Source organism: Mucilaginibacter flavus (assembly GCF_030409315.1).
Lineage (GTDB): Bacteria > Bacteroidota > Bacteroidia > Sphingobacteriales > Sphingobacteriaceae > Mucilaginibacter > Mucilaginibacter flavus.
In genome coordinates this window covers 1-41,939 of sequence record NZ_JAUFPS010000007.1, presented here as the reverse complement: position 1 = coordinate 41,939, position 41,939 = coordinate 1, and the positions used below count along the sequence as shown (strand labels likewise).

At 41.9% G+C, this 41,939-nt stretch carries 42 protein-coding genes; 20 read left to right on the top strand and 22 right to left on the bottom strand.

The window, feature by feature from the left end; genetic code table 11:
• Positions 1-237 precede the first annotated feature (237 nt).
• The gene (locus tag QWZ17_RS02155; RefSeq protein ID WP_290303231.1) at positions 238-1,800 is read right to left on the bottom strand and encodes a DHA2 family efflux MFS transporter permease subunit; all 1,563 of its coding nucleotides are present in this window, start codon (positions 1,798-1,800) and stop codon (positions 238-240) included.
• A 223-nt stretch (positions 1,801-2,023) separates the two neighbouring features.
• Between QWZ17_RS02155 and QWZ17_RS02150 the strand changes: the two genes are divergently transcribed.
• Positions 2,024-2,935: a helix-turn-helix domain-containing protein gene (locus QWZ17_RS02150; RefSeq protein WP_290303230.1), complete on the top strand. Its 912-nt coding sequence runs from the start codon at positions 2,024-2,026 to the stop codon at positions 2,933-2,935.
• A gap of 23 nt (positions 2,936-2,958) precedes the next feature.
• Here the strand turns inward: QWZ17_RS02150 and QWZ17_RS02145 are convergent, their stop codons facing one another.
• Entirely contained in the window at positions 2,959-3,297 is a 339-nt protein-coding gene (locus QWZ17_RS02145) for a winged helix-turn-helix transcriptional regulator (protein WP_290303229.1), read from the bottom strand.
• A 122-nt stretch (positions 3,298-3,419) separates the two neighbouring features.
• Here QWZ17_RS02145 and QWZ17_RS02140 point away from each other — a divergent pair, with 122 nt between their 5' ends.
• The 3 genes from QWZ17_RS02140 (at position 3,420) to QWZ17_RS02130 (ending at position 5,759) form a co-directional block, all read left to right on the top strand.
• Positions 3,420-3,830 (top strand): DoxX family protein, encoded by a 411-nt coding sequence (locus QWZ17_RS02140; protein WP_290303228.1) that lies wholly within the window; start codon positions 3,420-3,422, stop codon positions 3,828-3,830.
• 36 nt (positions 3,831-3,866) lie between these two features.
• Positions 3,867-4,781: a helix-turn-helix domain-containing protein gene (locus QWZ17_RS02135; protein ID WP_290303226.1), complete on the top strand. Its 915-nt coding sequence runs from the start codon at positions 3,867-3,869 to the stop codon at positions 4,779-4,781.
• 87 nt (positions 4,782-4,868) lie between these two features.
• The gene (locus QWZ17_RS02130; protein ID WP_290303224.1) at positions 4,869-5,759 is read left to right on the top strand and encodes an NmrA family NAD(P)-binding protein; all 891 of its coding nucleotides are present in this window, start codon (positions 4,869-4,871) and stop codon (positions 5,757-5,759) included.
• A gap of 92 nt (positions 5,760-5,851) precedes the next feature.
• Here the strand turns inward: QWZ17_RS02130 and QWZ17_RS02125 are convergent, their stop codons facing one another.
• The gene (locus QWZ17_RS02125; protein WP_290303222.1) at positions 5,852-6,760 is read right to left on the bottom strand and encodes a winged helix-turn-helix domain-containing protein; all 909 of its coding nucleotides are present in this window, start codon (positions 6,758-6,760) and stop codon (positions 5,852-5,854) included.
• A gap of 105 nt (positions 6,761-6,865) precedes the next feature.
• Here QWZ17_RS02125 and QWZ17_RS02120 point away from each other — a divergent pair, with 105 nt between their 5' ends.
• The gene (locus tag QWZ17_RS02120; RefSeq protein ID WP_290303221.1) at positions 6,866-7,468 is read left to right on the top strand and encodes a YceI family protein; all 603 of its coding nucleotides are present in this window, start codon (positions 6,866-6,868) and stop codon (positions 7,466-7,468) included.
• Positions 7,469-7,550: 82 nt separating this feature from the next.
• On the opposite strand, the gene QWZ17_RS02115 is transcribed toward QWZ17_RS02120, so the two are convergent.
• The 3 genes from QWZ17_RS02115 to QWZ17_RS02105 all read right to left on the bottom strand — a co-directional run bounded on the left by QWZ17_RS02115 (position 7,551) and on the right by QWZ17_RS02105 (position 9,948).
• A complete protein-coding gene (locus QWZ17_RS02115) occupies positions 7,551-8,462 on the bottom strand; it encodes a helix-turn-helix domain-containing protein (protein WP_290303220.1) in 912 nt (303 codons plus the stop codon).
• A gap of 43 nt (positions 8,463-8,505) precedes the next feature.
• Positions 8,506-9,270 (bottom strand): SDR family NAD(P)-dependent oxidoreductase, encoded by a 765-nt coding sequence (locus QWZ17_RS02110; RefSeq protein WP_290303219.1) that lies wholly within the window; start codon positions 9,268-9,270, stop codon positions 8,506-8,508.
• 282 nt (positions 9,271-9,552) lie between these two features.
• The gene (locus tag QWZ17_RS02105; protein ID WP_290303218.1) at positions 9,553-9,948 is read right to left on the bottom strand and encodes a (R)-mandelonitrile lyase; all 396 of its coding nucleotides are present in this window, start codon (positions 9,946-9,948) and stop codon (positions 9,553-9,555) included.
• Positions 9,949-10,002: 54 nt separating this feature from the next.
• Between QWZ17_RS02105 and QWZ17_RS02100 the strand changes: the two genes are divergently transcribed.
• Entirely contained in the window at positions 10,003-10,146 is a 144-nt protein-coding gene (locus tag QWZ17_RS02100; RefSeq protein ID WP_290303217.1) for a hypothetical protein, read from the top strand.
• A gap of 641 nt (positions 10,147-10,787) precedes the next feature.
• On the opposite strand, the gene QWZ17_RS02095 is transcribed toward QWZ17_RS02100, so the two are convergent.
• The 4 genes from QWZ17_RS02095 to QWZ17_RS02080 all read right to left on the bottom strand — a co-directional run bounded on the left by QWZ17_RS02095 (position 10,788) and on the right by QWZ17_RS02080 (position 14,931).
• Positions 10,788-11,663: a DNA adenine methylase gene (locus QWZ17_RS02095; protein ID WP_290303216.1), complete on the bottom strand. Its 876-nt coding sequence runs from the start codon at positions 11,661-11,663 to the stop codon at positions 10,788-10,790.
• Positions 11,664-13,112: a hypothetical protein gene (locus QWZ17_RS02090; protein WP_290303215.1), complete on the bottom strand. Its 1,449-nt coding sequence runs from the start codon at positions 13,110-13,112 to the stop codon at positions 11,664-11,666.
• A gap of 478 nt (positions 13,113-13,590) precedes the next feature.
• On the bottom strand, positions 13,591-14,127 hold the full coding sequence (locus QWZ17_RS02085; RefSeq protein WP_290303214.1) for a hypothetical protein: 537 nt from the start codon (positions 14,125-14,127) through the stop codon (positions 13,591-13,593).
• A gap of 108 nt (positions 14,128-14,235) precedes the next feature.
• On the bottom strand, positions 14,236-14,931 hold the full coding sequence (locus QWZ17_RS02080; protein WP_290303213.1) for a Crp/Fnr family transcriptional regulator: 696 nt from the start codon (positions 14,929-14,931) through the stop codon (positions 14,236-14,238).
• Positions 14,932-15,370: 439 nt separating this feature from the next.
• Here QWZ17_RS02080 and QWZ17_RS02075 point away from each other — a divergent pair, with 439 nt between their 5' ends.
• Complete coding sequence (locus QWZ17_RS02075) at positions 15,371-17,236, top strand: chloride channel protein (protein WP_290303212.1); 1,866 nt, start codon at positions 15,371-15,373, stop codon at positions 17,234-17,236.
• Positions 17,237-17,255: 19 nt separating this feature from the next.
• Entirely contained in the window at positions 17,256-17,843 is a 588-nt protein-coding gene (locus QWZ17_RS02070; RefSeq protein ID WP_290303211.1) for an HPP family protein, read from the top strand.
• A gap of 24 nt (positions 17,844-17,867) precedes the next feature.
• Here the strand turns inward: QWZ17_RS02070 and QWZ17_RS02065 are convergent, their stop codons facing one another.
• Together QWZ17_RS02065 and upp are read right to left on the bottom strand one after the other, a co-directional pair.
• Positions 17,868-18,317, bottom strand: coding sequence for a DoxX family membrane protein (locus QWZ17_RS02065; RefSeq protein ID WP_290303210.1), 450 nt, complete (start codon positions 18,315-18,317; stop codon positions 17,868-17,870).
• A gap of 99 nt (positions 18,318-18,416) precedes the next feature.
• Positions 18,417-19,061, bottom strand: a complete 645-nt coding sequence (upp, locus tag QWZ17_RS02060) for a uracil phosphoribosyltransferase (protein WP_290303209.1) — start codon at positions 19,059-19,061, stop codon at positions 18,417-18,419.
• 135 nt (positions 19,062-19,196) lie between these two features.
• Between upp and QWZ17_RS02055 the strand changes: the two genes are divergently transcribed.
• The 9 genes from QWZ17_RS02055 (at position 19,197) to QWZ17_RS29615 (ending at position 27,370) form a co-directional block, all read left to right on the top strand.
• Positions 19,197-19,694, top strand: coding sequence for a GNAT family N-acetyltransferase (locus QWZ17_RS02055; RefSeq protein ID WP_290303208.1), 498 nt, complete (start codon positions 19,197-19,199; stop codon positions 19,692-19,694).
• Positions 19,695-19,706: 12 nt separating this feature from the next.
• The gene (locus QWZ17_RS02050) at positions 19,707-20,186 is read left to right on the top strand and encodes a MarR family winged helix-turn-helix transcriptional regulator (RefSeq protein ID WP_290303207.1); all 480 of its coding nucleotides are present in this window, start codon (positions 19,707-19,709) and stop codon (positions 20,184-20,186) included.
• Between the two features lie 368 nt (positions 20,187-20,554).
• Positions 20,555-22,579: an excinuclease ABC subunit UvrB gene (gene uvrB / locus QWZ17_RS02045; RefSeq protein ID WP_290303205.1), complete on the top strand. Its 2,025-nt coding sequence runs from the start codon at positions 20,555-20,557 to the stop codon at positions 22,577-22,579.
• Between the two features lie 172 nt (positions 22,580-22,751).
• A complete protein-coding gene (locus QWZ17_RS02040) occupies positions 22,752-23,336 on the top strand; it encodes a Uma2 family endonuclease (RefSeq protein WP_290303204.1) in 585 nt (194 codons plus the stop codon).
• A gap of 190 nt (positions 23,337-23,526) precedes the next feature.
• Entirely contained in the window at positions 23,527-23,799 is a 273-nt protein-coding gene (locus tag QWZ17_RS02035) for a DUF4834 family protein (protein ID WP_290303203.1), read from the top strand.
• Positions 23,800-23,804: 5 nt separating this feature from the next.
• Positions 23,805-24,092 (top strand): hypothetical protein, encoded by a 288-nt coding sequence (locus tag QWZ17_RS02030; protein WP_290303202.1) that lies wholly within the window; start codon positions 23,805-23,807, stop codon positions 24,090-24,092.
• Positions 24,093-24,183: 91 nt separating this feature from the next.
• Positions 24,184-26,670: a YfhO family protein gene (locus QWZ17_RS02025; RefSeq protein ID WP_290303201.1), complete on the top strand. Its 2,487-nt coding sequence runs from the start codon at positions 24,184-24,186 to the stop codon at positions 26,668-26,670.
• A 101-nt stretch (positions 26,671-26,771) separates the two neighbouring features.
• Positions 26,772-27,002: a DUF433 domain-containing protein gene (locus QWZ17_RS02020; RefSeq protein WP_290303200.1), complete on the top strand. Its 231-nt coding sequence runs from the start codon at positions 26,772-26,774 to the stop codon at positions 27,000-27,002.
• Complete coding sequence (locus QWZ17_RS29615) at positions 27,002-27,370, top strand: DUF5615 family PIN-like protein (RefSeq protein WP_353959463.1); 369 nt, start codon at positions 27,002-27,004, stop codon at positions 27,368-27,370. The genes QWZ17_RS02020 and QWZ17_RS29615 overlap by 1 nt, the downstream gene beginning before the upstream one ends.
• Here the strand turns inward: QWZ17_RS29615 and QWZ17_RS02015 are convergent.
• The 6 genes from QWZ17_RS02015 to QWZ17_RS01990 form a co-directional block, all read right to left on the bottom strand.
• Complete coding sequence (locus QWZ17_RS02015; protein WP_290303199.1) at positions 27,367-28,119, bottom strand: glycosyltransferase family 2 protein; 753 nt, start codon at positions 28,117-28,119, stop codon at positions 27,367-27,369. The two genes, QWZ17_RS29615 and QWZ17_RS02015, sit on opposite strands and share 4 nt — an antisense overlap.
• The gene (locus QWZ17_RS02010) at positions 28,112-29,395 is read right to left on the bottom strand and encodes a glycosyltransferase (protein WP_290303198.1); all 1,284 of its coding nucleotides are present in this window, start codon (positions 29,393-29,395) and stop codon (positions 28,112-28,114) included. Before QWZ17_RS02010 ends, QWZ17_RS02015 begins: the two co-directional genes overlap by 8 nt.
• 143 nt (positions 29,396-29,538) lie before the next feature.
• Positions 29,539-30,438 carry a glycosyltransferase family protein gene (locus QWZ17_RS02005; RefSeq protein WP_290303197.1) on the bottom strand — a complete coding sequence of 300 codons (900 nt, stop codon included), beginning with the start codon at positions 30,436-30,438 and terminating at the stop codon, positions 29,539-29,541.
• Positions 30,439-30,453: 15 nt separating this feature from the next.
• Positions 30,454-31,227 (bottom strand): class I SAM-dependent methyltransferase, encoded by a 774-nt coding sequence (locus tag QWZ17_RS02000; RefSeq protein ID WP_290303196.1) that lies wholly within the window; start codon positions 31,225-31,227, stop codon positions 30,454-30,456.
• On the bottom strand, positions 31,227-31,970 hold the full coding sequence (locus QWZ17_RS01995; protein ID WP_290303195.1) for a class I SAM-dependent methyltransferase: 744 nt from the start codon (positions 31,968-31,970) through the stop codon (positions 31,227-31,229). Before QWZ17_RS01995 ends, QWZ17_RS02000 begins: the two co-directional genes overlap by 1 nt.
• Complete coding sequence (locus tag QWZ17_RS01990) at positions 31,967-32,980, bottom strand: glycosyltransferase (RefSeq protein ID WP_290303194.1); 1,014 nt, start codon at positions 32,978-32,980, stop codon at positions 31,967-31,969. The genes QWZ17_RS01995 and QWZ17_RS01990 overlap by 4 nt, the downstream gene beginning before the upstream one ends.
• Before the next feature lie 54 nt (positions 32,981-33,034).
• On the opposite strand from QWZ17_RS01990, the gene QWZ17_RS01985 reads away from it, so the two are divergent.
• Positions 33,035-34,510, top strand: a complete 1,476-nt coding sequence (locus QWZ17_RS01985) for a lipopolysaccharide biosynthesis protein (protein WP_290303193.1) — start codon at positions 33,035-33,037, stop codon at positions 34,508-34,510.
• A gap of 87 nt (positions 34,511-34,597) precedes the next feature.
• On the opposite strand, the gene QWZ17_RS01980 is transcribed toward QWZ17_RS01985, so the two are convergent.
• The 4 genes from QWZ17_RS01980 to QWZ17_RS01965 all read right to left on the bottom strand — a co-directional run bounded on the left by QWZ17_RS01980 (position 34,598) and on the right by QWZ17_RS01965 (position 39,607).
• Complete coding sequence (locus QWZ17_RS01980; protein WP_290303192.1) at positions 34,598-35,578, bottom strand: DUF8189 domain-containing protein; 981 nt, start codon at positions 35,576-35,578, stop codon at positions 34,598-34,600.
• Between the two features lie 174 nt (positions 35,579-35,752).
• Entirely contained in the window at positions 35,753-36,763 is a 1,011-nt protein-coding gene (locus QWZ17_RS01975) for a LamG-like jellyroll fold domain-containing protein (RefSeq protein WP_290303191.1), read from the bottom strand.
• Between the two features lie 135 nt (positions 36,764-36,898).
• Positions 36,899-38,710, bottom strand: a complete 1,812-nt coding sequence (gene typA / locus QWZ17_RS01970; protein WP_290303190.1) for a translational GTPase TypA — start codon at positions 38,708-38,710, stop codon at positions 36,899-36,901.
• Between the two features lie 108 nt (positions 38,711-38,818).
• Positions 38,819-39,607: an alpha/beta hydrolase gene (locus tag QWZ17_RS01965; protein ID WP_290303188.1), complete on the bottom strand. Its 789-nt coding sequence runs from the start codon at positions 39,605-39,607 to the stop codon at positions 38,819-38,821.
• A 161-nt stretch (positions 39,608-39,768) separates the two neighbouring features.
• On the opposite strand from QWZ17_RS01965, the gene QWZ17_RS01960 reads away from it, so the two are divergent.
• Entirely contained in the window at positions 39,769-40,476 is a 708-nt protein-coding gene (locus QWZ17_RS01960) for an alpha/beta fold hydrolase (RefSeq protein ID WP_290303187.1), read from the top strand.
• Between the two features lie 141 nt (positions 40,477-40,617).
• On the top strand, positions 40,618-41,679 hold the full coding sequence (locus tag QWZ17_RS01955) for an ATP-grasp domain-containing protein (RefSeq protein ID WP_290303186.1): 1,062 nt from the start codon (positions 40,618-40,620) through the stop codon (positions 41,677-41,679).
• Positions 41,680-41,939: the final 260 nt, after the last annotated feature.

The following is a 41,939-nucleotide window of genomic DNA, read 5'->3' as shown; positions in this document are numbered from 1 at the left end:
GCCCTAAACAGGCTGGCATAAAGCCGCCTTAATAAAACAAAATTAAAAATTATTTGATAATTAACACAGAATCTCTCTTCGGCAAGCCGGAAAGAGGGGTTTGAAGGCTGAATATTTTAAATTGCTAAACATCAAAGAAAAGCTAACCCGCGTTCAAACCCCTCTATGCGGCGACAGCCGGAGAGAGGGTGACGTTCGCCCTGGCGAACTGGCGGGTGAGTCGTCTAAGCCCCCCTCTCAATGCGCATCCGGAATCTCTACCTTACCCACCATCTTCACAACAGGCCGGCGTTTTATAGTGACTATTACCAACGGAATGCATAACGCGTTTAAAATAGCCAACAACAAAAACGCGTCCATATAACTTAGTAAAAATGTTTGGCGTACCACTGTACGTTCCAGGGCTTCAATAGATTGTTGCACCGCGTGCAGGTAATTGGCTCCATGTGCCATAAAGTTGCGCACAAAACTTTGACGGCGTTGTAAAGTAACATCGTCAGATGCGGTAACATGGGTTATCAATGCGGTGCGGTTAATGGCCTCGCGGTGCGCTATATAAGTATTAGTTAATGCTATACCAAATGAACCGCCCATTTGCCGCATCATATTATTTAACGATGCGCCTTGAGGTATATCTGCCGGTTTAAGATCAGATACGGCCAGCGCCGTGAGCGGAACAATAAGTAACGCCGCGCCAAGTCCCCTAAAGATAAGTGCCAGCAGGAAATTTGCATCGCCTGATTCGAGGTTGTTACGAGACATCATAAAACCAAAAGCCGCCGTTAAGCCAAAACCGCAAATAATGAGGTATTGCGGGCGAATACCGCTTTGCAGCATCTTACCCAAAAACGGCGAAATCAATGCTGCCATCATCGTTCCCGGCAACAATATAGTGCCTGTTTGAAAAGCGGTAAAACCAATAATCCGTTGCGTATAAAGCGGAAAAACAAACAAGGCGCTCAGCAAACCGAAACCCAGTACAAAGGTCATGATGGCAGAAATTGCCAATGTGCCGCTTTTGAGTACTTTTAGATTGATTATAGGATTATCGACAGATAACTGCCGCCAAACCAGTAGCAATAAACTAATTACCGATGTAGCGGTTAACACAATGATATAATTGGCAGCAAACCAATCGTCCGTTTGACCGCGTTCCAACACCACCTGCAGGGAACCAATCCCGACAATGAGCAGCAGTATCCCCCACCAGTCTATTGATTTTTGAACCGGCGGTTTGGGCGTATCCCGCAGGTACATAAACGATAAAAGAGCCGCAAGCATGCCAATTGGAATATTCACATTAAATATCCATTGCCATTGGTAGTTATCAACAATGTAACCGCCCAATACCGGCCCAATTGATGGGCCTACAATAATACCCAAACTAAAAATGCCGCTGGCCAGTCCGCGATCTTTTGGAGGGAAAGTTTCAAACAAGATAGCTTGTGATGTTGATAGCAAAGCCCCGCCCCCGATGCCCTGGCAAAACCTGAAGAATACCAGTTCCCATAAATTGGTAGAGAAGCCGCAAAGCGCCGAAGCAACCGTAAATAAAATGATAGAGCCTATATAATACTGCTTACGCCCGAAAGTTTGGGCCAAAAAGCTGGTCATGGGAATGATGATTACGTTGGCAATGGCATATGACGTAATTACCCAGGCCGTATCTTCTAAGGTAGAGCCAAGGTTACCACTCATGGTATTGATAGATACATTTACAATGGTTGAGTCTATCAGCTCAATAATTGTAGATGTGATGATTGTTATTACAATGATCCACTTCCTGAAACCTGTTTCCATAAAGTTTTAAATTTAACTGGCCAAAAGTAGGCTGGCAGTCAAAGGCGGTGTTTATAATAATCAATCAGATATTTATAAAATTCAAACAAACCAAATTTACAACACGACAAATCAGGCTAAATTTACTTTTGTAAGACAAATAAAAATCCATAATAGAACAAAATGGTTATAATAATCAAACATTCATTTTGTAATTGAACGAGGGTTTAACTAACTTTATCTTATGGTAAGAACAGAAACACTTGAGCAATTTTACGCGCGGCATTATGCAGGCAATTCTCAACCGGCAAATAACGCGGGCCAAGGGCATTTCAACGTGTTTTTAAGAGCATGCAGCCAAAAAACGCCGCTAAGCCGCAGGGATTTTTACAAGGTAACACTGGTAATTGGCAACGGTATTATGCATTATGAGGACAGGCAAATTGTGATCGATCGGCCGGCGCTGGTTTTTACCGGACCACAGATTCCATCCTGCTGGGAGCCAACATCGACAGAGCAAAGCGGCTGGTTTTGTTTATTTACCCAGGCTTTTATTGAAAGTTATCAGCATAAATACACCATTGAAGATTTTCCGTTATTTAAAGCCGGCGGTAAACATGTTATTTTTTTAGATGATCGGCAACTGGCTTTTCTTTCTTCCACCATGCAGCACATGATGGAAGAGATGGATTCTGATTATGTTTATAAATATGATCTGCTGCGCAACTATCTGCGTATTTTAATGCACGAAGCTTTGAAAATTGAGGCTGCTCCTATAGTCGAGAAGACAACCAGCGCGGCAAGCCGGATAACAACTCTATTTTTTGAGCTGCTGGAACGGCAGTTTCCTATTGATTCGCCCGATCATGCTCTAAAACTAAAAACAGCCAATGACTATGCCGAAAATTTATCGGTACATACCAATCACCTAAACCGCTCCGTGAAAGAAAGCACGGGCAAGACCACCACTCAGCACATTAGCGACCGGGTATTGAAAGAAGCCCACGCCCTGCTAAAACATACCGACTGGAACATTGCCCAGATAGCCAACTCCCTTGGGTTTGATGAGCCGGCTTACTTTACCAACTTTTTTAAAAAGCATACTGGTAACTCACCGGGAACATTGAGAAACAGCAACGCAGTAACAAGCTTTTAACTTGTTACAATTTCCAAAATCTGCTATTTGCCTATTACTTCCCTGCGGTGCGCCTGGCCCCAGTGATATAACTCCTCTAAAACTTTCTCTAATGATTTGCCGTGAGGGGTTATAGCGTACTCAACCGTAGGCGGAAATGTGTCATATACCGTGCGCTTAATCAGCTTATTAGTTTCTAAAGCTTTCAACTCTTTAGATAGCATTTTATCTGTAATGCCGGGAATTTCTTTCGAGATTTGTTTAAACCGTTTATTGCCCAATGACAGCGACAGCATGATGAGCAATTTCCACCGGCCTTCCAACGCTTCTAAAGCATCTTTGATGGCTAATACACTTTCGGGACACCCTTCTCTGTTCAGCATATTTAATTTATTACGATGATGTGTTTACGATACTATCCCTTCGGATAGCGCTATCTATGAGGATAGTACTATATCATGGATAGCAAATGTAAATAACTTTGAGCTGTTAATAAACACACAACATGGCAGATCAGCACAAACCCTCAAAAACGTTAAACATTACGCTTTGGATAGCGCAAATACTACTGGCGGCAACTTTCATTTGGGCCGCTTCAATGAAATTATTCCAACCGATTGAAAAACTATCTGCCATGTGGCCATGGGTGGGGCAAGTGCCGGTTGCACTGGTTAATTTTACGGGTGTTATCGATCTGTTGGGTGCGCTTGGTGTAATATTGCCGGCGCTGTTTCGTGTCCGCCCAAAACTTACGCCAATTACGGCTGTCGCTATTATTATATTAATGATTTGCGCAAGCGTTTTTCACATTGTACGCGGCGAAGCATCGGTAATTGGGGTAAATGTTATTTTTGCGTTGATTGCCGCTTTCATCGCATGGGGCAGATTTGGCAAAGCGCCCATAATGCCAAAATAAAACAGTTTATTTGTTTAACAGATAATTTGATGCTCAATGAAAAGCACAAAACCTTTAAGGATTAAAAGCATCAGCGAGTATCATCGCCTCATGAAGCTGGATCAACCCGCCCACCCTTTAATCAGCGTAATTAGTTTTGAGGATATTAAACGCCTGGCCGATGATAGTCCACAAAGTTTAACGCTTGATTTTTATTCTATCGCCCTAAAAAGAAACTTCAACGGAAAGATCAGGTATGGGCAGCAGGAGTATGATTTTGATGAGGGTGTAATGATCTTTATCTCGCCGGGCCAGGTTTTCAGCATCGAAGCTTATGAAGAGTTAAAACATGTGGGCTGGTTATTATTGATTCACCCGGATTATTTGTGGAATACGCCGTTGGCTAAATCCATTAAGCAATATGAGTATTTCAGTTATTCGGTAAATGAGGCACTGCACCTATCAGAAAAGGAAGAAGCCATGCTTGCCGGCATTATGCAAAATATCGAACGCGAGTACCACGCCACCATCGATCAATTTAGTCAAAGTGTAATTGCCGCCCAATTGGAATTACTACTTACTTACGCCGATAGGTTTTATCACCGCCAGTTTATCACCCGTAAAATAACCAATCACAAAATTTTGAACCGACTGGAAGATTTGCTCACCGGTTATTTCCAAAGCGATACCCTCACCACAAACGGATTGCCAACGGGAAGTTATATTGCCGAAGCTTTAAACGTATCGCCCAATTACCTCAGCGTGATGCTCAAGGTATTAACCGGCCAAAGTACGCAGCAGCATATTCATGATAAACTGATTGATAAAGCAAAAGAAAAATTATCGGGTACAGATCTATCGGTAAGTGAAATAGCTTATGAACTGGGATTTGAGCATTCGCAATCGTTCAGTAAATTATTTAAAAGTAAAACTAACCTATCGCCGCTGGAATTTCGCCAATCTTTCAACTGATAAAGAAATGGCTACAACAAAGCAAGATTAAGCTACAGGCCCCATTTTCATAGTAAGCACCTTTGTTCAACAAAAACAAAACAGACTATGAAAGTTATCGTAACAGGCTCATTAGGCAATATTGGCAAACCATTGGCCACAGCGTTAGTAGCGAAAGGGCATAATGTAACCGTTATAAGCAGCAACCCCGAAAAACAAAAAGATATTGAAGCCTTGGGCGCAGCCGCAGCTATAGGATCATTAGAAGATACTGCCTTTTTAGCCGCCACCTTTGCCGGCGCCGATGCTTTATTTGCCATGGAGCCGCCAAACTATGCCGCGCCCGATACAAGGGCGGCTTACCGAACCATCGGCGAAAACTACGCGCAGGTAATTCCGCAATCTGGCATTAAACGGGTGGTGCATTTAAGCAGCTATGGCGCGCATTTGGCCGAGGGTACCGGATTCATTTTGGGTGTGCATGATGTTGAGGGCATTTTGAACAAATTACAAGGGATAGCTATTACCCATTTGCGCCCGGCTTACTTTTATTACAACCTGTACAACTTTGCCAACATGATTAAACAGGCAGGTTTTATCGGCACAAATTATGGCGGAGATGATAAGCTGACAATGGTTGCCCCGAGCGACATAGCCGTTGCTGCCGCCGAAGAACTGACACAACCTGCTACCACAGGCAATAACGTACGCTATGTAGCCAGCGACGATATTACCGGGCACGAAGCCGCCCGCATTTTAGGCGAGGCCATTGGCAAGCCCGATTTAAAATGGGTAATTTTTACGGATGAGCAAACCCAGGCCGCCATGGAGCAAAATGGCGTACCGGCCAACATCGCGGCCCTATATGTTGAATTGGGTGCCGCCATTCACAACGGCAAATTACGCGAAGATTACGATTTGAATAAGCCCACTGTTATGGGCAAAGTGAAACTGACAGATTTTGCAAAGGAGTTTGCCGCGGCGTTTTTAAAGATATAAAACAACGGGAAATGTAAGGTATATATCCCAGACTTACGAAGTTTTAAAAACTTCGTAAGTCTTTCGCCGGTCTTATCAATCCCTACACCAATTTAAGCAAGGTCATACTCCACCTGCAATTTATACCCCTTACCATGTATATTAATCAGTTTAATCATGGGATCATATTCCAGTTTCTTTCTTAGTTTAGAGATAAACACATCTAAGCTTCTGCCTACAATTACGCCTTCATCTTCCCATATCTCTTTTTGAAGCCGGCTCCGCTCCACAATTTCATTGGGCGATTGGGCAAGGATGAGAAGCACTTTATTTTCTTTTACGGTAAGTTCAGTTGTCACATCGCCGGTTATCAGCTGTCGTTTTTGGGGATCAAAAGTGATCTTGCCAATGCAAATGTGTTTTTTGTCAATATATTCAGGTTCGGGCAATATCTTTTTCCGGGGTTTTACCGAGCGGGAAACTACCAGTCCTATAAAAGCCAATAACGGGATTCCGCCCGCTATTAACATGCTTTTTTGTGAAGTACTAATTCCCGCTTTCTGAAATTTTATATCAATGAGATAACGGCTTTTAGGTTGCTTACGTCCTGAACATGGTACGATATTATCTTTTTTATTGCTGAAGATAGCGTAGCCGAATATCACCCCATTATCTGACGGGTTTAATACGTTAACAATGTAATTATGGGCAACACTATTTTTTGCCAGCGAACGGCTGATGATCTGTACCAACGAATCTGACTGAAAAGCAAAAGCGTTTTCAAACTGTAATTGATATTCATTTTCGGCAATTTTCTTCACCGGCAGCACGCGCGATGTACTATCACCAGCATGTAAAAGTACCTGGTGCCCTATATTACGGAGCATAATTTCTTGCCGGGCCTTATCAAAATCATCATTATCTGTAAAACTAAAGGCGGCACAAACAGCGCTTATCAACAACAGAAAAATTAACGCGCCAAATGCTTGAACTCTATTATTAAGAAAGGCTTTGTAATTCATGGCGATTACAGGTTTATTTTTACAAAGTTTACAATTTTATTTACAAAATCCATCATTACCAACCTATTGTGGATGAATAGGTTTGCTGCATCAAATTTATTCAATATGCTTAAAAAAATTACGCTTATCCTGGTGCTGGCCTCGTTTCAAATATCGGCCTTTGCACAGCAAACCTATCATTTGGATATTAAAAAAAGCAAAATTTTGTGGAATAACCGCAAAACCATGGGCGGCCACTATGGTTACATCCTTTTTAACTCGGGCACGCTTAATTATCCTGCAGGCGATGACCCTAAAGACGGCATTTTTAGCATAGACATGAACAGCATGCGCAGTACAGATCACACCGAGCAAGCCCAAAATGAAAAGGTTGACCAGGAATTAAGAAAGGACGGCTATTTTTCGATAGACAAATATCCTACCGCCACCATGATTGTTAAACAGATAACACGCATTGGCAAATCTTCAATATATAAGGTATCAGGCGATTTGACTATAAAAGGGATCACCAATTTCATTGACTTTACTGCAACCATCAAAAAAACAGGGGATGTGATCACAGCAACCGCCCAACTCGAAATAGATCGCCTCAAATGGCATATTGATATGCAAACCAACCCAAAATCATGGGACCCCTTTGCGGCACTGGCAGATCATGTGATTTCTGATAAGATTTTGGTTTCGTTGAATTTGGTGTTTGGGAAGTAGGGACCAATTTTATATTTCAAAGTGATACTGAGCTAAGCCGCCAAAGACTTCCGAAGTTTTAAAAACTTCGGAAGTCTGGAATCTACCCCCTAAACCCTGCCGGTGTAAACGATGTTTGCTTTTTGAAAAAGTTAGAGAAATGGGCGATATCATCAAAACCCAACGTGTAGGCTATTTCGGCAATATTCCAGTTGGTTTGTTTAAGCAGGATTTTGGCTTCCTGGACCACCCTTTTGCTGATGATTTGGGTGGTGGTATGGCCGGTAACTTCTTTCAATACTTTGTTGAGGTGGTTAACGTGTACCGCCAGTCTATCGGCATAATCTTTCGCGGTGCGCAGGCCCAGCCGTTGATGTAATGAATCCAGCGGAAACTGGCGCTCCAGCAATTCAATAAACAACGACGAAATACGCTCCGATGCATTCTGCGTGCCGCTTAGGGTTGACATCGGCTGCAGCTTTTGCCCGTAATGGATCAACTCCAACACCATGTTTCGCAGCAGGTCGTATTTGTATTTATAATCGGCCTTTAACTCCTTAAGCATCTTTTTAAACAGGTATTCAATCTCCTGCGCTTCTTCGGCGTTAAGCTGAAACGCGGGTAGCTGCCCGGGTTGAAAAATTGGCAAGTCGTCCAACGTAACGCCGGCTTTATGCGGCAACAGGAAATCGGCAGTAAAAATGCAGAACATTCCCGTTTGATTGGCATCCGCCGGAATCCAGTGGTAAGGAATTTTAGGGGTTGCAAAAAGCAGGGCGCTGTTGCCCATATCAATTACCTTATCGGCATACTCGGCCCTGCTTTTTCCGTTTATCCAGCTAATTTTATAATACTCCCTGCGGCTGTAGGGCATTATGCGGTTGCCGGTCTTTTTATCAAACAGCTTTTCAGCTTCAAAAACATTAAAATGACCAATCTCTTTGGTAATACCTTCAGGAAGCGGCGCACCGTTTCGCTGGTAGAAATCCTCAAGAGATGTGTTAGTAATCGTCATCGTTCTTAAAACTCAAAAATAACTATTTAAACCTGATGTTGGTTTACACCAACATACCGCCTGAAACTTCTATACGCTGACCATTAACCCACTTGGCATCATCGGTACAAAGGAAAGCAACTACGCCGCCAATATCATCAGCTTCGCCCGGGCGACCTAATGCGGTAATGTCGCTCACCATTTTTTGCGATTGTTCGCTGGCCCGCAGGTGACCACCGCCAAAATCGGTTAATATGGCACCAGGTGCTATCACGTTGGCCCTTATACCGCGTGCGCCGAGTTCTTTGGCCAGGTAACGGGTAAATACCTCAACAGCGCCCTTCATACTGGCATAAGCCGACGACCGTGGCAAAGAAACACGGGTAAGCCCGCTTGATACGTTTACAATACCGCCACCATCATTCATTACCGGCAGCGTTTTTTGGGTTAAAAAATACACGCCTTTGTAATGCACGTTCAGCAGCTCGTCAAAAAAGTCTTCGGTTACTTCTTCAATTAATTTGTACCCGCCAATACCGGCGTTGTTCACCAAAAAATCAAGGCGATCGGTTCCAAATTCGGCGTTCAATAGCTCTTTTACTTTTTCAATAAATGTATCAAAGCTTTTAATCTCGCCGGTATTGAGTTGCAGGGCGGCAGCTTTTCGTCCGCCTTGTTTAATCTGGTCAACTACCTTTTGCGCTTCATCGGCACTGGTGTTGTAGGTAATAATTACATCAATTCCTTTGTCGGCAAGCCTCAAGGCCATGTCTTTACCCAGGCCACGGCTGCCGCCGGTTACCAGGGCTATTTTATTTTTACTTTCCATATCGTTTTATATTTAATGATACAAAGGTGGCAAGGATAACATAGGCAGCGTTTGAACAAATCAATCGGTTATTTGCGAATTTCAAATAATTTGAAGCATTTTTCCAAATTCCCTTCCTCGGGAGTGGCGCTATGGGCATGAGCGCAAAGGCAGGGAGGGGTTTCTACAAGCGACCTGCTAACATGTTAACTCCCAAGCATGGCTTAACCCCTACCTTCCCTTCCCCAAGGAAGGAATCGCACTCGCCCCCAGCTGTTTTTCAGGCGCTTAACTTTAATGCTGTTACTTCCCGTACTGTTCATCCGTAACCTGTTCCATCCAATCAACCGGCGAGCCGTTTAGCTTTTCCTGGATAGCAATATGGCTCATGGCCGTGGTTGCGGTGGCGCCGTGCCAGTGTTTTTCGCCGGGGGCAAACCATACTACATCGCCTTGCCTAATTTCCTGAATTTCTTCGCCCTCGCGTTGTACCCAGCCAAAGCCGGCAGTTACAATAAGGGTTTGGCCAAGCGGATGGGTATGCCAGGCCGTGCGAGCACCGGGTTCAAAAGTAACCAGTGCCATTGCCACGCGAGCCGGATCTGGCGGGGCAAAAAGCGGATCAATCCTTACCGTTCCCGTAAAATATTCTGCCGGACCTTTGCCCGATGGCTGCGAGCCATTGCGTTTAATTTCCATAGTTGTTGATGTTAAATAACAAAATACTAACGGACCAATATACAACTGTGTTTTATGGAACAGCTATTTCTTTTAATCATTATGGCATTCCCGCCGGTAGAAGCGGGCCGCGCTTTACGTTCATACGCGCACAGGGCCTTAGGCGCGGGCCGGTATCCACTGCAATCGCTAATGCGGGGAGGTTTTCAACCACAATGACCGTTTGAAATAAGCTTTAAAAACGGGATTACAGGGTTAACATAACTTAACATATTAAAAATACAAATAATTGATTATTAGATATTTGTATCATTTTGCCATAAAAAGTGTTAACCCAAAATTTGGTTGAAATATAGTGTACTTATTTAAGGATGATACCAGGTAGCTTTGATATATAAACGTTGATGAAATCACAAGGCATCCGGCCAGTGGGGCAATTGCACAAAAATGCACCAGACTGATCTCAGTAGGCCCCGCTAAACGCCTTCATTTTACCAGCTGAACCTTTTACAAGTGACGATAGCAAACCGTATATTACCCATAAATCTAATACTTCGACATAACAATACCAGTAGTAACTTTTTCTATATTACGGCATTCCCGCCGATAGAAGCGGGCCGCGCCTTGCGCTGATACGCGCGCAGGGTCTTAGGGACGGGTAGATATCCACTGTAATCGCTAATGCGGGGGAAGGAAAACTGGTAGGTTGTATATGATAGCGTTTGGGGGGGGTGTTAACGAATGTGTATATGTTGTATTTTTGAGGCGGGTTCAAAAGATCGCAAGTTCTATAGCAAACTGGCAGTGGCACAAGATTGCTTCGAGTAAGATCACTAATTGAATATTTTTTTTACAGAATATCATGCACTAATTCTATCAGAAATTTTAGAATAAGGCATACGTATTTGATCGCTGTAAAATAAAATTTCTGATCCTTTGGGACTCGATGGTGAAACGCTATACCTTAAATCATAAACAACCTTATTTTTCAAATCATAGATATTATTTATCTCTTCGACATTATCATAGGTTACAATCCAATGTTTAAGTGAACTACCTTTGATGGCATCTGCAATTAATTGGTGGTCATTATGATTATAAAAATTTGTATAAAGCCGTTTGCCTTGGATGTAGTAAGGCGGATCAAGAAATACTAACCCTTTAACATCATTATCAGGAAGAGTTTTTGTTATCAAATTTAGAGCGTCTTCTCTGTAAATGTGGATATTATCCGCTAAATTGGCAATTTTATTAATTCGCTTCACAAGATCAACTTTGTTATAACGGGCATCAATTTTAAAATTACCAGTTTGATCATTCCCGCCAATGACTCCTGCTTTAATGACCCCAGATCTGTTAGTCCTGTTCATGAAGAACGTGGAAAAGCCTAAGTCAATGTGATCGTAATTGTCTTTATCTGATTGTATGGCTCTTTGTTTTCGCCATTCAGTCATAGTTATTGGTGTATCCCAAACGCGTTTTAAAAATTCGTCGGTGTCACGTAATATTGCATGCCAGAAACTATGGATACCTTTGTCGTAGTCGTTTATATGTATTTCGGATACATAATCCTCAATTAGAAGCCCAAGCGCGATACTTGCACCTCCGGCGTAAGGTTCGCAGTAACTGCCGCCGTCGAGATTATTGTGAAGGATTAAATCTTTCACAAAGTGAAAAAGTTTCCCCTTGCCACCTGGATAGCGTAAAGGTGAATAGTATTTTTTACCGTGTGGCATTTAGGGCTTTTTGAATTTATTAATTGTCATATCAATTACAGCGATAATAAACGGCTCCAATGTCGTAAAATCTGCACGAAGCTGTATTGCTGAAGTTGAATAATTTTTACCAGAGTGCTTGTTTGCGTTCCCTTTATCCGAGATCTCTTTCAAAATTTGCTGAAAATCTTTCTTTTCAGTCTTATTATAGCTCATATTATTGTTCATCATTGAGCCAAGATACCCATCAAATGGTGTTCCTTCTTGTCTGCCCGACAGCGCCGTTAGTGATTCAAAGAAACTCCATGCACCAATATAAAGCAGTTGTGCATGCTGTACTGCTGAAACAACGCATAAAGAGCGATAAAGTGAAATTAGTTTTTGAGATTTCAATAAAACCAAGCGCTGGGCTATTTCGTCAGATTGTTCAATACCATAAGACTTATTATCCCGTACCGCAGATGGAGATGCAGACTGCTGCGGACCTGACGCCGTAGTCTGATTGGAAGAGTTACTTGGATTTGCTGTCGAAGTTGTAGAACGAGGGGAATTGTTAGAATTTGTCGAATCGGGCGAAGAGCCTACAGAAGAGTCTGTAGGCGACTGACTATTTGTTGCCGGAGTGGTGTCAACTGGAGCTTGTGACCTAACATTATCAGAAGAAAGACCAAATTGTTCAACAAAAGCATCTACTGATGCCTTATCAGCATACTTTCCACTTCGAGACAGGCTGATATCTTTATTTCGCATCGCTTCAAGAAAGTGGACCACTTTGTCGACGGCATCTTTAACAAGTTTATCTGCCGTAGTCTTGATCCGTTGGTGCCTACCGGAAAAGATACTTGTAGAAATAATTCCTTTATCCAGCGCAGACTTGAAAATTCTGCGGAAAACTTCATGAGAATAGTCACTGGAGTCTATAAACGCTGTCCATTCAGGATGCCTGCTTTCTGTTTCAAGAAGAAGCACAATAGCGTACCATTCGTTGCCATCTTCCATTTTCTGATCGTATCGAAAGCGGGCAGCGCCATAAGCGCTCCAGTTTATCCTTGCTTTGCCTTGTCCGGCTGCATGCCTTTCATATACGGTTTTGTATATCAGTTGTTTGTCGTCTGAGACTTGCGCAAAAATATTTATCAAATCGACAGTGTAAGTTTTTAATAAAGAATTTGCGTGATCTTTAATTGCTCCCGATGGGCTAAATTCTTGGGGGTTATTAAGCACTTTTAACGCGGCAAGACGGCGATTTCCATCAAGTACGATATTTTTTTTACCGTTTTTATAGACGAGAAGGAGTTCTCCCAAATTATCTTCCGCAATGCTTGACATTAAGTTTTTAAAATATGCCGGATTTGCAGAATAGATTTTTACGACACAGCTTTTCTGATCCTCTGCTTCTTTGAAACGGTAATTTCCTTGATCTAAGAGCAAATCGTCTATTTTGAATTTTTTTACTTCGTTAAAGCGCATATAATTGGATAAGGTTTAAGTAAATTAATATTCTGCTATAATACAATTTAATATCGTCCCTTAAAACTATTTATTATCCATCTTTTTATATTGAACAGTTGTGGCCCATTTCAGCGCAAGTCTTAATCTATTGGATATTGCGTAATTGTAGACTTTAGAATTGTTTATTTGAGTAGCACATTAGCCTACTTGCAAATATAGAATACTAAAAAATGCTTTCCAGCCCGAGTAAGCCGCTATCCCAATATCGTTAAGTTAACAGCTTGACCGGTTGCTCCATCGGAGCAAAAGCTTTGTAGTATAGATCGATTAATATGCTTTCGTGCCGTTAGGTACCCCACACAGGTTCCATACCTACGGCATGGAGCATTGTATTTTATTATTTCTACAAAGCTTTATCCCCTACGGGGAAGAAAATCCTTTGCTTAGTGACATTGGCCTTGTCGCGGCAGCGATGTATATTAATTAAAAAACTTTATTACAATAGGTTACTCCCGGGCATTGAACGTATAAAATCGTCGCCCATGTTTAGCGCAAGTTCATCAATACTCTCAAAATATTTCAGGCCTGCATCTCCCGTGCCTTGTGGTGCAATACTTATCTCTGTTACCACATATCCATTTTCGAGCAACAGCAGTACATTTTCCATTTCATCAGGATAATGTAGATAATCAATAATTTTTTGCCCCTCGATGTTTTTCAGCTTATTTTCTACATATTCAATCTTGTAAGGCTTATATTCTTTAGGTACCGGTTCATACCCAAAGAATGACTGAATCTTGCCCAACAAGCTATTCCTCCTTTTTTGTTGCCTTTTAACGATTTCGGCAATTGTCATTTTATTTTTATTGATGTGATAAACAGGATGCGGTAAAACATTGGCAAAAAGGCTTTCTGCCTCGAACGGCAGGTCTTCTATCGGAATGACTTCGTTATCAATGGACAACCGTATAACAATATTTGAGTCGAGTTCAAAAAAGCATTCTGCGGTATCAAGTCCTCCTGGCTCAAACACGGATAAAACATAATATTAGTTATCCTTAAGCCTACTATCGTTTTAATATGCATATCTTATAACTGATGTTAAAATAATCACGCTTTTTGCTGCATCGGTCACCGGCTTTTATCCCTTCCCCACCGTCATGGCAATCAACTCCTCTTCCTTTAACAGCGTAATGCGTTTGCCGTCCATCGCTATGATATTACTTTGCTGAAAATCGTTCATTACTTTAAACAGGGTTTCGTAAGCTACCGCTGCAAATGACGAAATATCCTGCCGCGAAAGTTCTATCGCTATATTTCCATCGGCGGTAACACCAAATTGTTTCTTTAGGTTAATTAATGATAGTGCAATGCGCTCCTTAACCGGCATATGCACCAGGTTGCGCATTCTTTTTTCAGATTCCTGGAGCAGGTTGGCGAAAAGCCTCATCAATGAGTAGGTAAGTTTAGGGTTCACATTTAAACTCGATTCAAAAAAAGCCAGGTCGATGGCGCAAACAGTCGAGTTTTCAATGGCGGTAGTGGTTACGGGGTATACCAGTTCGTTACCCAGGCTCATGTGCCCCAATATATCACCGGGCTGTGCAAACCTGATAATCAAATCTTTATCGGTGTCCCAGCGTTTATGAACCTTTATTTTCCCGGAGTAAACAAAATAAATCATGGAAACCGGCTCGCCTTCGCTAAATATCTGCTGACCTTTTTTTATCTCAAAATTCTTTTTATGCGATGTTATAGCCATCGTCCAATCGGCCGAGCAATTGCTGCACAAATAACAGCTACTTACATCACATCCGTTTTTTATTTCCTTCATCATTTATCACCTAAAGTACTGCAATATTAATTAAGTTGATAGTATTACCGCCTGCGCGTTTAATAATGTTATTCCTTGTGGTGTGGTTTACTGTGTACCCCCTCATCTTTTGAAATAGCATTACAAAAAAAACGTTGTCATTTCGAACGAACCGGCAGGGATATTGTGCGCCGGAGGTGAGGAGAAATCTTATACGAGCGACAAGCCACATTGCTCGTAGCTCGTATAAGATTTCTCTTTCGCACCCTCGCTTTCCCCTACGCTTGCTCTATCGAAATGACATTTTCTTTTTTTTGAAATGTAGGCTTACCTCACCCTGATTAAAGCCACAAACTACACAATCATTCTTAAAATATTGCTTTTGCAATAAAATTAAGATATTTTTGCACAAAAAAAATACATTTTATATTTCTTAAACAATATAAATTAAAGAAAACAGAAGATGAAAAGAAATATTCTTTCCAATGCCATTCCAATATCCCCTTTATTGGAAGAGTTAGAAACCAGCGGAGGCAACGCTAAAAGCACATTTCATAAAAAGGCCCGCCTAATCAGGATCTCTGTTTACGCGGTAACCGTGGCGGCATGTATCAGCCTTATCGCCAAGGTGTTGATCTCGCTTATTAACCTGGTAACCAATATTTCTTTTTTTGGCACTATTGATTTAAGTTTTCACAGTCCGGCGGGTAATCACCTGGGGCTATGGGTAATTGTTGTGCCGGCAATTGGCGGCATCTTAGTTGGCTTAATGGCATTATACGGTTCAAAAGCCATCAGGGGGCATGGTATCCCCGAAGCGATGGAGCAAATTTTAGTAAATGAAAGCAACATTAAGCCTTCTATTACTTTTTTAAAGCCAATTTCATCGGCCATTGCCATTGGCACCGGTGGCCCCTTTGGTGCCGAAGGACCCATCATTGCTACGGGCGGCGCGCTGGGATCAACCTTGGGTCAGCTTTTTAAAATTACCGCTACCGAGCGAAAAATAATTTTGGCAGCGGGAGCCACCGCGGGTATGTCGGCCATATTTGGCACCCCCATAGCGGCGGTTTTCCTGGCTATTGAGTTGTTACTTTTTGAATTTTCGCCAAGGGCTATATTACCTGTGGCTTTAGCGTGTATTACAGGCGCTGCAGGTCACCACCTTTTATTTGAATCGGGACCGGTATTTGCCATGCCTGATGTTGCCATCCCTTCAAATTTAGCATTGGGCCTGTATAGCTTTATGGGTGTTATTATCGGGCTGCTTTCTATCGGTATCACCAAAATTGTTTATTTTATTGAAGACGCTTTTGAAAAGCTGCCTATCCACTGGATGTGGTGGCCGGCATTAGGTGGCCTGGCCGTAGGCGTTATCGGCTACTTTGCGCCGCACACACTGGGTGTTGGTTATGATAATATTACGGGTGTACTTTCTGGTACATGGCCCATACAATTGCTGTGTATGCTATGCTTTTTTAAATTTTTATCATGGGCCATTGCATTGGGCAGCGGCACATCGGGCGGTACACTGGCCCCGTTATTAACTATGGGCGGGGCGGCCGGGGCGCTTATCGGCTCTGTTATACTTGCCGCGTTTCCGGCATCGGGCATCAGTATTCCTTTGGCGGCCTTAATTGGCATGTCGGCTATGTTTGCCGGCGCTTCAAGGGCTTACCTTACCAGTATCGTTTTCGCGCTGGAAGCTACCATGCAATCGCATGCATTACTACCATTACTTGGGGCCTGCACCGCGGCCTACCTTGTTTCTTTTTTCCTGATGGAAAACACTATCATGACCGAAAAAATTGCCCGGCGGGGTGTTAATACACCAGACTCATTTGAACCCGATGTTTTGCAAAAAATTACTGTAGGGCAGGTGATTGGCAATGAGGCCATTGTGATTAATGATGAAAGTACCATTGGAGAAGCACAAGCCTGGCTGGCTCAAAATACCCCCGATGATAACTACCTGGTTTTGGTGAATAACAGTGGTGCCTATGCCGGCATGATCAAAGTTACCGCTATTTACCAGGACGCGCTATTGCCCCAAACTTTATTAAAGCAACTGGTAAAAAAGGAGCAACCCGCGTTTTCCATCAACAGTAAGGATAGCTTGCGCAGGGCCTTGGAAACCATGTCTAAAACAGGAACGGACGTACTGCCTATCCTTTCGCCGGGTAATGACCACCAGCTAATCGGCGTACTATCTTATAAAGAGATCATCAAAGCGTACCAGATGCAAATGACCACTGATGCTTATACACACGTTAAAATATCACTTAAGCGCCAGCCTATGAAAACAGTGCCGAACGAGAAAGCCAAATAGCATTATCCATTCAGCTACCATGACAAAAAGAATACGGCACCACGTACGCCGCGCCAGGTACATTATTTATAAAGAAACACTATTTGATTTTAAGGAACACCTGTGGACTTTTATTGGATCTTTTTTAGGTATTGGCGTTATCGGCTTTATCAATAGTAAGTACTTTACCGCTTATGACAACATCTTCCTGATCGGCTCATTCGGTGCATCTTCGGTTTTAATATATGGCGTTATCAACAGCCCCATGGCACAGCCTCGCAATTTAATTGGCGGGCATTTAATATGCGCGCTGGTGGGTGTTAGTATCCATAAACTATTCCCGGCAGAAGTTTGGCTCACGGCGGCACTATCTGTTTCCTTATCCATTGTATTGATGCAGATTACTAAAACCCTGCATCCCCCGGGTGGGGCAACGGCGCTCATTGCCAATATAGGATCGGCCAAAATACAAGCCTTAGGCTATTTTTATGTGCTCAGTCCTGTATTGTCGGGAGTGATGATACTATTTTTAGTGGCGGTGATGTGCAATAACGCCACACCGCATCGAAAGTATCCTAAAAACAAAGAATGGTTTAAATTTTGGAAAAGGAGCTACCGTTATTTTTAACAAGTGTTTTATGATAACTTCAATTTAAGCGATCACATTTTTTGTTGATAGAGCATCTACGCTCCAGCGATAATATGGAATACTGGCTAACACAAACGCGCCGGCACTTGCAGCGAATACCGAGTAGTTAAACGGGGCTTTCCATCCCGAAGCAAAAACCATGGCAAGCGCGAAAGTCAAGGTGAGTAAGCCACTGCCAATTGCTGTGAGTTTGGTTTTATAACCAATAATGAGTAACAGGCCAAATAAAGCTTCGGCTATGGTAGCCAGCCAACCCATCACATCTGACAAAGGTTTTGATAAAAACGGAAGCAGCACGTGGGTATAACTTAAAAATGAAGCCCAATTTCCCCAGGCAATGTTTGGCTGCCCCGCCTGGCCAACCAGGCCCAATCTATCTGCCACGGCTGCAATAAAACCTAAGCCGAGTGCAAGGCGTAAATATAACTGGCTGTAAGTGCTGTAGTTTTTCATTGTTGATAAAGGTGATGACGCCCAAATTTACTTAAAATTCTAAACCATAATTCCGAAATTATAAATCCGAAATCCCAATTCCGAAATCAAAAATCAAAATTACACCTTCTCCCCAAACGCCAGATCCCCCGCATCGCCCAGGCCTGGGACTATGTAAGCTTTGCTGGTCATTTCATCATCAACAGCGCATACCCAAATTTTAGCATGCGGCAGGTTGGCGCGTACATGAGCAATGCCTACGGTACTGGCTATTACTGATGCGATGTGCAGCTCTTTAATGTTGTACTGCGCCATCAGCTCCTTACAAACCGATACCAGGCTTTGCCCGCTGGCCAGCATGGTATCGCAAATCACCAAAATCTTTCCATCAAGGTTTGGTGTCGAAATATGATCAACCTGGATCATGAACGTGCCGCCCCTTTTTACCTTACGGTAAGCGGTAATAAATGCGGAATCTGACTGATCAAAGTAATTCATAAAGCCCTGGTGAAATGGCAAACCGGCACGTAGTATGGTAGCCAGCACCGGTTTATCGGCAGGTATATTAATATTGGCAATGCCCAGGGGTGTTTGTACATCTACAGCCTCATAATGCAGACTTTTACTGAGTTCATAGGCCAATATCTCGCCCAGCTTTTCCTGGTTACCACGAAAACGGGCTTTATCCTGCTGAATTACGGCATCGCGCAATTCGGCCAAAAATTTATTAGCTATAGTGTTGGTTCTGTTCAGGACGAAAATCATGCTTAAAATTAAGGTATTTAAACAAAAGTGGTTTACTTTATTTTTCTAAGAACCAAAGGCTAATATTTAATTCAAGCTAATTTCATTTGAATATATGTAGTTAACTACGTAGATTTGTACATAAATTAAAACATTATGGATACTACAACACAGGTAAGTACTTTAAACAATAGCTACTGCGAGCAAATCATAGACATCATACTTCCTATACAACAAATAGAATTTAACGTACCGGTAACCCTGGAAGGCCAGCCCGACTTGCTGGATATTGAAACCAATTACCACCAAACCGGCGGCAACTTCTGGGGCGCTTTTCATAATGGTGAGCTGGTTGGTACCATAGCCATTATTGCCATTGGCGACAATGCAGGCGCGTTACGCAAAATGTTTGTACGCAAAGAATACCGGGGCAGGGAGCTGGGCGTAGCGCAATTATTGTTAGATACGCTGATAGATTATTGCAAGGAAAACCAAATTAATGCTATTTACCTGGGTACAGTTGATATGCTAAAAGCAGCACATCGTTTTTATGAAAAAAATGGCTTCACGCAATTATTAAAAACAGACCTACCCAAATCATTCCCGATGATGGGTGCCGATAATATTTTTTATGAGTTACATTTGGGCAATTAACCCATGCAACAAATGAACGTTATTGACGAATCGGGAATTTTAGCGATATCGACAAGGCTGCAACGCCTTGCCGATACCCTGCGTAAAGATGGGGTATTGATTTACAAAGCCAACAACATCGATTTTGAGCCCAAATGGTTCCCGGTTATTTATACCCTGCATTTTAAACCCGTTTTAAGCGTGGTTGAAATTGCCAACGAAATTGGTTATACGCATCCATCCACCATTAGTCTGCTTAAAGAGCTGGAGAAAGAAAAACTCATCCGCTCAAAAAAAGATAAAGCCGACGAACGCAAACGGCTCATTGTGCTAACCACCAAAGGCCAGGAATTGGTGGAACGTATGAAACCCATTTGGGAAATTATAAAAGCCGCCGCTGCCGAGCTTACCAATACCCAAAACAACCTCATGAAAGCCATTACCGAGGTGGAAGAGCAAATTACTGAGCAAAGTTTTTTTGCAAGGGCGCAACGGCTGAAGGGGGCGAGGTAAATTATTCCAATATAACACCACTATCATTTCAAAATAGGGATGGGTTTAAAACCCATTCCTATTTTGAAGTTTTAATTCCCTCCCACGGGAGGGGTGCGGTTGGAAATGCGCGCGAATGCAGGGAGGGGTTTCTGCAAGCGACTATATGCCATGGTAACGAATACCTGATTTAACCCCTACCTCCTCCTTCCCCAAGGAAGGAATCGCACGCCCCACCGCCCCATTTTATTTATTTCTAACATCCCCCCTTATCATCATAAAAACAAAACATCGCCAATAAACCCCTGTTGACATACTGTTGTCATTATCATGGGCTTATTTTGAGTTGTAAACCCTATTGAAGGATTATTTGTATTTTTACATTACACATGGATTTTAATTTAACATCTCAATATTCTCCCACCGGCGATCAGCCCGAGGCCATCAGGCAACTGGTTGAGGGTGTAAACAATGGCGATCCGTTCCAGACCCTTTTGGGTGTTACCGGATCTGGTAAAACTTTCACCGTGGCCAATGTTATCGCGCAAACACAAAAGCCTACGCTAATACTAAGCCATAACAAGACCCTCGCGGCACAGTTATACGGCGAGTTTAAACAGTTTTTCCCCGAAAACGCTGTAAATTACTTTGTATCTTATTACGATTATTACCAGCCCGAGGCATTTATACCCACTACCAATACTTACATAGAAAAAGATTTACAGATTAACGAGGAAATTGAAAAACTTCGTTTGCGTACTACCTCTGCCCTCATGTCAGGCCGCAGGGATGTTATTGTGGTATCATCTATCTCCTGTATTTATGGTATGGGAAACCCCGAGGATTTTGCCCAATCGGTATTTAAGTTCGCGGTTGGTACCCGCATCAGCAGGAACGCTTTTTTACATCGATTAGTCGAGATATTGTACTCACGTACCACTGCCGATTTTAAGCGTGGTACCTTCAGGGTAAAAGGCGATACAGTTGATATTTTCCCCGCTTATATGGACCATGCTTACCGCATTTCTTTTTTTGGCGATGATATTGAAGAACTAAGCGCTTTTGATGTAGGCACCGGCAAAACCGTCGAAAAAATGACGCATATGGTGCTATATCCTGCTAACCTGTACGTGGCTCCGCGCGAGCGTTTCCTGCAATCCATCTGGGCTATACAGGAAGAACTGGAAACCCGCAAAAAGCAATTTATAGGCGATGGCCGTTTCCTGGAAGCCAAACGACTGGAAGAAAGGGTTAATTACGACCTGGAAATGATTCGTGAACTTGGTTACTGCTCGGGCATTGAAAATTATTCCCGCTTTTTTGATGGCAGGTTGCCCGGCGCACGCCCTTTCTGTTTATTAGATTATTTCCCGGATGATTACCTGATGGTGATTGACGAAAGCCACGTAACGGTACCGCAGATCAGGGCGATGTACGGTGGTGACAGGTCGCGTAAAATGTCGTTGGTTGATTACGGTTTCCGCTTGCCGGCAGCTTTGGATAACCGTCCGCTTAATTTCCAGGAGTTTGAAAAACTGGCCCCGCAAACGGTGTATGTAAGCGCTACGCCCGGCGATTTTGAACTGGAAAAATCAGAAGGTGTCGTAGTGCAACAGGTGATCAGACCTACCGGCCTGTTGGACCCGATCATCGAAATTCGTCCGGTAATAAACCAGGTGGATGATTTGCTGGATGAGGTTGACCGCACCATTAAAATGGGCGACCGCATATTAGTTACCACCCTTACCAAACGCATGGCCGAAGAACTGGCCAAATACATGGACCGCCTTGGCATCAAATGCCGCTACATCCACTCCGAAGTTAAAACCCTGCAAAGGGTAGAGATTTTGAGAGGCTTACGCCTTGGTGAGTTTGACGTACTTATAGGGATCAACTTGTTGCGTGAAGGTTTGGATTTACCCGAGGTATCGTTAGTGGCTATTCTTGATGCCGATAAAGAAGGTTTCCTGAGATCAGAACGTTCGTTGATACAAACCATTGGTCGCGCCGCTCGTAATGACCGTGGCCGGGTAATTATGTATGCCGATAAGATCACCGATTCGATGCAGATTACGATGGACGAAACCAATCGTCGCCGGGAAATACAGATTGCTTACAATACCGCGCATGGCATTACTCCGCTTACCGTTGGTAAATCGCGCGAGGAAATTATTGAACAAACATCGGTGGTAGATTTCCAGGGTGGTGTACAAAAAGCTTATGTAGAAGCAGATTTTGCAACCCTTGCCGCCGACCCTATAGTACAATACATGACCAAGCCCGACTTGAAAAAATCTATCGACAACACCAAAAAAGAAATGCTTGCCGCCGCAAAAAACATGGATTTCCTGCTGGCCGCCAAGCTGCGTGATGAAATGTTTGCGTTGGAAAAAATGATGGAAGAGAAGTTTTAATTTTTAAATGTGCAGATATGCAGATGACTGGGAAGATGTGCAAATTTCAAATGTGCAGATATGCAGATGCTTTGTTTGTGTTGAGATGAGATGATTACATTTTTTTTATCTGCACATCTGAAATCTGCACATTTGCACATCTGATTCTTTATTTTTGATTAAAGTGTAATTTATGCAACTATCAGATCTTGATCTTTCAAAAAGCTACTCTTATGCCGATTATCTTCAATGGACGTTTGATGACAGGCTTGAGCTGATTAAAGGTAAAATCTTTAAAATGACGCCTGCGCCAGCATCAAATCACCAAAGAATTTCCTGGAGAATATCTGGCGAGCTATACACCTACCTGAAAGACAAATCGTGCCAGGCTTATACAGCGCCTTTTGATGTTAGGTTACCAAGAAAAGGAGAGAATGATGATAAAAAGATATTCACCGTTGTGCAACCGGATTTGTGCGTGATATGCGATCATTCAAAAGTAGACGCCCGGGGATGTACGGGAGCGCCGGATATCGCAGTGGAGATACTTTCGCCCGGAAACAATCAAAAAGAACTACGCAATAAATATGAAGTGTACGAAGAATCGGGCGTAAAAGAATATTGGATTGTATCTCCCCAGGATAAAACTTTTTTAAAATACACTTTGGTATCAGGAGAATACCAACCATCAAAATTGATGACAACCGGCGATATCATCACTACAGGAATATTACCCGGTTTTGAATTAAACCTTGACACTGTATTTGCAGATAATTAAGCTGATGTGCAGATTTCAGATGTGCAGATATGCAAATGATGTATTTAGCTGTATAGTGATTGAAAGATTTTTCATCTGCACATCTGAAATCTGCATATTTGCACATCTAACTGTCATTTGCACATCTGAATACATCTAAAAAACAATTTTACCGTTATATGCTTATATTTGTAAGCTTAAAATTAATCAGATGTTACTAATTCGTTTCCTGATCATATCAATTTGTGTACTGTACATTATCCGCAGCTTAATGCGGTACCTTATACCTGCATTATTTCAAAGTGTTATTAATAAAGCGCAGCAACAGGCACAACAACAACAAAATTATCACAACAACAACTATCAACGCCAGCAAAACAGGCCCGATGGCGCTGTAAAAGTTGATTATATACCCGAAGGCAGAAAAAAAGGCAAATTACCGGATAGCGCCGGCGAATTTGTTGATTACGAAGAAGTAAAATAATATCCATGCTGCCAGATCAGGTTTATAAACGCCGCCCGAACCACAACAACACGCCAGAATCAATAAGTTTGATTATTGCAAACTTTATTGTGTTTGCTGCCGCTACCCAGCTGTTTGTTACCTGCAATAAAATAAGCAATCCTTTTTGGTTTATTGTTGGCGCGTTGGCTGTTTATAACTTTTTCAATTTGCGTAAATACCGCGAAGACTATGGCAAAGGCCAGGTTATTGCCTACCTGTTAAGCCTGGTAATTATGCTCATTTTCTTTTTTGTGATGCGTGGCCGGTGCTAAAACGGCTATGTAATTCCTTTGTAACTTATAATTCCTAATCTCAACCAATTTTCTATTTTTGAGGATTATATTATCCATTCAAAAAATTTAAATGAATAACTGGTTCAAGCGTAATAGTGTTCACCTCATTATTGTAGCAATTTTAGTAGCAATTTCCTTTGCCTACTTTTTCAGCCCCCTGATACAAGGAAAAGCCTTAATACAAAGCGACGTATTGCAGGCTCAGTCCATGCAAAAAGAGATCAACGATGTTAAGGCAGCAACCGGCAAAGCCCCTTTGTGGACAAACCAGATGTTTGGCGGTATGCCAGCGTACCAGATCTGGGCGGCGTTTCCTTCAAACATCACATCGCACGTTATTAATATTTTAAAAGCGGTTTTCCCTAACCCGGTTGATACCGTTTTACTATACCTTTTGGGTGCTTACCTGCTGTTCAGCGTTTTAAAGTTAAAACCATGGCTGGCCGCCGCGGGTGCTATCGCTTTCGCGTTTTCATCCTATAACTTCATTTATATTACGGCCGGGCATGCTAACCAGGCTTATGCAATAGCGTTTTTCGCGCCTATACTTGCAGGTATTATTTTAACCTTACGTGGTAAATACCTTTTAGGCGGTTCTATAACGGCATTTGCGCTGGCAATGGAAATAAGAAGCAACCACGTGCAGATGACTTATTACCTGCTACTGGCCATTGCAATTTTATTAGGTATTGAACTTTACCATGCTATAAAAGATAAACAAACCAAACCCTTCTTAAAAGCTACTGCTTATTTAGTTGGCGCTGTGTTACTTGCCATAGCTGTAAACGCAAGCATCCTTTGGACAACCTACGAGTACAGCCAGTACACCATCCGTGGTAAAGCAAACTTAACTTCAAAAGGCACCGCCGGACCAAACCATGGCCTTGATAAAGATTACGCCTATACCTGGAGCCAAAGCGTAGGCGAATGCCTTACTTTCCTGGTGCCTAACGCTTATGGTGGCGGCACAAGCACCGTAGTTGGCGATGATTCAAAAGCAGTAAAAATCCTTACCGATGCCGGTGTTGATCCGGGCCAGGCTAATGGCTTTGTATCACAACAATTATATTTTGGTAACAAGCCAAGCACATTTGGGCCATGGTACTTTGGTGCAGCCGTATTTTTCTTGTTTGTACTGGGTTTATTAATTGTTAAAAACCGCATTAAATGGTGGATAGTTGGTGCTGTTTTACTAAGCATGTTCCTATCATTCGGTAAAAACCTGCCCTTCCTGTCCGATTTCTTTTTCAACTACGTGCCTATGTACAATAAGTTCAGGGCAGTTGAATCTACATTGGTGATAGCAGCATTTTGCTTCCCTATACTGGCATTACTTGCCGTAAATGAAGTAATCACCAGTACCGATAGAGCGCTGATATTTAAACGCGGTAAAATAGCGTTCTTCATAACCGGTGGTTTATTATTGTTACTGATAGCCATCCCTGATGCTATTTTAAGCTTTAAAACAGATGATAACCTGGGCTTTATTGCCAACCTTACCCAGATGTTTAAAGGCAACAGCGAAATGGCCAATAAAGTTGCCAGCTCATTAGTTGATGACAGGATAAGTCTTGAGCGCGCGGACGCTATCCGTTCGTTGATATTTGTATTGTTAACTACCGGTCTGTTGTGGTTAATTGTTAAAGAAAAGATCAAAGCAAACATGGCGGCCTGGATTTTGGCAGCAATTATTTTGTTTGATATGTGGGGCGTTGATAAACGTTACCTAAAAGACACCAACTTTGTAGATAAATCAGAATTGGCGCAGCAATACACCCCGCGCGAGGTTGATGAGTTTATCATGAAAGATTCTGACCCCAACTTCAGGGTGTTTGACATGAGCGGCGGCGACCCATTCCATGATTCGCACTCTTCTTACTTTTACAAAACCGTTGGTGGTTTCCACTCGGCCAGGTTAAGAAGGTTTGATGAACTGATTGAAAACCAGTTTAGCAAAAGCGTAAACCAGGATGTGTTGGATATGCTGAACACCAAATACATTATTACCGCCGACCCTAAAACAGGCAACGCCGCAATGCGCACAAACCAAACCGCCTGCGGTAACGCGTGGTTTGTAAAAAGCGTAAAATTTGCAGATAATGCCGACCAGGAAATGCAGGCGATCAGCAGCTTTTCGCCAAAGGACGAAGCTATTGTTGATAAACAATACAAAAGCTTCACAGATGGCCAAACGGTGGGCTCAGATCCGGCGTCAACTATCAAGTTAACAAGCTACGCTCCCGAGCACCTGGTATATCAAAGTGGTTCAACTGCTACTCAAATAGCGGTATTCTCTGAGATTTATTACGACAAAGGCTGGACGATGACCATCGACGGTAAAGAATCACCATATTTCCGTGCCGATTATTTATTACGCGCAGCGGTGATCCCGGTTGGTAACCACAAAATTGAATTTACCTTCCACCCTACATCATACTACGCCGGTGAAAATATCTCATTAGCAGGATCACTTTTATTAGTGCTTGCCCTTGGCGGCGCGGCTTATACCGAAAACAAAAAGAAACCGGCAGTTAAACCTGCGGGTAAAAAGGCTTAAAAAAGTTTTAGCTTTTATATTGAAAAAGGCGATGGGTAACCCTCATCGCCTTTTTTGTGCTTGTTTATAGCTTAAGTAATAAGTATTATGTAAATTTACATATGAGCAATCTACTTGAACGAATTACGGTTGATTCAAATGTATGCCACGGCAAAGCCTGCATTCGTCATATGCGTTGGCCTGTTGAGGTAATCATCGATTTGATTGCTTCAGGCATGTCGTTTGACGATATTATAAACGACCACCCGGAGTTAGAAATAGAGGATATACAGGCATCGCTTTTTTATGCTAAAATTTCACTTTCTGGCAAGTCATTAGAAGAGGTCTATTAATGAATTTTTTAATAGATGTTCATTTACCTATCAGCTTATCTAAGTTTCTAAACAATCAGGATAATTGCTCATCAACTCATGTTAACCAAATACTTCAAAAGTGGAATACAACAGATAATGAGATTTGTAAATATGCAGATTTCAACGATTGGGTGGTTGTCACTAAAGACGAAGATTTCAAAAACTCACACTTCATTAATAAAACTCCCAAAAAGTTAATCAGAATAACGTTAGGCAATATTTCTAATAGTGAATTAATTATACTTTTTAATCAACATCTGTCATTGATTTTGCAGCTATCTCAAAAAAAAGTATTTTATATTGAGATAAGCAGAGAAAGAATTATATACAACGATTATAACGACTAATCATTGGTCCGCCTGTTTTTCAACCAATACCACCCCAGGTTAAAAGCAATCACAAAATGATTAAAAACAGTCGGGATCAAACCGTAGTTTTCTTTCATAATACTGAACCGCTCCTGCAGGCTTTGGCGATGTTTTGTTTTTGACATGCCGCCAACCAGGTACTTTGCTACATAGCGGTTTACATTTACTATCGTTTTAGCTTTTTTAGCCGCCCGGATAATCCAATCGATATCGGCACTTAACTGATACCTGCTATCGTACGGTTCTGCTAAACTTCTGCGAATGTAAATAGCCTGGTGACTGATGCTCATGCCATATTTAAACCCGCGCCAGGTAAATTGCCCGGGGGCTTTGTGCCGGCGCTGCCCAAGGTTTTCGCCTGCATCGTTTATCATTTCAGTTTCGCCGTAGTAAATATCAGCATCAGGGGATGTTGCAAAAACCGACTTCACAGTTTCCCGGTCGTAAAACTCATCGCCAGAGTTCATGAAGATCACATAATCCCCTGTGGCCATGGCAAGGCCTTTATTCATGGCATCGTATATACCTTTGTCTTTTTCGCTAATGAACTGGCTAACGCGATCTTTATATTGCGCTATTATTTGCAGCGTGCCATCATTGGATAACCCATCAACAATAACATATTCAATATTGGTGTAAGTTTGATTTAAAACCGAAAGCATGGTACGTTCAATATCGCGCACGTTGTTATACACTACGTTAATAACGCTTAGTTTAGGATTAAACATCGGTACCTCCAGGTGTTTTTAGCAGACTTTTATAAAGGTCGATATGTTTTTTGGCAATAACATTCTCGCTAAACGTATCCATTACCGTTTGGCGGGCCTGTTGTTGCAGTTGATGATGATCGGCGTAATTAATAACCCATTCCATGCCGTCTGTAAAACTCTCTGTCGAACGATAGGTTGCAAGATACCCATTGTATTCATGTTGTACCATATCCGGAATGCCGCCCGTTGTAAATGCTATAACAGGCGTACCGCAGGCCAGGCTTTCCATTACAGTGTAGGGCAGGTTATCTTCCAGTGAGGGGATTAAAAAGGCATCAGCGGCAGCGTAGTGCAGGGCCAACTGTTCATCATTATTGATGGTACCTAAAAAACTTGTTTTAAAAGGAAAATCGGGCACGCCTTCGGTGCCACGGTTACCAAAAACTACCAGTTCAATTTTATCAGCGTCAACACCTAAGCGTTGTTTCAACAACTCCATACTTTCCAGCAGGTATTGGGTACCTTTATGCAAATCTTTACGCGATGGCATAAAGCCACTCAGGAAAATGAATTTATCTACGGGCAAACCAGCCTTTTCTTTTGCAAGCTTTTTATCGGTAGGTTTAAAAATGTCTGTTTCTAAGGTATTGGGGATTTGATGCACAGCTTTGCCCTTCATCAAACTACTGGCCTCAACCGACTTTTTCATCCAGGAGCTTGGCGCGGCTATCGCGAAATTTAAAGTGTCATAAGCCTTATGTTTTTGCTGCCAGATGCTATGCGAGATATCATTATCCGATGCATTGATAAGCAAAGGACAATTACCACATTCGCGCGTAAAATGATCGCAGGTGTAACGCACGTGGCAGCCGCCAGTGAAGGCATTACTATCGTGAAAAGTCCAAACCACGGGCTTGTTTAATTTGGCTATTTCGGCAATGTGTTTAGGATCAAGAAAACCGTGGTTGATCCAGTGCAAATGGATCACATCTGCATTTTTTACATCGCGGTGATGTATAACCGACCTGCCAAACCAGGCAAATGAAAAAGGTGTGCGCAAGGGTTTCAGGAAACGCTTGGCGAGGATACGCTCCAGTATAATTTTAAAAGCGGCAACCGATTTTTGAACTCTATTGGTATTAAAAGTGCCTATCTGGGGGGTGACACCAAATTTATAGTGGACTATCATTTTTGAGTCGACGCCACTATCAACCAATGCACGGTTTAAGCGCATACAACCACGACCGGCGCCGCCATTGCCATCATAAGTATTCAGATGCACTACTTTTAACATGCCTCAAAAATACATTTATTCATATGATATTGGAGGTGAAAGATAAAAGGCGAAAGGTGAAAGGCGAAAGATGAAAGGTAAATGGCTAATGTATTGTCTATCATATTGAAGCTGAAAGCAGAATGCGCGAAGTCTAAGGCCAATTATCCTATCCGTTGTTTTACAAACCTAACCGCCCTTTGCAGCAAACTACCCTTACGATGTGCCAGGAAATGTTTAATAGCATGATATGCTTTTTCATCCTCCTCAATTACATCGGGGTATGTTTTTACCGGTTGTTGTGAAATATGCACATCATACATATTTTCTTTATTGCTATGCACCCCGGTGCCATCGTGCCCAACATTGTTAATTAGCGACCGGGCCGGATTTAGCGTTAAGCCGCCTTTTAAAAAAATAGAGGCATACCAGCGAATAGCCCAGGAGTTATTTTTGCCGGCTTTAAATTCCTGAATCTGTTTCCAGAAATTCATTTTGCCCTCAATAGAAAACTTGACAATTTTAAGCGTATCAAACTGGACTATCAATTTATCAATATCGGGTTCAAAGCTATCCCAGGCGCGTGCCCAAGTTGCCCAGCCCCAGCTGCTGGCCGCACGGTAAAAAAAGGTTTCGGGAAGGTCTTTCTCTTTGAGGTTATACATGTAAGCCCCAATATGCATCACCCTATCCTGGCTGGCATAGCGGGTTAACGCCTCATTGAAATATTGTAAAGTATAGGGCGACGACAGCAAATCATCCTCAAAAACAATCACCTTACCGTATTCATAAACCAATTGGGTAACCCCGCTAATGATAGATTCGGCCAGGCCGAGGTTATGATCACGCAAAATAACTTTTACCGCCTTAAAACCAGTAGTCTCTTTAGCAACCTGCCTTACCTGCTCAACCGCTGCGCGATCAGCCTCTGTTTTGGGGGCATCGCAAAAAATATATAAACGGGATTCATCTGCCAGTACATTTTTTTGCAGATGGATGATGGTACGACGCGTATGATCGGGCCGGTTGTAAACAAACAGGGCAATAGGGGCAAGTTTTTGCATGGGGCAAACAAAAAATCAAAATAATTCGGGTTGCTTTTCGGCTTTATTACACAAAACGGTATAAGCGTTTGCAAATTGTTCACTCACCTTTTTTCCCATCACTTTGCTTAACACCTGTTTTATGCCAAACTCGACAGCTATGCGTAAATCCTTCAAAACGCTCTTCGCTTTTTTCTGATTAACGTAGCTATTAAATTTAGTTACCTCGGGCTCAATCATTGAAGTAAGATCGTTTTCAACTACAAACCCTTCTGTACTAAGCAGGTACCGTAACGATGTTGGCGTATACACATTGATGTGTCCATAAGCCAAAAAGTGTTTGATACGGGTATCCACACCAGTTTTATAATCACGGGGTACTTCAATTACGCAACGTTTTGCAACACGTTTTATCTCGCGCAGCAAAATACGCTCATGCTCCACATGCTCTAATACGTGGGATAAGATGATCAGATCAAAACTATCATCCTCAAAAGGCAATTTATAGCCATCAAATACCTGTACCGACTTTAAATTTTTGATAGCCCTTGACTGTATGTATTGCACACCGCTTTCAGAAATCTCGACGGCATTATACTCGGGTGCAAAATCATGATCGGACAGGATTTTCAAAATGCTCCCATCTCCCGCGCCAACTTCAAGCACCTTGTTAAAAGTTAACCCTTTGCAAACATCAATAATATGCTGTGCCTTATACTTTGCGCCAAGCATGCGCCAGGCTTCATCGTGTTTTTGATAAAATTGATCGTACGCGGTCTTATAATCGCCGCCTATAATTGAATCCTGCATTATTTAAACTCCTTCTCCAACTCCTTAACAAAAGAAGCAAATGTTTCTGGCGATTTAAGATTCAAATAAGTTTCGCGGTTATTGTCCAGATCGGCATAGGTTAGTTTGTCCATATCGCCTTCGGCAAATGAAAATTCTTTTTCGGGTTTACCGGGGCGTATGATGCCCACACCATGGTCGCTGTTGATTACGGTTATATTCAAATCTTTCCGTTCTGAACGAAGCTTTACAATAGCTTTGTAAACGTCGCCATTCCATTGATTGATCCACTGCGGATGCGAACCCACCAATACCGCGGCTTCTTCAGATGTGTAGGCCCTTACAGCGGCAGGCTCTGATAAAGGGTTGCAGTCATGAACCAATATCACTCCGCCTTTATTCAAATACTGAAGCGAGTTTTCAATATCCTTAACCACCTGCTCATATAAATGCAAGCCGTCAATAAATATCACATCAATACCACCAATCTTTTTGATGTAATCGCTTTTTTGCTCAAAAAAATCATCGCTGGTAAGCTCAAAAAAACGGTTATTGAAATTAGATAGGTTTCGGTAATATGCTTTTACCTTTTTGGTGATCTTGATGATAAAATTAGGGTCGATAGCTATTTTTCTGTCGGCTTTGATCTTAAAAAAACAAAAACCGGTTTGTACCCCAATTTCAAAATAATTTACTTTCTTTTTCTTTTGCCTGATCACATCGATACAAGCCTGTATCATGTGGTACCTTTGTAATTCACTCATTGAAATTTTTCCGCGTTTGCTTTTCCCAGCTTTCCGTTAATACCATCATTAACCGCCGATACCAGCATTTTATATTGTTGTGTTTTTGAAGTCAACAAACTTACTATAAATAAATAGCCTAAATATAGCCCTTTATTTATTTTGAACATTAATTTATTTGAAACCGCAACCCTGGTATAAAAATACATCCTGTTTCTTACCGAGTAATAGGTTCTGAAACTCCATTCGTCAAGCAAATGCGAGTGAAAAAGTCTCTTTTTATAGCCTATCCCCTGCGATTGATCTACATCTATTACCTTATACTCCGGCACCAGCCATATGGCCCCTTTGTTTTGCGTAATGCGATAGGTATATTCAGAATCATCTACATATAAAAAGAAATCGTCATTGGGCAGGCCTATCACATCAACCATTAACCGATGGAACAGCAAGCCCCCGTAAGGCACATAAGGCATTTGCACATACTTTTTTAAAGGCCTGTCATCTTTCTTTTTATCGCGCAGCTTATAATATTGATTAAGCAGTATCCTGAATATATTGAAGCCCATAAAATTATCCCGCACCAAGTAGTACCTGTACGGGTCTTCGCCTTTTGCTATCTTAACGTGGGTTATCCTATCTGGCCTTAGGCAAAACAAGGCCTTTTTATCATTGTCGCCAGGTATATCGCTCCACATGTGCAGTAAACCGGGCATGGCGTTTTCCTGGGGCACGTTATCATCGTCAAGCAGCCAGATAAAATCAGCGTCGGTGTTTTTGTAAGCGTAGTCAATAGCCTGTTTGTAACCACCTGCCGATCCTATATTTTCGGCATTATTTAAAACAATCACCCTGTCATCGCCCAGTTGCGCTACATCATCGCTCACACTATAAACGGATGCGTTATTTACCACCACCACCTGGGTTACCTGCTCAAAAGACAGCACCCGTTTAAGCACCTGGTTTAAAAATTGCCCCCTATTTGCATAGGTGAGCGTTAACACACACACTTTATATTTTATATTTGCCATGTACAGTTCAAAATTATCATTTTACTTCATACAACACAGCGGTTAAATAACTGAATGGGCATAATAAAACAGCAAACCATTAAAGGTTCTATCTACTCCTACCTTGGTATATTAATTGGTTTTTTAACAGTAAGCATTATTCAACCCCATTCATTATCGGCCGAGGGAATTGGCCTTATTTCGTTATTAGGCTCTTTATCGCTCATGTTTGCCCAGTTTTCTATCATGGGCTTTAACGGCACAGCAAGGTATTTCCCTTATTTCAGGAACGAAGAAAATAAGCACAATGGTTACTTGTTTTTATCGTGCGCTATATCGGCAGTGGGCAGTATATTATTTATAACAATAGCTTACGTATACAAAGATGAACTGGTTGGCCGCAATCAAAAAAGCATCCTTTTTGAACAATATTACTGGTACCTGGTACCGCTTACCATTTTCACCCTGTTTTTTAACGTATTTGATTTATATGCCCGCATGCTTTACAACATGACTACCGGGCTTATACTAAGGGAATTTACTAAAAGGATTTTTGTATTGATTACCGTTTTGCTTGTTTATTTTAAGCTGGTAAGCTTTAATACCTTTATGATACTTTGGTTTCTTGCCAATATTATCCCCACCGGATTAATCATTGCCCGGTTAATTAAAGACAATCAATTTTCGCTTAAACCCAACTTGGAGTTTTTGACTAAAGATATGGTGCGCAAGCTGGTAGGCATTTGCTTTTTTACTATACTAACCGGCGCGTCTCCTTTAATTATTCAAAACATTGATAATATTTTAATTTCAAAAAAACTGGGATTAAACCATACCGGGGTTTACTCGTGGGCCTTTAATTTTGGTATCATTATTTCGCTCCCTTCGCGGGCATTATATAGTATTGCTTACACGGTTATAGCCGAGTCCTGGAAAAAAAACGACATGGCCAATATCCGGTCGGTTTATGAAAAGAGTTGTGTAAACCAGCTCATTAGTTCCCTGTTTTTATTTATATTGATCTGGGCTAATGTGGATAATATCTTCGCGATGCTGCCACCGGAGTTTAAAGACGGAAAATACACCATATTTTTTGTGAGCCTGGGCTTCTTTATTGACTCGGCAACGGGTATTAACCTGGTGATCCTGGCAACTTCAAAATATTTCAAGTACGATTCTTTATTTAATGTACTGCTGGTGGGTGTAATTGTAATAGCCAATTTAATACTGATACCTATTTATGGTATTACAGGCGCCGCTATAGCTTCGGCTATTACTTTCTTCATTTTTAATTTATTCAGATACTTATTCATCCTCATAAAATTTAAAATGCAGCCGTTTAAAATTGAAAGCCTGCTGGCCATTGTAACCGGTGTGCTGGTATATTATCTTTCGGTATGGATAATTCCACATATTCAAAACTTTATTATTGATACTATAGCGCGCACCGCGTTTATAACTATAATTTATCTTCCTACTATTTACTTCCTAAAACTATCCGATGACATTAATATCATTATCAATAATCTTATCAACAAGATAAAAAGGTAATATTATTTACACAAAACCTCACTCTATAAAAAAGCAGGGAGACTATTAAATCTCCCTGCTTTTTTGTTAATAATAATATTCTTTGGCTTATTGGCCCATATTAAACCATGGTGACCATGCGCCTGTAGTTGTCCAGTAAATTTGCATTAAGTTAGCATTTGATAATGCAAATACGTTGATAGCATCTGCAGAGCGGGCATCAGCTGCCGGTGCAGAAGTTATGCTGCCACCAAGATCAATCCATGCCGACCAGTTGCCGCTCAATGTCCAATAAATTTGCATCAATTGATTAGACGCGCCTTTTGCATAAACATTGATGTCATTTGCGGTACGACCTACTGCTGTTGGAGCCGATGTAATGCTGCCACCTAAGTCAGTCCATGCCGACCAGGCACCGTTTGCATAATAAATTTGAGCAAGGGTATTGCTGGCACTTTTTGCATACACGTTGATAGTGGTTGAGCTTCTTGATATTGCAGCTGGTGCCGAAGTAATGTTACCACCGTGATCAATTACCTGTCCCCATCCGCTTCCTGAAAGCCAGGTAAGCTCTATCAGGTTATTGTTGGTGCCTTTTGCAAAAACAGAAAGATCATTAGCTGTTTTAGAAGCTGCTGAAGGAGCTGAAGTAATGCTGATACCCAAATCAATCCATTGCGACCAGCCCTGGCCGTCAACCCAATAAATTTGCATTAAATGGCCATTTGAACCTTGCGCGTAAACGTTCAACACGTTTGAGGCTCTTGAAGTCGCGCCCGGTGCAGATACAATGCTACCGCCAAGATCTTCCCAGGCAGTCCATCCGCCGGCGCTTGTCCAGCTTTTGTGCAATAAGGTGTTGGTTGTGCTTCTGCCAAACAAATCAATAGTGTTTGTTCCTTTTTTAGTTGTTGCACCTACCTCTACAGCGGTGTAAGTACTCAAAGCATTAGCTTTTAAATCTGCCGACGACGAATTTTTCAATGCGGGCGCAAGGTTTTTGTCGTTGTTTTTTTGGCATGAGGCAAAGGAGCCTACCATCAGCATGCACACTACGGCATGTGTTACGTTTTTCTTTAAGGTTTTCATTTTTTTATATAGGTTTTTATATATTGCATATATACATATATTATATTTAATATATGTTATTAAAATATAAATAAATAACAACGTGTTCTGTATTAAAATATTAAAATACAAAAAAAGCCTTCCTGAATCCACAAGAAGGCTTTTTGTATATGTAAATCTTTATTTATCCCATACCTAATAAGACAGCTTATATAATTTTGTTATTTCATTAAACGTTGCAGCATGATTATATATCCTAATATCATCTAATTTACCTTTAATATAATAAGGCGGAGTAAAACCCGATGGGTCGACATAGCTATTTTTACCTATAATAAGATTAACCGCCGTATTTGGATTTGGTGTAGGAATACCACTCACCGAACGATCAAATTTACCGTTAATGTAAAAGCTGATTTCCTGTTGCACCAGGTTGTAGGTGATGGTAACCATGGTCCACTTGCCTAATGCAATCACAGTGTTGCCAAAGGCGTGAGGATCATCGCCGCCAGATACGTTATAAAAAGCATTGCCGATACCTGTATTTGTTGTGCCTAAACCGGTAACAGAACAATTCCAGCCATTTTGATACGGACCATTACCTTTTGCCAATAAAGCGCTTCCGGATGAGCTGTTATATCCATCAAGGTTCATCCACATATTTAACGTAAAATCTGTATTATTTAAACGCAATACCTGCTTATCCTGCACCACAATATAACTGCTTGTACCGTTGAAGCCATATGCGGAATTGGGCTTTCCAAACCTATCGGCAGTGCTTGTTAAATCGGTACCTATACCATCATAACCATGCCCTGTTGCATCAATCGCGCTATTATTAAATGGATAATAAGCAATTAAACCTATGCTCAAACTATCTTTAACAGTAACCGCGCAGCTAACCGACTTGGTTTTATCAGCATTACTCACCGAAACTATAGAGGTACCCGGATTTTTCGCGGTGATCTTTCCTTTGTTAGTAACAGCAATAACCGAAGTATCTGATGAACCCCAGATAAACTTAGTTGTATCAAATGACGCAGGTTTTACTTGTATATCCAGGCTTACAACATTGCCGCTGTACAAAGTAAGGGTATCTCTTAATGATATAGATTGCAGCGCATCAGGGTCGGGACCGTTTAGTTTAGTACACGATGCAAAAGCTATACCACCCAACACCAACAATAGCAGGTAATTTTTCTTCATAATAAGGTTTAGTAAATATTAAATCAATTAAGTTAATTTTCTGTTATAAATATCATTATAATTCGCCAAACTTACAACAATAAAAAAGCCCTCCGAGATACTCGAAGGGCTTCATATTTTAAATCCACTCAGCTATTATTGGCTGGTAAATTTTTTAGCGTTTATCTTTCTTTCGTTTTCGTTAAGGAAGATTTTACGTAAACGGATGCTTTGTGGTGTTACCTCAATGTACTCATCAGCCTGGATGTACTCCATTGACTCTTCTAATGAGAATTTGATGGCTGGTGCAATCCTAACGTTGGTATCGCTACCTGATGCACGCATGTTAGTTAACTGCTTGCCTTTGGTTAAGTTGATAACCAAATCGTTATCGCGGATATGCTCGCCTAATACCTGTCCTTCGTAAATGTCTGTTCCCGGATCAACGTGGAACCTGCCACGATCCTGTAATTTATCAATTGCGAAAGCAGTGGTTTTACCAGTATCCATTGATACCAATACACCATTTAAACGACCCGGGATCTGGCCCTTCCATGGCTCGTATGCTTTAAAGCGGTGTGCCATGATAGCCTCGCCACCTGTAGCGGTCAATACGTTGTTACGTAAACCGATGATACCACGTGCAGGAATATCAAATTCTAAGTGTTGTAAGTCGCCTTTAGGCTCCATAATCAACAAATCGCCTTTACGTTGGGTAACCAGTTCAATTACCTTACCGGCAACATCGCCCGGTACGTCAACAATAAGGGTTTCTACCGGCTCACATTTAACACCGTCAATTTCTTTAACGATAACCTGTGGCTGACCAACCTGCAATTCGTAACCTTCACGACGCATGGTTTCAATCAATACCGATAAATGGAGAATACCACGACCATACACTAAGTATGAATCAGGCGATTCGGTTTCAACAACCTTAAGCGCCAGGTTTTTTTCCATTTCTTTATATAAACGATCACGTAAGTGACGTGAGGTAACAAATTTACCTTCTTTACCAAAGAAAGGAGAAGTATTGATGGTGAACAACATGTTCATTGTTGGCTCATCAATTTTGATAACTTCTAATTGTTCTGGTTTTTCAAAATCGGCAATGGTATCACCAATGTCAAAACCTTCAATACCTACTACCGCACAGATATCGCCCGAGCTAACTTCTGTAGCACGTACTTTACCTAAACCTTCAAAAGTATATAATTCTTTAATTCTTGATTTTTGAATAGTACCATCGCGTTTTACCAATGATACCGGCTGGTTTTCTTTGATGGTACCGCGTGCAACACGACCGATAGCGATACGACCTACAAATGAAGAATAATCCAAAGATGTGATCTGCATTTGTAAGGTACCTTCGGCAATAGGTGCAGGAGGGATATTTTCAAGGATGGCATCCATTAACGGGAAAATGTTTTCTGTAGGTACTTTCCAGTCGGTGCTCATCCAACCTTGTTTTGATGAACCGTAGATAACCGGGAAATCCAGTTGCTCTTCGGTAGCTTCAAGGTTGAAGAATAATTCAAAAATTTGTTCGTAAACTTCTTCAGGGCGACAGTTTTCTTTATCTACCTTGTTTACAACCACAATTGGTTTTAAGCCTAAAGCCAAAGCCTTTTGGGTTACAAAGCGGGTTTGAGGCATGGCGCCTTCAAACGCGTCGCAAAGTAAAAGAACGCCATCGGCCATTTTCAATACACGCTCAACCTCACCGCCAAAATCGGCGTGACCAGGGGTATCAATAATGTTGATCTTAACATCCTTATACCTAACCGAAACGTTTTTTGAAACGATGGTAATACCACGTTCACGTTCCAGATCGTTGTTATCCAGTATTAATTCACCGGTTGATTCGTTGTCCCTGAAAATAGAACAAGCATGTAATATTTTATCAACCAAAGTAGTCTTACCGTGGTCAACGTGAGCGATGATCGCTATGTTTCTTATTTTTTGCATGAAAATGCGCCTCTAAATTTTGCGCAAAGGTAACGTTAATATATGACAAATTAAAGCTTTGTCAACTTATACGCAAAGATTTATACAATTAGATTACCAAAGGGTGGCCTATCTCCCAAAAGCCCAGCATAAAAACTTTCCCATAGCCTTGCCCCAGGTATCGGTATTATGGCTGCCGCCCACTACTTCAACATACTGTATATCGGCAGGGCGGGTGTATCCTTTGGTTTCTAACTCTTTGATCAAATCTATGGTATCGTCAATGGCATCGATGATGCCATTTTTGTTGCGATCGCTGGTTTCATCTTTGGTACCGGTTTGCAGCCAGAATTTAACGTTAGGTTTGTCCGTTGTTCCTCTTACCAAAGTATGGGCTATCCTGTCATTATCAGTATAGCCTTGGGTCAAATCTTTACTCCTCCACCAAAACGAACCCGAGAATACACCTACTTTATTAAATACATTGGCATTGTTCCAGCTGATGTCAAAAGCGGATAGTCCGCCTAAAGAAAAACCGGCATAGGCAGTGGTTGCAAATTCGGTAAAACCTGTTTCCTGTTTAATGTAAGGCAATAATTCTTTAATGATAAATTGGGTATAAATATCGGCCTTTGCACCGCGTGCTTTAAAATCGGGTTTGGCGGCTATGCCGTATTCCTGCAGGCGGTCTTCTCCGGCGTGTATGGCAACTACTACTATTGGCTTTATCTTATTGTAGTTATATAAGTATTCAAGTGTTTGAGTAAGGGCAAGGTTTTCCAGCTCTTGTCCGTCGTTTAGCAGTAGTAGGCTTAAGGGTTCGGCAAGTGTGTCTTCATCCGGTATTAAAAGGGTGCAGGTCACCTGCCTTTTAAGTGATGCGGAATTTATAGTTATATTTTTTTCAGTTATAGTCATCTCTGTTTCAGCCCAGCCCAAATACATGTTAAGTTAATTTTAAAGGGCGCAAAAGTACGCTATGTTTTCTATTTATTAAGCTTACGTATTAATTTGACAGTTTGTTGTCTTTCTCAAACAAACCACTTAACTTACATCATTGTAAACATAAACCGCTCATTTTGACCGAAAAATATCACCGCTGGTACTCGCCAAATTTGAATGTTCACCTGGAAATGCTGGTATTTGGCGACAGGGGTTTTCCGGTTATTCTTTTCCCCATTACCAAGGGCCGGTACCATCAAAATAAAGATTTTGGATTAATTGACAGCGTAAAATGGTTTATCGACGAAGGTTTGGTAAAAATATACTGCCCCGATACCCTTGATGACCGCACCTGGTACGATAAAGGCATACACCCTGCCGACCGCGCCCGCAATTACAGCTGGTATGATAAGATGCTTTTAAATGAACTTGCGCCCTGGGCCATGCACGAAACCGGCGTAGGGAAAGTTGCCGTAGCCGGTAGCAGTTTCGGAGGCTATCATGCAGCCAATTTCGCCTTTAAACACCCCGAAAAAGTGGCACACCTATTTACCATGGGCGGTGCCTTTGATATCAAGATGTTTGCCGATGGTTTTTATAACGATGACATTTTTTATAATAACCCTGTAGATTACCTGCCAGGCGATAATAAGAGCGAACTATGGCAGATGAATATCATCCTGGGCACATCGGAGTACGACATCTGCAAAGACTATAATATCCAGCTATCAAACATTTTAGCACAAAAAAACATTAATCATTGGTTGGATATCCGCCCGAATGCCAATCACGACTGGCCTATCTGGAAGGAAATGTTCCCGCATTATTTATCAACGATTAAATAGAGCGAAATAGAGTCAAGAATTAAGAATCAAGAGTCAAGATAGAAAACAACATCTACACCCATTATAAAATAACAGGAAACCGGCACTGCGAGCCGCTAACCTCGCAACACGCAACCGGCAACTGCAAAATGAAAAACTACTATGAAAAAAATAGGCATCTTATTCGGACAGGAAAATTCATTTCCGCAGGCTTTTGTGGATAGGATAAATAAAAAGGCCGAAAAAAATATCACTGCCGAGTTTGTACGTATTGACAAAGTAATGCAGGCCGAACCGCTGGATTACGCGGTGATTGTTGACAGGATTTCGCAGGATGTTCCCTTCTATCGCGCGGCATTAAAAAACGCGGCTATTTGCGGCACCGCGGTAATTAATAATCCCTTTTGGTGGAGTGCCGACGAAAAATTCTTTAACAATGCATTAGCGGTTAAATTAGGCGTACCGGTTCCTAAAACAGTGATCCTGCCGTCAAAAGAATTGCCCGACGACACTACCGACAGATCCTTCCGTAACCTGGCCTATCCGCTGGATTGGGATGGCATTTTTAATTACGTTGGCTTCCCGGCTTATATGAAACCCTTCGACGGTGGTGGCTGGAAAGAGGTTTACCAACTACACAGCAAGGAAGACTTTTTTGATAAATACAACAAAACCAAGCAATACGTAATGATGCTGCAGGAAGAAGTTATTTTTGACGACTATTTCCGTTGCTACTGTATAGGCGGCAAACATGTACGCATTATGCAGTACGAACCACGCAACCCGCACCACCTGCGTTACGAACATGGCAAAGCGCCCGCATCAAAAAAAATACTGGATAAGGTTAAGGAATACGTGCTGAAGCTTAATCAATATTTAGGTTATGATTTTAATACGGTTGAGTTTGCTATTCGCGATGGTATCCCCTACGCTATTGACTTTTGCAACCCGGCGCCCGACGCAGAAGTAACCAGCGTAGGCCAGGAAAACTTTGAATGGGTGGTTGAAACCGCCGCCGATTATGCTATTGAACGCGCCAAAAAACAAAAGGATGGTCTGGATAACCTTACCTGGGGCGAATATGTAAAAACATCGGCAGCAAAAACGCCGTTGGTGAGTGTTAAAGCGAAAACTGTTAAAGCAGATGTGTCTGTTGGCGTTGTTGATCACGCAATTGAGGTAGAAGGGAAAGTGAAGAAGGCGGTGAAGGCAAAGAAAAAATAACTGCACCATAGCGATGGGTTTAAAACCCATCGCTATAAAAAAGCGAGGGGAATGTGCGATTCCTTCCTTGGGGAAGGAGGAGGTAGGGGTTTTGTAAGCCATTCGTTAACATGGCGAATAATCGCCTGTAGAAACCCCTCCCTGCATTTGCGCGCAGTGCCAGCCGCACCCCTCCCATGGGCTACTGTGTGTACACAAGTTGCGAAAAAGTTGGACTTTTGTTTGATGAACGAACCAATTAATTCCAACCCTGATTTTGA

Excerpts from the sequence above, each read along its gene's own strand:
- QWZ17_RS02105 (WP_290303218.1), bottom strand. The coding sequence starts at position 9,948 with ATGGAAATTAAACGCAATGGCTCGCAGCCATCGGGCAAAGGTCCGGCA.
- QWZ17_RS02080 (WP_290303213.1), bottom strand. The coding sequence starts at position 14,931 with ATGATGAAGGAAATAAAAAACGGATGTGATGTAAGTAGCTGTTATTTG.
- QWZ17_RS02055 (WP_290303208.1), top strand. The coding sequence starts at position 19,197 with ATGGATACTACAACACAGGTAAGTACTTTAAACAATAGCTACTGCGAG.
- QWZ17_RS02130 (WP_290303224.1), top strand. The coding sequence starts at position 4,869 with ATGAAAGTTATCGTAACAGGCTCATTAGGCAATATTGGCAAACCATTG.
- QWZ17_RS29615 (WP_353959463.1), top strand. The coding sequence starts at position 27,002 with ATGAATTTTTTAATAGATGTTCATTTACCTATCAGCTTATCTAAGTTT.
- QWZ17_RS02090 (WP_290303215.1), bottom strand. The coding sequence starts at position 13,112 with ATGCGCTTTAACGAAGTAAAAAAATTCAAAATAGACGATTTGCTCTTA.
- QWZ17_RS02075 (WP_290303212.1), top strand. The coding sequence starts at position 15,371 with ATGAAAAGAAATATTCTTTCCAATGCCATTCCAATATCCCCTTTATTG.
- QWZ17_RS02120 (WP_290303221.1), top strand. The coding sequence starts at position 6,866 with ATGCTTAAAAAAATTACGCTTATCCTGGTGCTGGCCTCGTTTCAAATA.
- QWZ17_RS02010 (WP_290303198.1), bottom strand. The coding sequence starts at position 29,395 with ATGTTAAAAGTAGTGCATCTGAATACTTATGATGGCAATGGCGGCGCC.
- QWZ17_RS01995 (WP_290303195.1), bottom strand. The coding sequence starts at position 31,970 with ATGAGTGAATTACAAAGGTACCACATGATACAGGCTTGTATCGATGTG.
- QWZ17_RS01975 (WP_290303191.1), bottom strand. The coding sequence starts at position 36,763 with ATGAAGAAAAATTACCTGCTATTGTTGGTGTTGGGTGGTATAGCTTTT.
- QWZ17_RS02095 (WP_290303216.1), bottom strand. The coding sequence starts at position 11,663 with ATGCCACACGGTAAAAAATACTATTCACCTTTACGCTATCCAGGTGGC.
- QWZ17_RS01980 (WP_290303192.1), bottom strand. The coding sequence starts at position 35,578 with ATGAAAACCTTAAAGAAAAACGTAACACATGCCGTAGTGTGCATGCTG.
- QWZ17_RS02050 (WP_290303207.1), top strand. The coding sequence starts at position 19,707 with ATGAACGTTATTGACGAATCGGGAATTTTAGCGATATCGACAAGGCTG.
- QWZ17_RS01990 (WP_290303194.1), bottom strand. The coding sequence starts at position 32,980 with ATGGCAAATATAAAATATAAAGTGTGTGTGTTAACGCTCACCTATGCA.
- typA (WP_290303190.1), bottom strand. The coding sequence starts at position 38,710 with ATGCAAAAAATAAGAAACATAGCGATCATCGCTCACGTTGACCACGGT.
- QWZ17_RS02025 (WP_290303201.1), top strand. The coding sequence starts at position 24,184 with ATGAATAACTGGTTCAAGCGTAATAGTGTTCACCTCATTATTGTAGCA.
- QWZ17_RS02135 (WP_290303226.1), top strand. The coding sequence starts at position 3,867 with ATGAAAAGCACAAAACCTTTAAGGATTAAAAGCATCAGCGAGTATCAT.
- QWZ17_RS02020 (WP_290303200.1), top strand. The coding sequence starts at position 26,772 with ATGAGCAATCTACTTGAACGAATTACGGTTGATTCAAATGTATGCCAC.
- QWZ17_RS01965 (WP_290303188.1), bottom strand. The coding sequence starts at position 39,607 with ATGACTATAACTGAAAAAAATATAACTATAAATTCCGCATCACTTAAA.
- QWZ17_RS02065 (WP_290303210.1), bottom strand. The coding sequence starts at position 18,317 with ATGAAAAACTACAGCACTTACAGCCAGTTATATTTACGCCTTGCACTC.
- QWZ17_RS01955 (WP_290303186.1), top strand. The coding sequence starts at position 40,618 with ATGAAAAAAATAGGCATCTTATTCGGACAGGAAAATTCATTTCCGCAG.
- QWZ17_RS02100 (WP_290303217.1), top strand. The coding sequence starts at position 10,003 with ATGGAACAGCTATTTCTTTTAATCATTATGGCATTCCCGCCGGTAGAA.
- QWZ17_RS02030 (WP_290303202.1), top strand. The coding sequence starts at position 23,805 with ATGCTGCCAGATCAGGTTTATAAACGCCGCCCGAACCACAACAACACG.
- QWZ17_RS02110 (WP_290303219.1), bottom strand. The coding sequence starts at position 9,270 with ATGGAAAGTAAAAATAAAATAGCCCTGGTAACCGGCGGCAGCCGTGGC.
- QWZ17_RS02155 (WP_290303231.1), bottom strand. The coding sequence starts at position 1,800 with ATGGAAACAGGTTTCAGGAAGTGGATCATTGTAATAACAATCATCACA.
- QWZ17_RS02000 (WP_290303196.1), bottom strand. The coding sequence starts at position 31,227 with ATGCAGGATTCAATTATAGGCGGCGATTATAAGACCGCGTACGATCAA.
- QWZ17_RS01985 (WP_290303193.1), top strand. The coding sequence starts at position 33,035 with ATGGGCATAATAAAACAGCAAACCATTAAAGGTTCTATCTACTCCTAC.
- QWZ17_RS02140 (WP_290303228.1), top strand. The coding sequence starts at position 3,420 with ATGGCAGATCAGCACAAACCCTCAAAAACGTTAAACATTACGCTTTGG.
- QWZ17_RS02115 (WP_290303220.1), bottom strand. The coding sequence starts at position 8,462 with ATGACGATTACTAACACATCTCTTGAGGATTTCTACCAGCGAAACGGT.
- QWZ17_RS02070 (WP_290303211.1), top strand. The coding sequence starts at position 17,256 with ATGACAAAAAGAATACGGCACCACGTACGCCGCGCCAGGTACATTATT.
- QWZ17_RS02125 (WP_290303222.1), bottom strand. The coding sequence starts at position 6,760 with ATGAATTACAAAGCCTTTCTTAATAATAGAGTTCAAGCATTTGGCGCG.
- QWZ17_RS02035 (WP_290303203.1), top strand. The coding sequence starts at position 23,527 with ATGTTACTAATTCGTTTCCTGATCATATCAATTTGTGTACTGTACATT.
- QWZ17_RS02005 (WP_290303197.1), bottom strand. The coding sequence starts at position 30,438 with ATGCAAAAACTTGCCCCTATTGCCCTGTTTGTTTACAACCGGCCCGAT.
- QWZ17_RS02150 (WP_290303230.1), top strand. The coding sequence starts at position 2,024 with ATGGTAAGAACAGAAACACTTGAGCAATTTTACGCGCGGCATTATGCA.
- QWZ17_RS02145 (WP_290303229.1), bottom strand. The coding sequence starts at position 3,297 with ATGCTGAACAGAGAAGGGTGTCCCGAAAGTGTATTAGCCATCAAAGAT.
- uvrB (WP_290303205.1), top strand. The coding sequence starts at position 20,555 with ATGGATTTTAATTTAACATCTCAATATTCTCCCACCGGCGATCAGCCC.
- QWZ17_RS02040 (WP_290303204.1), top strand. The coding sequence starts at position 22,752 with ATGCAACTATCAGATCTTGATCTTTCAAAAAGCTACTCTTATGCCGAT.
- QWZ17_RS02015 (WP_290303199.1), bottom strand. The coding sequence starts at position 28,119 with ATGTTTAATCCTAAACTAAGCGTTATTAACGTAGTGTATAACAACGTG.
- upp (WP_290303209.1), bottom strand. The coding sequence starts at position 19,061 with ATGATTTTCGTCCTGAACAGAACCAACACTATAGCTAATAAATTTTTG.